Raw genomic sequence first — 57,205 nt, forward strand, 5'->3', positions numbered from 1 at the left:
GGATCGGCGCAATGGGTAGCCCGGATAAGGCGCAGCGCGCCGCCATCCGGGAATTTCCCTGCTCGAGCTACGCTGAGCCGGGCTATGGATCCCTAGGTCGGGTAAGGCGTTAGCCGCCACCCGACAAAAAAACGGCACCTTTCACGGTAATCCTTTCATTCATTTTCCTGCCTTAAGTGATCTCGCTAGCAATGTGAGACAAATCTCTGTGGGTGTACGGCATCTGCGTTGTTTCGGTGTTGTTAAATTCTGCGTTGTGATCTAGAAACAAAATGTAACATCCTGATTACCCTACCGGTGGACCATAACAATGAATAATTCAGGGAAATACCTCATCTGGACACTGCTCTCCGTCATCGGCGCCTTTGCCCTCGGCTATATCGCCTTAAACCGGGGTGAGCAGATCAACGCGCTGTGGATTGTCGTCGCGGCGGTCTGCGTTTATCTGATCGCGTATCGTTTTTACGGCCTGTATATCGCCAAAACCGTCCTCGGCGTTGACCCAACGCGCATGACGCCCGCGGTGCGGCATAACGATGGCCTCGATTACGTTCCAACCGACAAAAAAGTGCTGTTCGGTCACCATTTTGCCGCCATCGCCGGCGCAGGGCCGCTGGTAGGGCCGGTGCTTGCCGCGCAGATGGGCTACCTGCCGGGGATGATCTGGATCCTCGCCGGCGTGGTGCTGGCCGGCGCCGTGCAGGACTTTATGGTGCTGTTTGTCTCTACCCGTCGCGATGGCCGTTCGCTTGGCGAACTGGTTAAAGAGGAGATGGGGCCGACCGCTGGCGTCCTGGCGCTGGTGGCCTGCTTTATGATCATGGTGATCATCCTCGCGGTCCTGGCGATGATCGTGGTGAAAGCGCTGACCCACAGTCCGTGGGGGACATACACCGTCGCCTTTACCATCCCGCTGGCGATCTTTATGGGCATCTACATCCGCTATCTGCGTCCGGGACGCATCGGCGAGGTGTCGGTGATCGGCCTGGTGATGCTGGTGTTCGCCATCATCTCCGGCGGCTGGGTGGCAGAAAGCCCGACCTGGGCGCCGTGGTTTGACTATACCGGCGTACAGCTGACGTGGATCCTGGTGGGCTACGGCTTTGTGGCCGCGGTACTGCCGGTCTGGCTGCTGCTGGCCCCGCGCGACTACCTCTCCACCTTCCTGAAAATCGGCACCATTGTGGGGCTGGCGATTGGCATTCTGATTATGCGCCCGACGCTGACCATGCCGGCGCTGACCAAGTTCGTTGACGGCACCGGCCCGGTATGGACCGGCAACCTGTTCCCGTTCCTGTTTATCACCATCGCCTGCGGCGCGGTCTCCGGCTTCCATGCGCTGATCTCCTCCGGCACGACACCGAAAATGTTGGCCAACGAAGGGCAGGCCTGCTTTATCGGCTACGGCGGCATGTTGATGGAATCCTTCGTCGCGATTATGGCGCTGGTGGCGGCCTGTATTATCGATCCGGGCGTCTACTTCGCGATGAACAGCCCGATGGCGGTGCTGGCGCCGGCGGGGACGACTGACGTCGTGGCCTCGGCGGCGCAGGTGGTGAGTGGCTGGGGCTTTAGCATTACCCCGGATACGCTGAATCAAATCGCCAGGGAGGTCGGCGAACAGTCGATTATCTCCCGCGCCGGCGGCGCGCCAACCCTGGCGGTGGGGATGGCTTATATCCTGCACGGCTCGCTGGGCGGGCTGATGGATGTCTCGTTCTGGTACCACTTCGCTATTCTGTTTGAGGCGCTGTTTATCCTGACGGCGGTTGATGCCGGCACCCGTGCGGCGCGCTTTATGCTGCAGGATCTGCTGGGGGTGATTAGCCCCGGGTTGAAAAAAACCAGCTCGCTGCCGGCCAACCTGCTGGCGACCGCGCTGTGCGTGCTGGCGTGGGGCTACTTCCTGCATCAGGGGGTAGTGGATCCGCTGGGCGGGATTAACACCCTGTGGCCGCTGTTCGGTATCGCCAACCAGATGCTGGCGGGGATGGCGCTGATGCTGTGTGCGGTGGTCCTGTTCAAGATGAAACGCCAGCGCTACGCGTGGGTGGCGCTGCTGCCGACCAGCTGGCTGCTGATCTGTACCCTGACCGCCGGCTGGCAGAAGTCGTTTAGCCCCGATACCAAAGTGGGTTTCCTGGCGATCGCCAATAAATTCCAGGCGATGATCGACAGCGGCACCATTCCGCCGCAATATACCGAATCACAGCTGGCGCAGCTGGTGTTTAACAACCGTCTCGATGCCGGGCTGACCATCTTCTTTATGATTGTGGTGGTGGTGCTGGCGCTGTTCTCGATTAAAACCGCGCTGGCGGCGCTGAAAGAGGACAAACCGACGGCGAAAGAGACGCCGTATGAGCCAATGCCTGAAAACCTGGACGCGATTGAGACCCAGGCGAAAGGGGCGCATTAACTGGTGTGCCGGGTGGCGGCTTCGCCTTACCCGGCCTACATTTCCGATCCTCCCTCTCCCCTTTGGGAGAGGCTCGGGGTGAGGGAAACAAAAGAGAAATGACTTATGTTTGACACCCTTTCCAAAGCAGGTAAGTACCTGGGCCAGGCGGCGAAGATGATGATCGGCGTGCCGGATTACGATAACTACGTCGAGCACATGCGAATAACCCACCCGGATCAGACGCCGATGACCTACGAAGAGTTCTTTCGCGAACGCCAGGACGCCCGTTACGGCGGCAAGGGCGGGGCGAAGTGCTGCTAGCCCTCTTTCGGCAGATAGAGGCTGATTTTCTTTATGCACCACGTCGCATACTTCACCTGGCAGCATTACGTCATCATAGCAATCGTGTTCGATTTCAATATATTCCAGATCGTCGTCGATCTCTGCCATCTGTAAACGCACGTAAGAGGCAAAACGCAACCCGTCGAGGCGGCGCGGAAAGGCCTCTGCCCGGCGACAGAGGCTTGCAGAAAATGTGCGATCAGGCGTTCAATCCGCCATCCACGTCCAGCCCCGTACCGGAGATCTGCCCGGCGGCCGGGCTGGCGAGGAAGGTGACCGCCGCGGCGATGTCTTCCGGCTGGCCGTAGTGACCGACCGCAATCATCTGGCGCTGGGCTTCCGCCTGTTCTCCATCCTCCGGGTTCATATCGCTGTTGGTCGGCCCGGGATGGACAAGGTTAACGGTGATCCCGCGAGGGCCTAAATCACGCGCCAGGCCACGGGTTAGGGCGTTGAGGGCGGACTTGGTCATGGCGTAAACCGCGATGCCCGGCATGGCCACGCGGTTAGCCAGACAGCTGCCGATGTTGATGATCCGTCCGCCATCGGCCATATGCACCAGCGCTTCCTGGGTGGCGATGACCACCCCACGAATATTGACGTTGATAAGGGCGTCAATGTCCGCCAGCGTCATGGATTCCAGCGGACCGCCGCGGGCGATCCCGGCGTTGTTGACCAGAATATCCAGCCCGCCGAGGGACCGGGCCGCATGGGTGACGGCATCCTGAATCGCCTGCGCGCTGGCGCTGTCGGCCTGTACCGCCTCGCCGTGCCGACCCAGCGCCTTTATTTCATCGGCGACCGCCTGGGCTTTATCGGCCGATTTTTCATACGTAATAACCACATCAGCGCCGGCGCGCGCCAGCGACAGCGCAATTGCGCGACCCAACCCACGGCTGGCGCCGGTAACCAGCGCCTTCTTACCTGTTAAATCGATCTGCATGATGACCTCGTTGCGAGAGTGGTGAGCATCATCATTAGGTATAGACGGTCGGGGTGATTAACGGCTGAAGTATTCCACCTTCTCAAACGCCGCGCGCAGAACCTCAGGGGTTAACGCCACCGGTAAATAGTGAATCGACTCGCCCGGGCGCAGGGTATGGGCAATGACCCGCTCCAGCTCTGCGCGGTTATTGATATCGACCTCCAGCGCCGCCAGGGTGGTCGGCAGGTTAAAGCGCTGATACGCCTGCACTAACTGCGCCAGCACATCGTCCTGACCAAGCAGGGCGCTCTGTACCAGAATGCCGTAGGCCACCTTGGTACCGTGGAGGAATTTTTCCGTCTGCGGCAGCACCGTCAGTCCGTTGTGCACCGCATGGGCGGCGGCGACCCGGGTGTAACGTTCCCCCAGCCCGCCAACCATCCCGCCGCCGGCGATAATCGCATCCACCACATCGCGAAACGCCTGGGTCAGATCGCCGCGGCGCTGGTCCGCCAGCGCCGTTTCGCTGCTGGCCAGCAGCACGTCGCGGATCGCCAGCGCGCCGTTAATCCCCAGCCGCACGGTGAGCGGCAGCGCCTCCGGCTGCGGCGCCAGCACCACGGCCTCATACCATTTGGCTAAGGTGTCGCCAATGCCCGCCAGCAGGTACTCCGCCGGGGCGTTGAGAATGATGCGCGGTTCGACCAGCACCAGGAAGTTGGCGTCATCGAAGATCTCAAAATTCAGGGCCTGTCCGGCGTCGCTGTACCACACCGAGAGCGGCGTCCACGCCGCGCAGGTAGCGGCGATAGTCGGGATGGCCACCAGCGGTACCCCCAGGCGGCGGGCCAGCACTTTCGCGCTGTCGAGCAGCGCGCCGCCGCCGACGCCAATCACTACCGTCCGATCGTCACCGGAGGCCTGCACCAGCTCCGCCACGTCGCGTTCGCTGCAGTGACCGGGAAAGCGGATCTTTTTTGCCTCCGGCAGGTGGAAGACCGCTGGCAGAAAAGGTTCGGCGCCGGCCAGGGCGCGCTCGCCATAGACCCACACCGCTCGCGAGAGCTGGTCGGCGCTGAAAAAATCGCTCAGCCGCGCAAGGCTGCCAGGGTGGGAGAAATAGTTGGCCGGGCCGGGTACGACGCGGATATCGCTGTTGCTCATGAACGCTGTCCTTATAGGTGTTGGGCTAAACTGATGTTATGTCTGGACATCCAGATGGCTAATATTATTTCGTTGTATCTTATGCTTTTTACGCAGTTGTCAGCCAGCGGCGGCTATGAAAAATTCGTTAAATCAGAAGATTAATTACCGCACGGGAACAGTGATGAGCGCGAACCGCCTTGAGATGCATAACATTAGCCTGGCCTTCTCCGGCTTTCAGGCACTGAACAAGGTGGCCTTTACCCTCCATGGCGGGTCGGTGCATGCCCTGACCGGGGCCAACGGCGCGGGTAAGTCGACGCTGATGGCGGTGCTGTGCGGCACCCACGCGCATTATGAAGGCGAGGTGACGATCAACAACCAGCCGGTCACCATTCGTTCGCCGCGGGATGCTAAACAGCTGGGGATCCACCTGGTGCAGCAGGAGGTGGATGTGGCGCTGGTGCCGGGCCTGAGCATTGCGGAAAACATCATGCTGGACAGGCTGGCGGAGCCGGGCATGGCGTTTCGCTGGTCGCGGGTTCGGCAGCTGGCGCGCGAGGCGCTGGCGCAGCTGGACGTGGCGCTGGACGTCAGGCGCTCCATTGACAGTTGCACGCTCGCCGAAAAACAGCAAATCCTGCTGGCCCGCGCTCTGTCGCACCATTGCCGCTTTTTGATCCTCGATGAGCCCACCGCGCCGCTGGATCAGCATGAAAGTGAGCGCTTGTTTGCGGTAGTACGCCGTCTGCAGCAGCAGGGGATCGGGGTGGTGTTTATTTCGCATCGTATCCATGAACTGAAGGCAATCTGCGACACCCTGACGGTGCTGCGCGACGGGCGACTGATTGAGAGCGGCCCGATGGCGCCGCTGAGCGGCGAACAGATCGTCGAAAAGATGCTGGGCCACGAGCTGAGCGATATCTTTCCGCCGCCGCGCCCGCCGCACGGCGAAGAGGTGCTGCTGCAGGTTGACGGTCTGCATGATGAGGCGCTGCTGCAGGATATTTCGCTGCGCCTGCGGAAGGGGGAAATTCTTGGTATCGCCGGGCTGGCCGGCGCGGGCAAAACCGAGCTGTGCAAAGCGCTGTTCGGCGCCAGCAAAAGCCGGGTGCAGCGTGGCGAGCTGAACGGCCAGCCGTGGCGACCGCGCGACCCGGCCGACTCGGTGGGGCGCGGCCTGGCGCTGGTCCCGGAGGAGCGGCGCAAAGAGGGCATTTTCATCGAAGAGCCGATCGCGATGAACCTGGCGGTCAGCGCCGATAACAGCTTTTCGCGCTGGAGCCTGTTTGGCCATCGGCAGGCCTGGCGCTGGGCTGAGGAGGTGATTGCCCGCCTCGGCGTGCGCGCCACTGGCCCGGGGCAGACGCTGCGCCGTCTTTCCGGCGGCAACCAGCAGAAGGTGGCCATTGGCAAATGGCTGCGCAGTCATGCCAATGTTTTGATTTTTGACGAACCGACCAAAGGGGTCGATGTGAAAGCGAAAACCGATCTGTTCATGCTGATCGATGGTCTGGCGCGGGAAGGCAAAGGGGTGATTTATGCCTCGGGTGAATTCGCCGAGCTGGTCGGTTTATGCGACCGCATCTGCGTGCTATGGGACGGACGGATTGTGGCGGAGATCCCCGGCGCGGAAGCCCGGGAAGAGACGTTACTTTATTATTCAACCGGAGGAGCGGCAGCGTGAGCAAGGCCCTGGCAGTGAACGCGACGGTATCGGGCCGTCAGCGATTTTTTGATTTTCTCTATAAGTGGGGCATGTTGCTGACCGTGGTGCTGCTGGTGGCGGTCTTTGGCCTCGCCTCGGACAACTTCCTTGATCCGTTCAACATCATCAACATTCTGCGCTCGATCGCGATTGTCACGGTGATTGCCATCGGGGTGTCGATTTCTCTCACCATTGGCGGCTTTGATCTGTCGGTGGGATCGACGGCATCGCTGGCTAACGCGCTGGTGATCTCCCTGTTTGTCTGGCATGGCCTGGGGACCACCGAAGCGATTCTGATCACCCTCGCGCTCTGCACCCTGGTGGGGCTGTTTAACGCCTTTCTGATCGTGGTGCTGCGCATTCCTGACATGCTCGCCACCCTGGCCAGCCTGTTTGTGATTCAGGGCGTGGCGATGACTTACAGCTACGGCGGTTCGATTACTGAAAACATGGTGCTGCCGAGCGGCGAGATGGCGGAAGGCACTATCCCGGCGGCCTTTGGCGCGCTGGGGCAGGTGCCGACCATCGTCATCATCATGCTGGTGGTGACGCTGGTCGCCCAGCTGGCGCTGTCGTTCACCACCCACGGACGGCGGATGTACGCCATCGGCGGCAACCCGGAAGCCGCGCGGCTCTCCGGCCTGCGGATCACTCGTTACAAAGTCGCAGCATACGTGATTGCCTCGCTGCTGGCCGGACTGGGCGGCATTCTGCTGGCCTCGCGTATCGGATCCTCGCAGGTCAACGCCGGCGGCGGCTATCTGATGGACGCGGTGGCGGCGGCATGGATCGGCTTTTCGCTGGCGGGCTCCGGTAAACCGAACGCCCTGGGGACGCTGGTGGGGGCGGTGATCCTCGGCGTGCTCTCCAACGGGCTGGTGATGCTCTCGGTGCCGTATTACGCGATGGACATTATTAAAGGGTTGGTCCTGGCTGGCGCGCTGGCACTGACCTATTTTCAGCGCCGTACTTAACATTTTACAGGGTAAACAGCATGAAAAAGATCGCACTCTCTCTGATGACGCTGGGTCTGCTGCAGTCGACGGCGGCGCTGGCGACTGCCCCGACGCCGGTGCCGGCGGCGATTGCCGAGCACAGCGGCCCGATCCGTATTGCGGTGATCCGCAACCTGGGGTCTGACGATAACACCACCCAGTTTGTCGCCGGGGCGCTGCAGGAAGGCAAAAAGCTCGGTTTCAAAATCAGCACCTTCCTGAGCAACGGCGATGACGCCAAATTCCAGGACTTCGTCAACCAGGCCATCAGCCAGAAATACGATGGCATTATTCTCTCCCAGGGGCGTGACCCGTATTCCACCGCCCTGGTGAAGAAGGCGGTGGATGCCGGGATCAAAGTGGCGGTGTTCGATACCGCGGTGAGCGGTGAGATCCCCGGGGTGACGGTCAGTCAGCAGGATGACGCGTCGCTGACCGAGCTCTCTTTTGGCCAGCTGGTGAAAGACTTCAACGGCAAGGCCAACATCGTCAAGCTGTGGGTAGCGGGCTTCCCGCCGATGGAACGCCGTCAGGCGGCTTACCAGACGCTGCTGAAGCAAAATCCGGGGATTAAAGAGCTGGAGTCGATCGGCGCCGTGTCATCCGATGTGCAGGGCGACACTGCCAACAAGGTGGGGGCGATCCTCGCCAAGTATCCGAAAGGGAAAATCGACGCGATCTGGGGCACCTGGGATGCCTTTAGCCAGGGGGCCTATAAAGCGCTGAAAGAAAACGGCCGCACCGAGATCAAACTCTACAGCATTGATATTTCCAACCAGGATCTGCAGCTGATGCGCGAAGCCGGCAGCCCATGGAAGGTGAGCGTGGCGGTGGACCCGAAGCTTATCGGCGCGACCAACGTGCGGCTGATCGCCAATAAGATCGCCGGCGAGCCGACGCCAGCCACCTACGACTTCAAGGCGGCGGCGATTCCGCAGGCGCTGCTGGCGGCCCAGCCGGGGGCGGTGAACGTGGCGTCGCTGGGGAAAATTATCCCTGGCTGGGGCCAGACCGAAGACTTTATCGCGCCGTGGTTCGCGACGCTGGAAGCGAAAAACAAATAAAATCAAGCCGGGTGGCGGTGGGGGGCGGCCTGGTGCCCTCACCCCGGCCCTCTCCCACAGGGAGAGGGGGAAAACCATGCCACCGGGCGAAAGGGATCCCCTATGTCAGCATTACCTTCCCCCGAATACAGCCGCAATATGCGGCTGATTGGCCATAGCGATCAGGGCGGTCGTCCGGACGGCGTGCAGCTGATGGTGCATCGCGGATTCGCCTATATCGGCCATATGGTGTCGCAGGGCTTCTCCGTGGTCGATGTTCGCGATCCGACCCGGCCCACCACCGTCAACTATATTGCCGCGCCGCCGGGCACCTGGAACGTGCATCTGCAGGCGCATGACGATCTGCTGCTGGTGATCAACGCCCGGGATCTGTTTGCCGACGCCCGTTTTGCTGATGAGAAAGTCTACTACACCCGCTCGGTGGGCGACACGGTCAGCGATGTGCAGGACAAAGGCTGGAGCGCCGGGCTGCGCATCTTTGATATTTCCACGCCCGCGCAGCCGCGGGAAATCAGTTTCCTGTCGCTTAACGGCATCGGTATTCACCGCATCTGGTACGTCGGCGGGCGCTGGGCATATGTGTCCGCGCTGATTGACGGTTTTACCGACTACATCTTCCTGACCATCGATCTGGCCGACCCGCGTAAGCCCGAAGTGGCCGGGCGCTGGTGGCTGCCGGGGATGCACCAGGCGGGCGGTGAAACACCGGACTGGCCGCAGGGCAAACGCTATGCGCTGCATCACGCCATTATTGCCGGGGATACCGCCTACGGCAGCTGGCGCGACGGCGGCCTGACGCTGCTGGATGTCAAAGATCGTACCCAGCCGAGGCTGATTAGCCATCGCAACTGGAGCCCGCCGTTCGGCGGCGGAACGCATACCGCGCTGCCGCTACCGGATCGCGATCTGCTGGTGGTGCTGGATGAAGCGGTGCTTGACAACCAGGAGGACGGCGAGAAGCTGATCTGGCTGTTTGATATCCGCGAGCCGTCAAACCCGGTGAGCATCGCCACCTTCCCGCAGCCGGACGAAGCGGATTATGTGGCGAAAGGGGCGCATTTTGGCCCGCACAACCTGCATGAGAACCGTCCCGGCAGCTTTGTCAGCTCGACGCTTATCTTCGCCACTTATCAGAATGCTGGCGTGCGGGCATACGATATTTCCAACCCGTATCGTCCGCTGGAGACCGGGGCGCTGGTGCCGGCGGCGCCTGAGAGAATGATGGATACCCGTCCCGGCCGGCCGCGGGTGATCCAGTCCTGCGATGTGTTTGTCGATGCGCAGGGCATTATCTACAGCACCGATTACAACGGCGGGCTGTCGGTGATTGAGTATCTGGGGTGAGGGTAAGGTAAACGCAAAATTGTGCTCGCATGTCTGCCGGGTGGCGGCTTTCGCCTTACCCGGCCTACGAAAGACTGCAACATCAAAGCGTTATGCGGTTATCTGTAGGCCCGCGCAAGCGCAGCGCCGCCGGGCAATCCCAGAAGATTGCACTTTTTAGGCTTTGCTCCCTCTCCCTGTGGCAGAGGGCCGAGGTGAGGGCAAGGTAAACGCAAAAAGGCAATGACAATGGCCTTTTTTAGGTTTTGCTCCCTCTCCCTATGGGAGAGGGCCGGGGTGAGGGAAAACAGGCCGCACTCAGCTGTACTGGCGTACCCGCGCCAGCAGCTCGTCGACGCTGTCGATACGCTCGGCCAGCACAATCAGCGCTTTGCCGAGGGTAATGGCGTGGCGCAGGCATTCATGACGCATGGCGTCGTCCTGGATAGTGTCGATATCCGCGACGTGCGACAGCCCGACGCTGCGGCGGATCAGTTCGCTGCCGCAGAAGCCAACCGCGTCGGCCCAGACTTTCTTCAGAAAGGCGGAGGCGTAGCCGGGGTAAGCCAGCGCCGCGTCGCGGGTTTTCTCCGCCGCCAGCGCCTGGAAGCGTTCGGCGAAGGTGGTCCACAGCTGGTGGATATCGTTCAGCCGCTGTTCGCGCGCGGCGGCGGCGTCGCGAATACCGAGCTGGCCCGGCAGGCCGCAGTAGTTAAGCAGCAGGTTGCCGATGGCGGTGCCGACATCGAAACCAATGGGGCCGAAATAGCCGAACTCGGCGTCGATGGCCTTCAGGCTGCCTTCGGCAACGAAGATCGACCCGCTGTGGATATCGCCGTGCAGCAGCGCTTCCGCATGGGCAAAGAAACGGTGCTTCAGCGCCGCCACCGCCAGCTTAAGCTGGGCGTCGTCGCGCAGGGCGGCAACATCGGCCTCCAGCTCCGCCGGGTAGTTATTGCGCTCGTGGATCTGATACGGGTCGTTAAAGAACAGATCCTCGGTGATCTCGCACATCGCCGGGTTACTAAACTGCGCCACCTGCGCCTTTTTCTCATGGGGATGGAGATAGAAATCGCTGGTGTGAAACAGTACCTGCGCCAGATAGTCGCCAAGCTGGCGGGCCGCCTGCGGGTAGTAGACGTTAGCGATAAGCTCCCCGCGCCAGATGCGGTGGTCGGAAAGATCTTCCATCACCATCACCGCCAGCTCAGGATCAAAGTGATGGATTTTTACCGTGTGCTGCGGGCTGTGCTGATAGTGGGCGACCAGGGTCTGCGCTTCCAGACGGGCGCGGTCGAGGGTCAGCGGCCAGGATTCGCCGACGCAGCGCACGTAGGGCAGGGCCTGTTTGACGATCGCCCGGCTGACGCCCTGGCGATCGAACACTTTAAACACCAGATTGAGGTTGCCATCGCCCACTTCCTGCGCGCTGACCAGCTCAGATGGGTTGTCGATGCCGGCGAACTGCTGCGCGTAAGCCACGGCATCGTGGGCGGTGAAGGTATGGTATTGCGACATTGCCTCGATCCTCGAATTCTGATTAAGCCGTTCAGACGTCTATACTTCTGGATTCCATCCTGACACAATGTGATACAACAACGCAACAGGGATTTAACGACATGCAGACAATACAGACCACCAGCCTGCGGGTGAGTGAAAATCAGCTTTTTATTCTCGACCAGCAGGCCTTGCCGCAGGAAAAACGCTGGCTGGCGGCGGATAACGTTGCGCTGCTGGTGGACCATATTCATGCCCTGCGGGTGCGCGGCGCGCCGCTGATTGGCCTGTCCGCCAGCCTGCTGCTGGCTCTGCTGGCCCAGCGCGGCCTGAACCGGGATGAACTCCAGCAGGCGCTGGAGACGCTGCGCGCGGCGCGGCCGACGGCGGTCAACCTGATGAATAATCTGGATCGCATGAAGCAAGCGCTGGCCCGGGAAGATTACCCGCAGGCGCTGGAAGCGGAAGCTTTGCGTCTGGTCGAAGAAGATAAACAGCTGTGCGACCGCATCGCTGAGGCGGGCAGTGCGCTGGTGCGGCCCGCCAGCCGTTTGCTGACCCACTGCAACACCGGTGGCCTGGCGACCGCCGGGGTGGGAACCGCCCTGGGGGTTATCGCGCTGGCGCACCGGCAGGGAAAAGTGACCAACGTGTGGGTCGATGAAACCCGGCCGCTGCTGCAGGGCGGACGTTTAACCGCCTGGGAGCTGGGCGAGCTGGGCGTGCCCTATCAGCTGATCACCGATTCAATGGCCGCCAGCCTGATGGCTCAGGGGCAGGTGGATGCGGTGTGGGTCGGCGCCGACCGTATCGCTGCCAACGGCGACGTGGCGAATAAAATCGGCACCTACTCTCTGGCGGTTTTGGCCCATTATCACCAGATCCCGTTTTACGTCGCTGCCCCGCAGACTACCCTCGACCGCTATTGCCCGAACGGCGCGGCGATCCCCATTGAGCAGCGCGCCGCGGCGGAAGTGACCGGGGTGGCGGGCAGCTTCGGCGCGGTACAGTGGGCGCCGACGGGGGCTGCCGTTTACAATCCGGCGTTCGACGTCACGCCTGCTGGGCTGATAAGCGGCTGGGTGCTGGACAGCGGGCTGGTCACCCCGGCGCAGGTCGCCGCCGGGGCGTTTGCGCCGGACAACGGATAGCAGACACCGTGCCGGGCCTGGAAAAAACGGCTTTCCCGGGCCCGCGCCGCTACGGCAGAACCATCGTTATCGTGGGGGCGGACGGCCGGTCGATACGCTGACCGAGGGCGGTAATAGCCGCCTGGAAGGGACACAGCGTACCGACGTCGGTCTGACGGCAGCCCGGCTGACGCCACTCCTGACGCAGCATCGGGTGCTGCGCGTCCGGCGTCTGCAGACGACGCAGGTCGTCGAGGCCTTGCGCCTGGAAATAGACCCGCAGATAGCGTTCCCCGCTCTTCGCATTGCGCCAGCGCTCCAGCACCAGGCTACTGCCCGGCGGGATATTTCCCCGGCTGTAGCCCGGCAGCTGCCAGCTAAAGTTCATCAGCGTGCGCACCATGGCGATATTGGTGTCATGGGCCACCAGCAGCAGCCAGCGTACGTTCGGATTCGCCTCCGGTTTGACGCCATCGAGCATAGCGTTGAGCAGCACCGACCCGCGTTTTTGCGCGGTATACAACACATCGTTGCTCAGATCGTAGTTTTCCGTTAACAGCGGCAGCAGGGCGGTGATCTGCCTGGCCTGGGTGATCTTGCCCCACGCCAGCTGGCTGAGAGGCAGGTTTTCACTCCAGCCGAGACGCAGCGTCTCCACCATATTGGCCATCACGCTCAGTCCGCTAATGGTGGTCTTTCCGCTTTTGCTCTGCTCGACCTGCCACGGGGTGTCGAAGATCGGGCAGAGTTTATCGGCCTGACAAACCGCCTGTTTCAATAATTGGATAGTCGGCGCCAGCCCCTGCCGACGCTGCGCCAGATCCCCGGCCTTCTCTTTCACCGCCGCCAGCTGGCGGGCGGGGTCGGTTTGCGTGGCGGCGAACTTGTCGGTCTGAAACAGGGGATCGGCGTCCCCGCTGACGTAATGGATAGCGACGCCGCAGCCCGGAAAGGCGCCATCCACCAGCGCCTGGGCGGTCGCCCGCGTCCGCTGCAGCGGGCTGGCGCGCACGTAAATCGACTCCGCCGTCGGGCATCCCGCCTGCAGCAGGCCGAGCTGGCGATAGTGCTGGCCTTCCTCACGTCCTTTGTTAACCACGGCGGCATAGCCATGGCCGGTGAGCTCGCCGTCATGGGTGGTCCACTCGGTCCACGGTCGTCCGGTGGCGGCCTCGATGGCTTCCCGGTTGCCGGCCGTCGGCGGGCGGATACCGTGGCGGCTGAGCTCGACCACTTTCTCCAGCTGCCAGTCCGCGGCGGCGGCAGATTGCAGCGCCAGCAGCGGCAGCGCGCAGGCGATAAACAGGCGTAACAGCCCCTGATGTCTTGCAGGCATCATATCTTCTTCCTTATTCGTTAATCGGTTATGAGGAGAACGAGGTCTGCCGTTCGACGGCATGGCGCCGGGCGACGATGGCGGCAGTGGTAAAACAGAGTAGCGCGGAACCCAGACCGGTACCCACCCAGAACAGCGCCAGCGTGCTGAAATCATACAGCGTTTTGCCGTTCTCGAGGATCGCCGTTTTATCAATAATGATCCCGGTGAGAAACTCGCCCAGGCCGGCCCCGGCGTAGCTGGCGATGCCGATGGTACCGAGCGCGGCCCCGGCGGCTTTGCGCGAGGAGATATCGACGGCGATCAGCCCGCCGAGGAAGCAGGTCAGGGCGCCAATGGTGGCCCCAAAGATAATCATCGCCAGAATATCAGTGTAGTAATTGTGCGGCGACCAGAGCATCAGGGTGAAGCCGGCGGTGTTCAGCAGGCTGATAAACCCGGCCATCACGCTGCGGTTGCGCGGGAAAAAGCGGTCGGAGAGCATACCGGCGATGATGGTCCCGGCGATGCCGGCGATGGCGTTGACGCCGATAATCCCGGACGCCTCCAGCGTCGAATAAGCTTTATCCTGCTCGAGAAAGAAGATCCCCCACGAGTTGACGGCGTAGCGGTCGATGTACATAAAAGCGGAGGCGAGGGCGAGAGTCCACAGCGCCGGGTTGCGCAGCGCCAGCAGCTGGTTTTTAAACACCGAGCCGCGCGCTTCGGCCTCCTCCTGCGGTTCATCGCGGATGACGTTGATGGACGGAAAGCCGCTGCTCTGCGGCGAATCGTGCATGAACAGCACCAGCAGCACCACCCCGGCGGCGCCGAGCGCGGCGGTGGACAGGTAGCCCATCTGCCAGCCAAATCCGGCGATCACCGCGGCGATCACCATATAGGTCACCGCCTCGCCGATATTATGCGCCGTCGACCAGATGCCATAGAAGGTGCCGCGCTCCTTAACGCCGTACCAGCGCGCCAGCGAGACCGCGCAGGGGCCGACGCCCATCGACTGCGCCCAGCCGTTGATCCCCCAGAAGATGGCCAGCAGCAGGGCGTTGGTGGTCATCCCCATCATCAGGTTCATCCCGGCGCTGAGCAATAAACCGAGGCTCATATAGCGCACCACGTTGGCGTGATCGGCGATAAAGCCGTTGACCAGTTTGCCGATGGCGTAGCTGAAGAACAGGGTGGAGCCGATCATGCCCAGCTCCGTCGGGGTGATCCCCAGCTCCACCAGCGCGCTTTTGGCGACGGTGAACGATAACCGGCAGACGTAAAAGGTGACGTAGGCCAGGGTCATGGCGATAAAAGTCTGCCAGCGCACCCGGCGAAAACGGTGTTCATCAAACGCGGCGCCCGCTTTCGGCGGCGACGCCCGGAAAAAAGCGATAATTCCAGACATAGGTGGTTCTCCGCAGGTCGGAGGCGTGACTGATTGATGTGGTTCGTCCGTGAGTGAAGTTATCGTTACTGTGTAGAGTACATAATCAGAGATAGCCTGACCCGTAAGGGTTAATGTAAGGGTTGTGGGATCATCTTTTTCAGCTGCGGGTAGAGCGTCTGGCTGGCCAGCAGCAGCGGATTGCCGCGCCGGATCCCCTCCTGCGCCAGAAAATCGTTGCTGGCGCCGCCCGCTTCGCGCATCAGCACCAGCCCCGGCAGGGCGTCCCACGGGTTCATGTGCGGCTCGTAGTAGCCAATCAACCGGCCCGCCGCCGCCCAGGCGCTCATCAATGCCCCGGAACCGTTGCGGATAAACATACCGCCGTCGCTGAGCAGCGCCTGCAGAAACGGCAGAAAGTCCGCCGGGGTGACGCGATGCGAGGTGCCGACGCCCATCACGCCCTCTTTGACCGTCGCCGCAGGGTGCGGATGGATCGGGGCGTCGTTGAGCCAGGCGCCATGGCCGCGCAGAGCATGAAACAGCTCGCGATGGTTAGGGTCGTAGACCACGCCGATGACCGGTTCGCCGTCGGCGACGATCGCCAGCGACAGGCACCAGGTGTGCAGGCCGTTGAGGAAACAGCTGGTGCCATCGATGGGGTCGACCACCCACAGCACCCGGGCGTCGGGCAGGCGAGTGCCGCTCTCTTCGCCGAGAAAGCCATCCTCCGGAAACGCGCTCTGAATGCGCTGTTTGACAAAGGCCTCCACCCGTTTGTCGGCCACGCTGACCACATCCTGCAGGTCATCGCCTTTATGGTCGACGGTCAGCGCCTCGCGCTGTTGATAGAATTCAAACGCCAGCTCAGCCCCCGCTTTCGCCAGCTCGCAGGCCAGACGGTAGCGGGCCTGTAGCGCTTCTGATTCCTGAGATTGCATAGTGACTCCCTATTTTGCACACGTGTGCATTTTGCGTGAAAAAAACAGCCCCGAAGGGCTGAATGAGTGTGGCCGGGTTTCGCAGAAGATTCTGTGATCGCCCCAGCATAAAATGATTTTTTCATTTCGCACTATGGCGAATAATTAGTTTCACTGGCACTTCGCGATGGCGCGTGGGCAGGCTGAAGCGGGCGATCCGCGTCATCAACAGATCCACTGCGTGGTGGGCCAGCAGGGCGGTATTCTGCTGAACGGTGGTGAGCTGATAGGGCTGCCAGTCCGCCTGCGGGATATCGTCAAAGCCGACGATATCCCGCAGCGGGGCGGGGGCGTCCCGCAGGCCGTCCAGGGCGCCCAGCGCCAGCATATCGGTGGCGCAGAACAGCGCCTGCACCCCGGGGTTTTCAGCAACCAGTTCTCTGGCGGCCTGGTAGCCGGCCTGATAGCCGCCGCCGTCGCAGAAGCGGCTGCTCACCGTCATGCCCGACGTCCGGGCGATAAAAGCCTCATAGCGCTGACGGGTGCTGAAGTTCTCGCGATTTTCGCCAATAAAGCCAACCTGCTGCCAGCCTCGGCGACTGAACAGATCCGCCACCAGCTTTGCCCCCTGGGCGTTATCGCTGCACACCCGGTCGCAGCCGGCGAGGTCCGCATGGCGGTTGATCAGGGTGACGGGGATCTTGCGCGCCAGATACTCTTCCGCCAGCGACAGCGGCGGCGCGCCGGAGGTGATGATCACCCCGGCGACGTGATAGCTCAGCAGCTGTTTAAGCGAGGGGGCGAGCTGCTGCGGATCGTCAGCGTTCATCAGCAGCGGCATAAAGCCATTGAGCGCCAGCTGATGGACCAGCGGCGCCAGCAGTTTGCTGCGAAACGGGTTGTCGAAACCGGCGGTAACGATGCCGATAAAATTACTGCTGCCGGTGATCATCGTCCGGGCGATGATATTCACCTGATAGCCCAGGGTTTCCGCGGCGCTCAGCACCTTCTGCCGGGTCTTCTCCGACACCGAGGCGCCGGGGGTGAAGGTGCGGGAGACCGCCGAGCGCGAGACGCCGGCCAGTCTGGCCACGTCCTCGGCCTTAATCCATTTTTTATCGCTCATCGTCGTTTCGCGCCGTCTGTTTTCCAGGAAGCCGACGCCCGGGCGGGCGTCGGTCACGCACACTGCCTGAAAAGGTATCACAGAAAGGCGCCGACGCGCAGCGCCTTGCGCCTTATGCCGGGTAGCGGATGTGCTCCACCTCACGCTGCAAAATCACCTTGCCGTGGCGAATGGAGGTCAGCACCCGTGCCTGACGACGGACGGCTTCGTAGTCGTTTTCCGCATCGAGGATCAACAGGTTAGCCGGGCGGCCTTCGGCGAGGCCGTAATTATCGCCCAGACACAGCGCTCGGGCGCTGTTGTCGGTGACAAAGTCGAGGCAGCGCTGCAGATCGTCATAGCCGAGCATATGGCAGATGTGCAGCCCGGCATCCAGAATGCGCAGGATATTGCCGTTCCCCAGCGGGTACCACGGATCCTGAATCGAGTCCTGGGCAAAGCAGACGTTGATGCCGGCGCGATCCAGCTCCGCCACCCGGGTGACGCCGCGCCGTTTCGGCCAGCTGTCAAATCGGCCCTGCAAATGAATGCTTTCGGTCGGGCAGGAGATGAAGTTGATGCCAGAGGCTTTCAGCAGGCGAAACAGCTTTGAGCAGTAGGCGTTATCATAAGAGCCCATCGCGCAGGTGTGGCTGGCGGTGACCTGCGCTCCCATGCCGCGCACCCGCGCCTCTTCCGCCAGCACTTCGAGGAAACGCGACTGCGGATCGTCGATTTCATCGCAGTGGACATCCACCAGGCGGCCGTAACGCTGGGCGAGGTCCATCAAAAACATCACCGAGCTGACCCCTTTGTCGCGGGTGTTCTCATAGTGCGGAATGCCGCCCACCACGTCGGCGCCCATCTCGATGGCGCGCGTCATCAGCTCCCGGCCGTTGGGGTACGATTCGATCCCCTCCTGCGGGAAGGCGACAATCTGCAGATCGATAAGGTCGGCGGCCTCTTGTTTCACTGCCAGCAGCGCCTTCAGGGCCGCCAGTGACGGGTCGGTGACATCCACATGGGTCCGGACGTGCTGGACGCCGAAATCGCGCAGCATACCGATGGTTTTCAGCGCCCGCTGGCGGGTGTCCTCTGGGGTAATGCTCGCTTTGCGCTGGCTCCAGCGGGTGATGCCTTCAAACAGGGTGCCGCTGCGGTTCCACTCCGGCTCGCCCGCGGTGAGGGTGGCGTCAAGATGAATATGCGGCTCGACGAAGGGCGGGATCGCCAGCCGGCCCCGGGCGTCAATATCCCCGGCGTCGGCAGTCTGCATCGCGGCCTGGGCGGTGATGCGCTGAATCATCCCGTCCTGCAGGTCAAGAGTAAACAGCGCCTCCTGGCGGCGCAGGCGAGCGTTAATAATTTTCATAATGGGTCCTGTAAATGGTTTTGCGATAAACGCCAGATCACCAGCGCGACCGAGGCGTTGAGATGAAACTGGGGGTGGCTGACCGGGTAGCCGGTCAGTTTTTCAATACGCTGGATGCGCTGGTGCAACGTGTTGCGATGCAGGCCCAGCCGCTCGGCGGCCCGCACCACGTTGCCGTTCTCCTGCAGCAGCGTCTCGAGGGTCTCCAGCAGCAGCCACGGCGCTTTGCGGCCCGGCTCGATCAGGCAGCCGAGGGTGTCGTGCATAAAATCGTTGAGCAGCGCCGGATCGCTGACCGCGGACAGCAGTTTGATAAACCCCAGCTGCTGATAGTCGCTGATGCGCTGGGTCGGCCGCAGGGTATCGCACAGATCCAGCGCCTGGCGCGCCTGCGACAGCGCCCGCGGGTAACCCTGCAGCTGTCTGAGCGGCGCGGAGAGGCCGCAGAGCAGCGATAAACTCTCCTCTCCGTCCGCCAGCGTCTGCAGCCACTGCTGTAGCCATTTTTTCTGCTGAAAGCCTTCTCCCTCCTCATCCGGCAGCAGGAAAAGAAACATGTTGCTGCGCTCCAGCAGCGGAAAGGGATTGCCCTGCTGGTTGAGCTGCTGCTGCAGCTGCTGACGCACGCTGCGGTGGGCCTGCAGCAGCCAGGCTTCGGCCTGTTCGGGCGGGAACTGGCGAAACAGGCGGGACAGCCCCTCCAGACGCAGCGCCGCCAGCCGCAGCGGACGGGTAAAATCGAGCTGCTGGTGGAGGGCGCGCTGATGGAGCATCTGCAGATCCGGATAGTCGCCGGTGACCAGCTGCATCAGAATGTCGCGCTGTGACTGCAGGGCGTTTTCGCTGCGCACCAGCGCGGTGCCGATGCGCTCGGTGACAATTACCATCTTCAGCAGGTAGGGCTGCTCGATCAGCGGCATGCCCAGCTCGTCGGCAAGGGCGATCAGCGTGGCGGGAATAGCGTGGATATAGGCCTCGCCGGTGAGGATCACCATCCCGGCGATGCCGCGCTGTTTGCCCTCCATCAGCAGCTGGATCAGGTTGGCTTCATCCCGGGGATGGTTGATGCCGGTGATAAACACCAGCTCGCCGCCCATGATCCACTCGGCGATATGTTCATTTTCCGCCACGTAGTACCAGCGTACCGCCCGCTGCAGCCCTTGCTTTCCCGCCCGCAGACGCAGGGCGGAGAGTCCCTCAAGGGCCAGCAGTTCGCTGACCGTCAGGCTCATGGCTCCTGCTCCGCGACGGCGGCAGGCTGGCGTTTGCTTAGCAGGGTCAGGGCGATATAGACCAGCGCGGAGACGGTGATCCCCACCAGCGGTGCGATCCACGGTGACAGATAGGCCACCACCGCGCCAGCGGCGTAGGCGCCGAGTCCCAGCCAGTTAAAACGCGGCAGGCGGGCGTTCTGCAGCAGGGGATAGCGTCCGCCGCGGGCGAACCAGTAGTCGGCGAGGATCACCCCGCCGATGGGCGGAATAATACTGCCCAGCAGCACGAGGAACGGGATCAGCATTTCGTACATCCCGCCGATGGCGAGCACAATGCCCACCCCGGCGGCGGCGAGGGTCAGCGTCCGGCGACGTTCGCTGCGCAGCAGATGGCAGGCGGCGGCAGAGACGTTATAGATGGTGGGTCCCTGGATGGTCAGCAGGTTGAGACACAGCATGATCACCGCGGCGACCGACAGCCCCTGCAGGATCAGCACTTCGACGATATCGGCCTGCTGATAGACGATGGCGCACCAGGCGCCGGCGACGATCATCAGCCCGTTGCCGATGAGGAAGCTGCCCATGCTGGCGAGAATGGCGGTCCGGCTGGAGTTGGCCAGCCGGGTCCAGTTCGTCGCCTGGGTGGCGCCGCTGGCGAAGGTCCCGAAGACCATGGTGATGGCCGCCGACCAGGTCATGGTGTCGCTCGGCGCAATGCGGGTCATTGCCTGCCAGCCGCCGGCGTGGTGCAGCGCCAGATACATGGAGACCATCAGCAGTACAAACATCAATGGCACCGACAGGCGCGACAGCGCGTCCAGCCCCTTGTAGCCCACCAGCGCGGTGACGCAAAAGAGAATGCCAAACAGCACCATCAACGGCTGGGTCAGCGCCTCGGGCAGGGCGAGGATCTTCACCAGCGAGATAGCGACCGTGGCGGTCCCCCAGGCGTACCAGCCCAGTTCGGCAAAGCCAAGAATAAAGTCGGCCAGCTTGCTGCCGATCTCCCCGAAGCAGAACCGGCCCATCAGCACCGTATTCAGGCCGCTGCGCGCGGCGATCCAGCCCAGCGACGCGGCATAGAGGGCCAGCAAGGCGTTGCCGATGACGGCTATCCACAGCAGATTGACGATGGAAAAGGAGACGCCGAGTTTGCCGCCGGCAAACATCGTGCCGGTGAAAAAGGTAAAGCTGAACAACACCATGGCGATGGAAAATACGCCTTTGCGTCCGGCGGCGGGCGCTTCGACGAGGGGAAAATCATTGCTGTTTGACATCCTGGAACCTCTGGCTGGTAGATGGGCGGTGATAGCCGGAAGTAGCAAGAGATGTGCCAGGAAAAACCGGGCACGGGGAATATCACAGGATGTGCACAGTGCACAGTAATGATGGGGTAAAGACGATGAGATGCCATTTTAGTGGGCATCCTGCCATGTTTTGCACCAGTCCAGGGCAGAGGAGGGCGGCGAGCGCATCCCTGGCGCAGGAGGAGAATTTCAGCCAGGGCGATCCGCCAGTTTTTGGCCAGCGAGTAGTGGAGAATAGCGGTGTATTGAAAACGGTTGGTTAAATCACTGTGAATAAAGGTTATTTAATATGCATTTATGGTATAACCATTTGTCTTGTGTGTGTTTCCTGAAATATTGTCCCCTCCGGTTAGCGGTGTTAGTATCGGATAAATAGCCATTTAGACGGCTAAATAAATCATCGCTAACCTAAGGAACTGCTATGTGGCAAGAAAGACTCGCGCAACTGGTCACCACCTGTCATTGGATCGGGGCGAAAGGCTGGGCGCCGGCGACCGGCGGCAATATGTCGGTGCGTCAGGATGACACCTGGTGCTGGCTAAGCGAGTCGGGCCGCGATAAAGGCAGCCTGACAACCGAGGATTTTCTGCAGGTTGAGATCGCCACCAATCAGGCGCCTTCCGGCCGGAAGCCGTCGGCGGAGACCGGCCTGCACACCCTGGTGTATCGCCTGTTCCCGGAAGCCAACGTGGTGCTGCATGTGCATACCGTCAACGCCACGGTGCTGTCGCGCATCGAAAAAAGCGACACGCTGGCGCTGCAGGGGTATGAAATGCAGAAAACCCTTAGCGGGCAGCACAGCCATCTCGATACCGTGCCGGTCGCCATCTTCGATAATGACCAGGATATTGACGCCCTGGCGGCGCGGATTGCCGATTATGCGCAAACGCGCCCGCTGCGCTACGGTTTTCTGCTGCGCGGCCACGGCCTGACCTGCTGGGGGAAAGATATTCAGGAGGCCCGCCGGCAACTGGAGGGGCTGGAGTTCCTGTTCGAGTGCGAGCTGATGCGCCGCCGCTACGAGCCCTGAGCCGGAGCAGGTATGGATTTTTATCTTGGTATTGATATTGGCACCTCGCGGGTGAAAGCGGTGCTGTTTGATCAGCATTTCACCGCCTGCGCCAGCGCCGCGGAAAACACGTCACCCCGCCTGTCGGCCAATGGCTATGCGGAACAGGATATGACCCAGCTGTGGCATTCGGTGCTGGCTATTCTGCGCCAGATTGCCCGCCACCCGGCGCTGCAGGCGGGGCGGCTGCGGGCCATCGGCCTCGCCGGGCAAGGGGAGGGGGTCTGGCTCAGCGATGCGCAGGGTGAACCGGTGGGCCCGGGGATCCTGTGGAGCGATACCCGCAGCCACGAGCTGATGAGCGACCTGCTGCGCCGACCCGGCTTCGACCGCCGCTATTTCGCCGATACCGGCACCCACCTGCAGCCCTGCAATACCAGCCTGCAGCTGTACTGGCTGAAACAGTATCAGCCGGCGCGGCTGGCGGCCGCGCGCTATCTGTTTTTCGCCAAGGACTGGATCCGCTTTCGCCTGACCGGCGTGGCGGCGCTGACCGGACTGCCCGCCGCGACGCCGGTGGCCGCCGGGGCGCTGGATGTCTTTAGCGCCGCGCTGGGCTGCGGCGCGGTCAACGAAGGGGATATCTACACGATCCTCGGGACCACCTGCTGCACCGGGATCGTCTGCCGCGGCCCGCAGACGGTGAACGAGGCGACGCGCTTTGTCACCCATACCGAAGCCGGGCAGGTGATCTCGCTGTTTCCGATGCAGGCCGGTACGCCAAACATTGACTGGCTGCAGCAGCATATTTCGCTGGACGCCGATCTGGATCGGCTGGAGCAGGCGATCGCGGAGGTGGAGCCGGGCAGCGGCGGCGTCTTCTGGCAGCCGTACCTCAATGGCGAACGCGCGCCGTTTTACAGCCCGGACGCGCGGGCCGGCTTTTTTGGCATTAGACCGCACACCACCCGCGCCGAACTGCAGCGCGCGGTGTTTGAAGGCCTGGCCTTCGCCATTGTCGATGCGCTGCAGGGTTATCCGCAGGGCGGCGAGCTGTATCTGACCGGCGGCGGCGCAGCCTCGGCGACCTGGCTGCAGATTATCGCCGACTGTACCGGACGCACGGTGGTCTCCAGCGCCTTTAACGAACTGAGCGCGCGCGGCGCGGCGATTCTGGCGGCCCGCAGCGTCGCGGCGCTGGCCGGGACGCCTCCGCTGGCGCAGACCCGCTATCAGCCGCGCCCTCAGGCGCATGCCCGCTACGCGGCGCTGTATCCCGTTTACCGCCTGCTGCGCGAGCAGATGCTGCCGGTATGGCAGGCCAGGCAGGCCGCCCTTCAATCTTTTTCTCAGGACCTACAACCATGAAAATCGTTTTTACCGCCGAGCATGCTGGCGACCTTAGCGCCTTCCACCCGCTGGGCGAGCTGCTGGTGGAGGGATGGGCGCTGGGCAAACCGAAGCTCAGCGCCGGTCAGCTGATTGAGCTGGCCCACGACGCCGAGGTGCTGGTGACCAGCTATGATGAGGTGAGGGACGCGGTAATGGCCGCCTGTCCGCGCCTGCAGGTAATCGCCTGCACCCGCGCCAATCCAGTGAATATTGATACCCAGGCCGCGCAGGCGCGCGGCATCCGGGTGCTTTATACCCCGGGGCGCAATGCCGATGCCGCCGCGGAGCTGACGTTTGGCCTGATGCTCAGCCTGGCGCGCCATATTCCGCAATCCCATGCGGCGCTGAAGCGGGGGGAATTCACGCAGGCTGACAATGCCGCAGCCGCCACCCGGCAGGGCCTGCGGCGGGATGTGGTCTGGGACGTGAGCCCGGAAAGCCCCTATGAAGTGTTTAAGGGCAGTGAACTGCGCAATAAAACGCTGGGGCTGGTGGGCTATGGCAACATTGGCCGCCGGGTGGCGCGTATCGCCCGGGCGTTCGGTATGGCGGTGTTGGTGGTGGATCCGTTCGTCGCCGCAGAGGATATTAATGAGCCAGGGTTACAGAAAACGACCCTGGAGGCGCTGTTCCGCGAGGCGGATATCGTCAGCCTGCATCTGAGCAGCGGGCCGCACAGCGACGGGCTGGTGAATGCGGCGCTGTTAAACAGCATGAAGCCCGGCGCGCTGCTGATCAATACCTCTCGCGCGGCGGTGGTCGACGAGGCTGCGCTGATTGATGCCCTGCGTCACGGCCCGCTGGGCGGCGCGGCGCTGGATGTCTATCACCGCGAACCGCTGTGGCGCGATCATCCTTTTGTCACCGAGTTCGATAACGTGATCATCACGCCGCATATTGCCGGAGCCACCCGGGAGAGTATCGCCAAACACACGGCGATGATTGCCGCCGATCTTCAGCGCTATGTTGCCGGGGAGCCGCTGCTGTACCCGTGGCGTTAAGCCGCTTGCGCCGCCGCGTCCTGCAGCGGCGTGGGTCCAACGTCAGGGGCGATGGGCCGCCATAAAAGCCTGGGTCTGTTCCCAGTCTACCACCCCGGCATCCGATCCCATCCCGGTTGCCACCAGCGCGGCCACCGCCGAGGCGACGTCACACGCTGCTTTCACGCTGAGCCCGCGCGCCAGCGCGGCAATAAACCCGCCGCAGTAGCTGTCGCCGCAGCCGGTGGTATCCACTGCCTCGACGGGCCACGGCGCAATATGCTCCAGCGCGCCATCGCCACGGATAAGCCAGGAGCCGTTCTCGCCGTCTTTCAGAATACAGGTGCCCACGCCGAGCGCCAGGAAGAAACGGCCGATGGCCTCCGGCTGGGTCTCGCCGCAGAGAAAAGCGGCTTCCTCCAGCGAAGGCATGAAATAATCCACCGACGGCAGCAGGGGCCGCAGTAGTTCCAGGGTCTCTTCATTCGGGGCGATAAGGTCAAAGCTGGTGGTGACTCCGCGCGCTTTAGCCGCCTGCAACAGCCGCGCGCTCTGCCCCTGATCCATTGCCGCCAGCAGTCCGGTCCCGCCGTGATGCAGGAAACGACAGTCGAGGACGGCGTCAAATTCCGCTTCACTGACGAACAGGGCGTCGGATGCGCCCCGGCAGTGCAGGGCCGGACGCTCGCCGTTGGGGCGAATCGGCAGGATCGTCGCCGAGGTCTCTTTCAGCGCGGTGCGCTGGATAAGCGAGCAGTCGATGCCCAGCCGGGCATAGCTGGCGAGGATAAAGTCGGCCTTTTCATCTTCACCCAGGCAGGCCACCGCTGCGGTGCGGATCCCCAGCTTCGCGGCGTTAATATTGGCCCCGGCGGCGGTGCCGGCGGGGTTGAGGCGAATTTGCTCAATAAAGGCGACGCCGCCGCGCGGCGGGATCGCCACCACCGGGCGCCCGGCGATATCCAGAATAGTCAGGCCGACAAACACGGCGTCAAAGGTTGCCATCGTTCTCCCGTTTAGCGATGCGTTTGGCGCATGCGCGCCTGCCAGAAGGAAAGGGCGAGGGCCACCACCAGAATCACGCCGACCAGCGCGTCCTTCACCAGATAATTGAGCCCCATCAGGTTCAGGCCATTATCAATAATGGCAAGGAACAGCACGCCGCCGAGGGTGCCAAGGATGCTGACCCGGCCCAGACGATTAAAGGCGGTGCCGATAAATACTGCCGCAATGGCGTCCATCAGGTAAGACTGCCCGGCCAGCGGGGTAAACTGCCGCAGGTTGGCGGAGAGGATCACCCCGCCGACGGCACAGAGCGCCGAGGCGGCCACCAGCACGCCGAGCATGGTCAGGCGATCGCGGATCCCGGCGATGCGCGCTGCTTCGCTGTTCTGACCGATGGCGCGGACATATTTGCCCCACAGCGTGCGCTCGGTGACCAGCCAGGCCACCAGCCACAGCGCCAGCACAATCACCACCGGCGTGGGGATCCCACCAAGGCTGCCCACTGCCAGATCGTGATATTCCGGCGCCATCCGCCGATAGGCTATCGCGCCGCCGCCGTCGGTATAGATGCGCTCGGCGCTGCTGGCGATAAACCAGGTGCCGAGCGTGGCGAGGAAGGGGCGGATCCGGCAGATGAGGATCAGAAAGGCATTGAGCAGGCCAATCAGGACGCCGCCAAGCAGGGCGCAGCCCACCGCGGCCTGCCACGGCAGATGCCAGGTTTTCAGGGCGACGAGGGCGAAGGCGGCGCCGAAATCGAGCGCAACGCCCACCGACAGATCAATCGCCCCGGCGCTGACGATCAGGGTCATCGCCATCGCCACAATCAGCAGGATCGCGCTGCCCTGCAGCAGGTTGGCCCAGTTATCCACGGTTAAAAATACCGGATTCGCCCAGCCAAACAGGGCGATGGCCAGCAGGGTGATGACGCCAAATCCGGCCCGCGATAGCCAGGCCAGCGGGCTGCTGGCCGTCTGTTCTGTCGGGGCAGGGGTTTTCAGGGTTATCTGGCTCATGCCTCGCCTCCTTTGTGTCTGACCGCCGATGCCGCCAGCACCACCAGGATCAGGCCGCCTTTAATGGCGCCCATCCAGAAGATATTGACCCCCAGCAGGCCGAGCCCGTTAGAGAGGGCATTGACCAGAATCGCCCCCAGCAGCGCCCCCCAGATGGTGACCACCCGACGGCGCGAGAAGGCGGCGCCGATAAAGGTCGCCAGCACGGTTTCCAGCAGCAGCGGCGTGGCCGTCCCGCTGGAACTGCCGGAGCCCTGGCTGAGCAGCGGCAGAATAGCCAGCCCGGCGGCAATGCCCGCTAACAGCCAGACCAGCAGGGTCAGGCGGCGCACGTTCAGGCCGCTCATCTGCGCCATATCGCGGTTGCCGCCCACCGCCTGCACATGCTGGCCGAAGCGGGAGTGGTGGAGCAGGAACTGGAACAGGATAAATACCCCCAGCAGATAGATCAGCGGCCAGGGCAGGCCCAGCACGCTGTTATCGCGAAAGGCGACCATCAGCGGATCGCTGACCGCGATGCGCCGCTGGCCGGTCAACAGATCTGTCAGGCCGGTAAACGCCACGGAGGTCGAGAGGGTGGCCAGCAGCGGCGGCAGGCCGGCCGCCAGCACCAGCAAGCCGTTAATTGCCCCGCAGAGCAGGCAAACCGCCGCCAGCAGCGCCAGCAGCAGGAGGTACGGCGTGTGCCATTCGGCCAGACCGAGGCTGAGCAGCGCGACGCCGAGCACCGCCGTCGCCGGCAGGGAGAGGTCGATGCCGCCGGAGACCACGTCATCCCCGCCCACGGCGATAACGCAGACCAGGCCGAAACAGAGGATCGCCAGCGGAACGCTCTGGACCAGCATCAGGCTGATATTTTGCCAGCTGAGAAAGTAGGGAGACTGTACGCTCAGCCATACCAGCAGCGCCAGAAACAGGATCAGGGGAAATTTTTCAATCAGCGTCGCCAGGCCCGGACGGCCGCGACGCAGGATAGCGGTACTCATGGTGAAGGCTCCTGTCCGCCGTTGATCGCCACCAGCAGGGTGTCCAGTGTTAGCCCGCGGGTGGGCAGATTGGCCGCCAGCGCGCCGCGCCAGAGGACCAGGATCCGGTCGCATAGTCCGAGCAGTTCGGTGGCGTCGCTGGAGGAGACCAGCACCGCCCGTCCTTTATCGGCCAGCTGGCGCGTCCGTTGATAAATATCGCGACGGGCGCCGATATCGACCCCAAGGGTGGGTTCATCGAGAATAAACAGCCGGGCATCGGTCCCCAGCCAGCGGGCGAGGATCGCTTTCTGCTGATTACCGCCGCTCATGTAGCGTACCGGCAGCCCCGGGCGTCCCGGGCGGATCGCCAGCTGTTCTATCCAGTCGCGCGCTTTCTGCTCGGCGAGACCCCGCCGCTCCCAGCCCAAGGTGGCGGTCTCCGGCAGCGAGGCGAGATTAATATTGTCGGCGGTGGTGAAGGGCAGGATCAGCCCCTGATGGCGGCGGTCGCGCGGCACCAGCGCCATGCCGGCGCGGATCGCCTGCTTTGGCGTGCGGATGCGCCGCGGCCGGCCGTCGAGCTGGATGGTGCCGCGTTCCGCCGGGCGTAAGCCGTAGAGTAAGTCGACCAGCACATCGCGCCCGGCGCCCAGCAGGCCGGCGACGCCGACGATTTCGCCCGGCTGAATATCAAAAGAGAGATCCTGCAGCTGCCGCCCGTCGCTCAGCTGGCGCACCGAGAGCAGCGGGGCTGCCCCGGTGTCTGTCGCCGGGCGCTGGCGCGGGGTATAGAGCTGGTCGATTTCCCGGCCGACCATCATGGCGATCAGCGCCTCGGTATTCTGCAGCAGGTCGCGGTCCGGGTAACCGACCACTTCCCCGTTACGCAGCACGGTGCCGCGGTCGCAGAGGGTGGCTATCTCATTGAGGTAGTGGGAAATATACAGAATGGCAATGCCCTGGTCGCGCAGGCGCAGGATGGCGGAGGAGACCAGACTGGCCTCCTGCGCCTCCAGCGGCGCGGTGGGCTCGTCGAATACCACCAGCCGCGCCGCGCCGTCGATCAGCGCGCGGGCAATCTGCACCAGCTTGCGTTCGGCCAGGCTCAGGTCGCGCACCAGCCGTTCGGGGTCGATCGTCAACTGCCAGTGTTGCTGGAAAAATTGCGCCGTAGCGGCCTTCATCCGTCGGCGATCCAGCGCCCCCCAGCGGGTGCGATACTCCTGGCCGAGAAACACCGATTCCGCGACGGTAAAATGCGGGATCAGGTTCAGCTCCTGGTGGATAACGCGGATGCCGGCGGCTTCAATGGCTGCCGGATTGCCGAGGGGCAGCGGGTGACCGTCGAGGGTGGCGCTGCCGCTGTCGGCCTGATAGACCCCGGCGAGGATTTTAATCAGCGTCGATTTACCGGCGCCGTTCTCGCCAATCAGGCCATGAATTTCCCCCGGATTGAGGCGCAGGGTGACTGCATTAAGTGCCGTAACGCTGGCAAAACGTTTGCCGATCTGGTCCATGACCAGACCCGCGGCGGGGCGCTCCCCGCCAGGGTGTTGATTTATCACTGCAGTTCGCCGTATCCCAACTGTTTATACACCGCTTTCGCCTCCTGCGGACCTTTCACCGGGACCACCGGGATAAAGGTTTGCACCGGCAGTTTCTGACCGGCAAAGTAGCGGGCCACGTTGTCGGCAGAGGTCTGGCCGATCAGATGCGGCTGCTGCGCGACGTTCGCCACGAACGGACTGCCAGGCTCTGCCATGATCTCCAGGGTCTCCGGACCGGCGTCGATCGCCGTTACTTTCACGTCCTTATCGCGACCGGTCTCTTCCAGCGCCTGGACGATACCGATGGCCGGTTGATCCCAGCAGGCGACATGGATGGCGTCCAGTTTGCCTTTCGGATACTGACTGAGTAATTCGAGGGTTTTCTTCCGCGCATCTTCCGGTGAGTTGGCGAACTGTTCCGCAAGCTCAGGCTGGATAATATGAATATCCGGATAATCCTTAAGGACATATTTCCACTGATCGTAACGAATGCCGCAAATACGCAGCGCGCTGGAGAATGCGTTAAATACAGCGACGTTGCCTTTGCCGCCTAATTCATCCGCCATATAGCGGCCGATGGTTGAGCCTAAAGTGTAGTTATCGGAGGTGGTATTGTTGACTGAATATTGTGAAACATGATCCACGGTAAATACCGGGATACCGGCATCACGCAATGCTTTAAATTTGGGTTCGACGGCGCTGTCGCCGAGAATACTAATTACCGCATCCACCTTGCGTGACAGTAAAATATCGTGATTATTGGCATGCACCTGGTTATCGCGACCGCCATCGACGCCAATGACTTTCCCCCCCAGTTTCTCCACTTCCTCTGTCGCGCCTTTAAAGGCCTCGCGATCCCAGAAATGCTGAGTGCCGACCACGGCAACGCCAATGGTTTTTCCCTGTAAGGAGAGGGCGTCCGCGGCAGTGACGCTCAGCGAGGCAAGGGAAAGCAGTCCCAGCGCGGCAGGCAATAATTTTCTCTTCTGCGACATTGTTATTATGATCCTGTGATGAAGGTGGTTGCGGAGCGGTAGCATGACAAGAAGGACCTCGCCACCTCAAATACAAAATAAGTCTAAGTTATGCCGGCAATGTTATATCGCAGAAATGACAGAGAAAAAGTTTATTTTGTCATCAGGAACCTGAAAATATTTCATGATGCTAAATATACCTTTTAAATTTGTGGTTTTATTTTTGACTTATTCCGTGTTTATTTAGCGAATAAAAACAAGTTTGTGTTTATTGTCATGGCGTAGAGAAATACGGCCATGGCAGAGAAAAACAGGTGATTGCGCGGGCTAATAGTTTTTTTAGCAGAGTAATGTCTGGCCGGGGTGGGGTATTTCCGTTATTACCTCGCTTTAATTTAACGACCTTTTGGCTGAGAAGAACGCGGGTGCTATGAAGAAACAGCATAATTATACGGTGATGCACTGGGGAACGTGGCAGGTAGAAAGCCAGGAAGGCGATATTGTGGCGGTGAATCCGGTGCCCTGGGATAAAAATCCGTCACGCATCGGCCAGTCGCTCCCCGACGCGGTGACCAGCCAAACGCGCATTCGCCGTCCGGCGGTGCGCGCTGGCTATCTGCAGCAGGGGCCGGCGTCACGAGAGGGGCGAGGCAAGGAGCCCTTTGTCGAAGTCAGCTGGGAGGTGGCGCTCGACCTGCTGGCTCGCGAGCTGCGTTCGGTCAAGGCGCGCTGCGGCAATGAGGCGATCTACGGCGGCTCCTACGGCTGGGCCAGCGCCGGGCGCTTTCACCATGCACAGAGCCAGCTGCACCGCTTTCTCAAGGGATTTGGCGGGTATACCGCCAGCACCAATACCTATAGCAGCGCCGCGGGCGAGCGCATTCTGCCGCATATTCTCGGGCCGCTGAGCCCGCTGCACCGTCAGCATACCCATTTTTCCGAGCTGGCGCGGGAGTGTCAGCTGTTTGTCGCCATCGGCGGACTGCCGCTGCGCAATGCCCAGGTCAACGGCGGCGGCGCCAATGACCATATGCTGCAGTACTGGCTGGATAAGATGCAGGTCAACGGCGCGCGATTCATCAATATCAGCCCGGTGCGCAATGATCTTAGCGCGGTAGCCCACGCCGAGTGGCTGGCCATTCGGCCGGGCACCGATACCGCTCTGCTGCTGGCGCTGAGCTATGTGCTGATCAGTGAATCTCTCTACGATCAGGCGTTTGTCGCCAGCCATACCGTCGGGTTTGTCCCCTATCGCGCTTATCTGTTGGGTGAGCACGACGGCGTAGCGAAAACCCCGGCGTGGGCGGCGGCGATCACCGGTCTGGACGCCCAGCGCATCGCCGACCTGGCGCGGGAGATGGCCCGCCACCGGACGATGGTGAATATCTCTTGGTCTGTCCAGCGCGCCCGTCAGGGGGAGCAGGCCTACTGGGCGACGGTGGCCCTGACCGCGCTGCTGGGACAGATCGGCACACCGGGCGGCGGCCTTGGGTTTGGCTACGCCTGTACCAACCTGGCGGGCGCGGTGCGAAAAGCGTTTTCCGGCCCGCGCTTGCCCGCCGGGGAGAATGCGGTGGACAGCGTTATCCCGGTGGCGCGGCTGTCCGATATGCTGCTGCACCCGGGAGAAGTCTATGAGTTCGACGGTCAGCAGCGGCGTTATCCCGACATCCGTCTGGTTTACTGGGCGGGAGGCAATGCGTTTCATCATCACCAGGATATCAACCGGCTGTGCGAGGCCTGGCGCCGTCCGGAGACGGTGGTGGTGCATGAGCAGTACTGGACCGCGCAGGCCAAATTCTCCGATATCGTCCTGCCGGCCACCACCTCGCTGGAGCGCGAGGACATCGGCTGCGGCGGCCACGACGGGTTTATGATCGCCATGAGCGCGCAGATCCCGCCGGTGGGCGAGGCGCGTGATGATTACGCCATTTTCTGCGATCTGGCCGAACGGCTGGGCTTCGGAGAACAGTTCAGCGAAGGACGTGACGCCGGGCAGTGGCTGCGTCATCTCTATGAGGAGTCAAGACCGCGGGCCGAAGAGGAGGACATTACGCTGCCCTCATTCGAGGCGTTCTGGCAGCAGGGGGTGCTGGAGTACAGTGCGCCGGAGCGGCCGCAGATCTTTCTCGCCGATTTTCGCGCCGATCCGCAGCGCTATCCGCTCACCACGCCCTCCGGCAAGATTGAACTCTTTTCCGCCACCGTCGCCGGGTTTGGCTATCGTGAATGCCCTGGCCATCCGTGGTGGGATGAGGAAGAGGCCGCCCGCCAGCGGCAGGAGGCGGCGCGCTGGCCGCTTCATCTGCTCTCCAGTCAGCCGCGCGCCCGCCTGCACAGTCAGTACGACCACGGCAGCGTCAGCCGGGCGACGAAAATTCAGGGACGCGAGCCGCTGTGGATGCATCCGAGCGATGCGCAGGCAAGAGACATCCGCGAAGGCTGCGTGGTGAAGGTCTATAACGACCGCGGGGCGATTCTGGCGGGCGTGCACCTGAGCGAGCAGATTTTGCCGGGGGTGGTGCAGATGTCCACCGGCGCCTGGTATGACCCGCTGGATCCCAAAGAAAAAGGATCGCTCGATAAGCACGGCAATCCCAACGTGTTAACCGAGGATCGCGGCAGTTCGCGCCTGGGGCAGGGCTGTAGCGCCCAGAGCTGCTGGGTGGAGATCGCTCCGTGGCGAGAGGAACTGCCGCCGATCACCGCCTTTGACCCGCCGACGTTTATTGCGCTTTAGGTGGTGGCGATCGGATAGCCCGGGGGCGGCGCGCCAGGCGCCGTCCCCGGGAAAGCGTGTGATGACAGCGCGGCGTTACGCCAGCCGCGGGTAGGCGCTGGCGATATCGTCGCCGGTGAATTGGGCGATCCAGCCTTCCGGGTTATCAAAAATGCGAATGGCGGTGAAGTTCGGTTCTGAGCCCATATCAAACCAGTGCGGGGTGTGGGCGGGAACCGAAATCAGATCGTTCTTTTCGCACAGCACCTGGAACACCTCGTCGCCAATATGCAGGCAGAACAGGCCGGCGCCTTCGACAAAGAAACGGACCTCATCTTCACCATGAGTGTGCTCGTTAAGGAATTTTTCCCGCAGCGCCGCTTTCTGCGGGTTATCGGCGCGCAGGCTGATGACGTCCCAGCTCTGGTAGCCCTTTTCGGCGACCAGTTTGTCAATTGCGTGCTGATAGGCGGCAATCACCGTTTCTGGGCTGGGATTTGCGCCGAGGTCGCGGTCGGCCTGCCAGCGTTCGAAGCGGACGCCTTTGGCGTTAAGCTGCGCCTGAATCGCGTTGGCGTCGGTGCTGTGCCAGAGCGGTGTTTGCGGATCGGTCACGGAAAATAGGGTTAATGCGCTCATGCTGGGATCTGCTCCGGATGAATGTCGTCAAAACGCTGAACCTGAGGATGGTGGCTCGCCGGGTCGCGGTCGCCGCGTACCAGCTGGATCGTGCGCAAACCCGCGGCCTCGGCGGCGTCGAGTTCCTGATGGATATCCGACAGGAACAGGATAGCGCCGGGGGCGTGGCCCAGGTGTTCAGCAATGTTACGGTAGGACTGCACCTCGCGTTTGGCGCCTACCAGGGTATCGAAATAGCCCGTGAACAGATGAGTAATATCACCTTCATCGCTGTAGCCAAATAACAATTTCTGCGCGGCGACGGAGCCTGAGGAATATACATACAGATCAATACCCTGCGCTTTCCATTTCTCCAGGGCCGGCAGTACGTCCGGATAGAGATGGCCGGTAAAGTCGCCGTTGAGGTAGCCGTCGCGCCAGATGATCCCCTGTAGCGCCTTTAGCGCCGTGGATTTACGGTCTTCGTCCATAAAGGCGAAGAGGGTAGTGATAAGGTCGGCGGTGCTGGCGGCCGGGGCATCTGTCTCGCGGCGCAGGTTGTCGAGAATGGTTTTGACCGGTTCAGCGTGCTGCTGAGCGGTGACAAAGCCGGCCAGTCGTTCGCGGGCGTAGGGGAACAGCACGTTATGCACGAAGCGGATATCGCTGGTGGTGCCTTCTATGTCGGTCACGATGGCGCGGATCATGGTTTCTCCAGAGTGGGCGTGGCGTGGAATAACATTAGCATTTAGACGTCTAAGCGTCTTGATTGCCAAATATTAACATCGTGTTATAGTGGCTTCAACAACAGCATTACAATCGGTAAAAAAAGAATGAGTAATAACCCGTTGATTCCAGAGAGTAAACTGCCGGCGCTCGGCACCACGATTTTTACCCAGATGAGCGCCCTGGCCCAGCAGTATCAGGCTATTAATCTGTCACAGGGCTTTCCCGATTTCGACGGCCCGCGCTATCTTCAGGAGCGCCTGGCCTACCACGTCGCCCAGGGGGCGAATCAATATGCCCCGATGACCGGCGTGCCGGCGCTGCGCGAGGCGATCGCCAGCAAGACCGCGGAGCTGTATGGTTACCTGCCCGATGTCAACAGCGATATCACGGTCACCGCCGGCGCGACCGAGGCCCTGTATGCGGCGATCACCGCCCTGGTACGCCGCGGCGACGAGGTGATCTGTTTTGATCCCAGCTACGACAGCTATGCTCCGGCGGTGGCGCTGGCCGGCGGCGAGTTACGCCGCATTGCGCTGCAGCCGCCGCATTTTCGCGTCGACTGGCAGCAGTTCGCGGCGGCGCTGAGCGATAAAACCCGGCTGGTGATCCTCAATACCCCGCACAATCCCTCGGCCACCGTCTGGCAGCGCGAGGATTTTGCTGCCCTGTGGCAGGCAATCGCCGAACGCGAGATCTATGTCCTCAGCGATGAGGTTTATGAGCATATCTGTTTCGCCGCTGACGGCCACGCCAGCGTGCTGGCGCATCCGCAGCTGCGCGAGCGGGCGGTGGCGGTCTCCTCGTTTGGCAAAACCTTTCATATGACCGGCTGGAAGGTCGGCTACTGCGTGGCTCCGGCGGCCATCAGCGCCGAGCTGCGCAAGGTGCACCAGTATCTGACCTTTTCAGTGAATACCCCGGCGCAGCTGGCGATTGCCGATATGCTGCGCGAGGCGCCGGAGCACTATCGCGAGCTGCCGGCGTTTTATCGGGAACGCCGCGATCTGTTTATTGAGGCGCTGCGCCCAGGCCGACTGGAACTTCTGCCCTGTGAAGGCACCTATTTCCTGCTGGCGGACTATAGCGCTATCTCCGATCTGGACGACGTCAGCTTCTGTCGCTGGCTGACCACGGAGATTGGCGTGGCGGCGATCCCGCTCTCCGTCTTCTGCGCCGATCCGTTCCCGCATAAGCTGATCCGGCTGTGCTTCGCCAAGCAGCCGGCGACCCTGTTGGCCGCGGCGGCGCGTTTGTGTCAGCTGTAGCTATTTAATGGTCCACGCCTGAGAGAACTGGCGGCCGGCGAACATCTCCGTCAGGCCGCTGATTTGCTTCAGGCGCAGTACCTCATCGGCATCCATCCCCAGCTCTTTGCCGATTTTCTGCGGCGTCCAGCCTAGCTGGGTCAGTTCGCGGACGATCTCCGACATAGCGTGGATTTGATGACGTCCGCGGGCCCGATTATGGCGGATTGTTGCCGCTATCAGCCCGTCACGCGAGGCGATCCCGTCCGTCAGGCAGGTGACCGGCAGATAACCATTCAGCATTTTTTTCAGTGACGCTTTGCTGGCGGCCAGTTCATGACGGTGAAAGCCGTCGACAATGGTATACGCCCGCGGGCCTTGCTGGATGACGACGACCGGTTGGGTAAAACCATCGGTTTCCAGCGAGGTTTGCAAAAGGCGTTTTTCCGGCGGCGCCACGTTATTCGGGTTGTAGTCGTTAGGGATGACCTGCTCCTGTTTCACCCACAGTACGCAGTCAACGGGCTGGTCGCGGAAGGGACTGTGCTGATGGAGCACCTGACGAAACGCGTTAATTGCCTCGATGCGCGCCTCGTCATCCAGGGTATTCAGGTAAGCATCCAACGCCTGCGTCAGTTGTTGTTGCATAATATCCCCCATTGTTGGCGATGTTTTTCCATGCGTTTGCGGTAGCGCTGATAATGGCTGCTTTTGGTCGGGCTAAACGAGAGCTGGCGGCACCAGTAGTCATTATTGAGCAGCACCTTGCAGACTCGCCGCCAGGACGGGATATCTTTCGTGCCAATGTCCGCGGGCTGGGTATCCGGGATGTCCTCCATCCCTTTTTTCTGATACCAGCGCAGATAGACGGCGATTTTGTTGCGATAGTGCTCGGCGGTGGTTTCCGGCATGCTGTCGAGCAGGAACAGGGCGTAGCTTTTCCAGGTTAAATGGTCGGGCTTGTCGATTTTTCGATGCCCGTAGAACTGATTATCATGTCCGGCATAGATCCCGCCGCTGTGCGCGCCGCTCACCCGCTGACACATCAACGCCCAGCGCTCAGGCTCCAGCACATGGTAGAGCCACAGCCCCTGACGTTGCTCGGGACCAAATGGTTCGCAAATGCGCATATAGCGCAGCGGCACCCCGGCCTGATACATCAGATCGTACAGCGGGTTATAGGGCTGACCGCTTTTGGCAAACCAGGTCCAGATATCGGCGGTTTTCCAGTCATAGAGCGGGTAGATATACCAGGCGTGGCCGCCCGGCGCTGAGGTGGTCCACGGTTTATCGTCGGCGAAGCGCTGTTTACGCTGTGACGAAATCGTCATAAAACGATTCAGTGACTCGTCGGCGCGAATACCCACCAGCACGGCGGCGGGGCGTCGTTGCGAAAACCACTCGGCAAAGTGGCTGACAAAGGACTCAAAGCTCATTCCCGGTTGATAAAAAGGAAAATAGCCCTGATGAGTAATGGCCCACGGCGGCGGCTGGCGGACCCAGTTGGCACCGGACTCCCAGCATTGCCATTGGGGTTTATACTGCGTCAGAGCATTCTGGGTGGTGAGCGGCAGAGCGACCCAGTAAAAGGTGTCGATAACATCCTGATACAGCGTGCGCAGTTTTTCACAGTGGGCGATGGTGCAGGAGAACTGCGCTTCCCAGTCGATAAACAGCACGCAGATTTTTTTCCCCTGTCGCCGCGCCGCCTGCGCGGTTAAATGCAGCATAACGGTGGAGTCTTTCCCCCCGGAGAAAGACACACAGATGCGCGAAAAATTATCCATGACCCATTGGATCCGCTGCTCAGTTGCCTGTAGCACCGATTCCGGTAAGGGATATTTGGTGAAGGACATGACCATTAATCCTTTAATCGTAGAGATTCCCATTTTCTCAGTATAAGCGATGATGTCTGGAAAATTAATGGTCGATTTTTACTCTGGCCTTATCGGGGGAGAAAAAGGGACTGATTACTCACTGTTATTAAGCTGAGGAACGGATATTTTCCTGTCATTCATTAGAATGGTGATTAATTCAGACAAAAAATGATTTTGAGAAGATGAATTATGGTAATTAATATATATGGTGATCTCCGGGAAAAGATCCGCAATATTGATCGTGTGCAGCGGCATCGTGGGTGAAATAAATTCATATAAATAGGACGGAATAACGCCAATTAAATCGGTTTTATTGATCATGTTAAGAATGGTCATAAACGAGTCGCTGCGAAAGGCAATATTACGCGGGTTGAGCCACGGCGCGCTGCTTTGCTGGACGCGCTGAATAACCGGATCGTTGGTGATATAGTGAGTGAAAAACTCCTGCGCCAGCGCATCAACCGAGGTGAGCTGCTCGCGCCGCGGATGGTTTGCCCGGCACACTGCCAGGGTTTGCACCGTTTGATAGGGCTGGCAGACGGTGGCGCGATTGGTAATAGGCATGCGGGTGAACACCAGGTCGGCCTGGCGATAGGCCAGTAATTCCTCAGCGGACTCCGTGGTGGTCAGATTATGGTGCTCAATCTGCAAATTGGCCTGATGACAGAGCTGGTTAATCATAAAATGGCTGTTGACTGAACAGAACAGCGGTGGGCCATAGATGACGATTCGTTTACGTAATTCGGAGCGATTATTGAGATTAATCGTTTTTTCCAGTTGTTCGAGATTTTGTTGCAAATGATAATGCAGATTCACGCAGGCGGTCGTGGGGGTCATGCCTTTACCGACGCGAACAAATAACGGATCGTTTAACTGCTGGCGCAAACGCTGCAACGACTGACTCACCGCCGATGGGGTGATAAATAACATTGCCGCCGCTTTGCTGATGCTTAAATGTTGATAGATACATTCAAAAATAACCAATAAATTCAAATCGAACTTTTTCAGATCGTAAAGATTTGCCATTAACGCAGTCCTTTGTATTACCAGGGCGGGTTGAAATATTCTTAATGAGAATGTTGAGTGGCTTAGTATTTGCAGTGTGAATTTAGTTATCGGCAAATAATTTTAAGTTCTGCTAAATATACCTTATTTACACTAGTGGCGCCAGCGGTGGCTATTATCTGGCGCCATAATGCAATCAGATTACTCTGCTTCGCCCATCATAATATGCAGTTTTTCTTTATCCGGCAGGCCGACCACCTGCTGCAGCATATTATCTTTATTCATATAGTAAATGGCCGGCGTGACGTTGGCCCCCAGCTCATCCATCAGCTGCTGATTAACGTTGAGTACTTTCATCTTCTCCGGCGGAATAGCTTTCGGGATCGTCAGGGCCATTTTTCCGTTCGATTGCTCGTAATCATGCCAGGTTTTCGCCGGATCGGCGGTGGCGAGGATGGCCGCGGCGGTGGCCGGGCTTTCCGGTTTGATCACCCCCACCAGCAGGGTACGAATTTGTACTTTGCCCGCCTCGACCCACGGACGGGACTGCTGCCAGAACTGTTTGCAGTAAGGGCAGAAGGGATCGGCAAAAACATACAGCACGATCGGGGCGTCCTTGTGGCCATCCTGCAGCCAGTGTGCGCTGGCCATTTTTTTCCACATCTCCTGTCCTGCCGGGGTATAAAGTTCTTTCTGAAACAGCTGCTCGCTAAGGTTAGTGCCGTTCTCATCATACATATAGCCGGAGATCGCGTGCTTGCCGTCTGGCGTCAGGTAGATGGCGACGCCCATATCCTGATATTTACCCAGCCAGCCTTTCATTCCTCCCGGGGCGTCAAACGGTTTTATGATAGTAATGCCCTGTTTTTCAATCGCTTTTACCGGGGCGGGCAGATCTTGCGCATAACTGCATACAGGCAGAAAGCTAAGCAACAGCAGACGTTTTAACATGCGTATTCCTTGTAAAATCAGCAGGAAAGGGTAAAACGATTGCCGAACCTATCACAGTCATAGGCAAGATCAGCAGAACGACGGATTGCCCTTTCCTGGCGTGGGTGATGTAATCCTGGATGCTGTTACATTAAGGTAATGTAGAGCGCAACACATAGCCAGTCTGACTGGCGCTGAACCTACCTTCGGGTATTTCAGGTAACGGGGCCGCCTGAAAAGGTGGCCTTTTTACTTTTGTCGCGGCAAATGATGCGAAAAACAGCGATTAGCGCTGAACGCGTCGACAGGTTCACAGAGTTGTCTTGTTCCGGTTGTTAGATAACGCTTATTGATTCGATAATGTAAACGCATTGGTCGGGTCAGGAAAAATTCGTTAACTTAGACCTCAACGAAAACACGGAGGAAGTATAGATGTCCTTAATTAACACCAAAATCAAACCGTTCAAAAACCAGGCATTCAAAAATGGTGAATTCATCGAAGTCACCGAGAAAGACACCGAAGGCCGCTGGAGCGTCTTCTTCTTCTATCCGGCTGACTTCACCTTCGTCTGCCCGACTGAACTGGGCGACGTGGCTGACCACTATGAAGAACTGCAGAAGCTGGGCGTAGACGTTTACTCTGTGTCTACCGATACCCACTTCACCCACAAAGCGTGGCACAGCAGCTCTGAAACCATTGCCAAAATCAAATATGCAATGATCGGCGACCCGACTGGCGCCCTGACCCGTAACTTCGACAACATGCGTGAAGATGAAGGTCTGGCTGACCGCGCCACCTTCGTGGTTGACCCGCAGGGTATCATCCAGGCGATCGAAGTTACCGCTGAAGGTATCGGCCGTGACGCGTCTGACCTGCTGCGTAAAATCAAAGCAGCGCAGTACGTCGCTTCCCACCCAGGCGAAGTGTGCCCGGCAAAATGGAAAGAAGGCGAAGCGACGCTGGCTCCTTCTTTAGATCTGGTTGGTAAGATCTAATTCGTTTTATTCCCGGTAATCAACGGGCGCTTTCGCGCCCGTTTTATTCCAACACCATGATGCAAGCGCATTCAGGCTGCCGACGAGGCCGCTTGCATGATGATGTTTTAAGCCCAGGAGATAACAATGCTCGACACCAACATGAAAACCCAGCTCAAGGCCTACCTTGAGAAGCTGACCAAACCTGTTGAGCTGATTGCCACGCTGGATGACAGCGCTAAATCGGCAGAGATCAAGGAACTGTTGGCTGAAATCGCTGAACTGTCAGATAAAGTCACTTTTAAAGAAGACAACACGCTGGCGGTACGTAAGCCGTCTTTCTTAATTACCAATCCCGGTTCCGACCAGGGCCCGCGCTTCGCCGGCTCTCCGCTGGGCCACGAGTTTACCTCGCTGGTACTGGCGCTGCTGTGGACCGGCGGCCATCCGTCGAAAGAGGCCCAGTCGCTGCTGGAGCAGATCCGCGATATCGACGGTGATTTTGAATTTGAAACCTACTACTCGCTCTCCTGTCATAACTGCCCGGACGTGGTGCAGGCCCTGAACCTGATGGCGGTGCTCAATCCGCGCATCAAGCACACGGCGATTGACGGCGGGACGTTCCAGAATGAGATCACCGAACGCAACGTGATGGGCGTGCCGGCGGTATTCATGAACGGCCAGGAGTTTGGCCAGGGGCGGATGACCCTGACGGAAATCGTCGCCAAAGTGGATACCGGCGCGGAAAAACGCGCAGCGGAAGAGCTGAACCAACGTGACGCCTATGATGTGCTGATCGTCGGCTCCGGCCCGTCCGGCGCGGCGGCAGCGGTCTACTCTGCGCGTAAGGGTATCCGTACCGGCCTGATGGGCGAGCGCTTCGGCGGTCAGGTGCTGGATACCGTAGATATCGAAAACTATATTTCGGTACCGAAAACCGAAGGCCAGAAGCTGGCCGGCGCGCTGAAAGCGCACGTCAATGACTATAACGTCGATGTGATCGACTCCCAAAGCGCGACCAAACTGACGCCGGCGGCGACAGAGGGCGGTCTGCATCAGATTGAAACCGCCTCTGGCGCGGTGCTGAAGGCGCGCAGCGTCATCATCGCCACCGGCGCCAAATGGCGCAATATGAACGTGCCGGGCGAAGATCAGTATCGCACCAAAGGCGTGACCTACTGCCCGCACTGCGATGGTCCGTTGTTTAAGGGCAAACGCGTAGCGGTAATTGGCGGCGGGAACTCCGGCGTGGAAGCGGCCATCGACCTGGCAGGCGTTGTCGAGCACGTAACCCTGCTGGAGTTCGCTCCAGAGATGAAAGCTGACCAGGTGCTGCAGGATAAGGTCCGCAGCCTGAAGAATGTCGACATCATTCTCAATGCGCAGACCACGGAAGTGAAAGGCGATGGCAGCAAAGTGACCGGCCTGCAGTATCGTGACCGGGTGAGCGGTGATGAGCATCATGTTGCGCTGGCGGGCATTTTCGTCCAGATCGGCCTGCTGCCAAACACCACCTGGCTGGAAGGCGCCGTTGAGCGGAACCGTATGGGTGAGATCATCATCGATGCGAAGTGCGAAACCAATGTCAAAGGCGTGTTCGCCGCCGGCGACTGCACCACTGTGCCGTACAAGCAGATTATTATCGCGGCAGGGGAAGGGGCAAAAGCGTCGCTGAGCGCCTTCGACTACCTGATCCGCACGAAAACCGCATAACAAGTCAGACAATAGACCTGCATAACAAAGAGGCTACCCTGGGGGTAGCCTCTTTTTTTGTTACCTGTTTCTCAGGCTTATCTGACAACCATCACCGGGATATGGGCATGGCGGATCACACTTGAGGCGTTAGAGCCGAGCAGGTGGGTACTGATGGACGGGTTGCGCGAACCAATCACCACCACATCGGCATTAATTTCGCTGGCCAGCTCATTCACCATATCGCGCACGCTGCCAAAACGCACATGCAGCTTGATACGAGACGGGTCAATGCTGAAGTGGCTGACCATCGTCTGCAGGCGGGTTTCCGCTTCATGCTGCAGATGCTCTTCAAAACGCCGCAGGTCGGCGGTAAAGCGGCTCATGGTAAAGCTCGCTGAACCGGGTAATACATGCAGCAGATGGATCACCCCATCCTGCTGGGCCAGAAACTCCGCATGTCGGACGGCCTTGTCGCTCAGCGCCATCTCAAAGACATCAACGGGCATAATGATTGTCTTATACATATGCATTCCTCCTTGTTCGGTTGCGTCTATATCAACATATTATATGCGGATATTGTGTCATTCAGGTCGCAAAACTGTCAGACCGACGGGCGGAAAGCGTAAAAAAACGTTAGCGGGGGAAGAAACAGCAGAAAGAGGATGTGTGGACATCCTCTGAATAAAGCGCGACACGCCTCAGGCAGCGGAAATTAGCGGTGGAATTCGCCAGCGGCTTCCGGCTGGTACAGCAGGGCCAGCACTTCCAGGTGGGTCGACGCCCCGCCCGGCAGCTCCCAGTGAATGGTGCTACCAACCTTCAGGCCCAGCAGCGCAGCGCCTACCGGTGCGAGGACGGATAGCTGGCTGGCGCTGTCGGTCACCTGCGACGGAAACACCAGCGTCCGCACGCGCTCTTCGCCACTGGTTAAATCACGAAATTTAACCGTACTGTTCATGGTGACGACGTCATGCGGCATCGCTTCCGGCGCCAGCATTTGCGCGCGGTCGAGTTCGTCATTCAGCGCATCGGCAACCGGTGAGTTAGCAAAAGCCGGCTGCTCCAGCAGCCTGTCGATACGTTCGGCATCCAGTTCGTTAATGATGATTGCGGGTCTGGTCATTGCATACTCCATGTTATCCAGGAACCTGTCCGTAAAAGAAAACCCTCGCCGAAAAGGGCAAGGGTTAAGGTCTGCCCATCATACTGAGAGTTGCCGGTAGTTTGAAGTGATGAAACGCACAATCAGCGTGCAACGCGTCCTGGCAGGCCGAGATTTCTCGACAGTACGCCGTTTTTCGCTACTGGCCCACCTTGTCCACAATAAACTGCGTTCCGCAGTTGCCCGGGTGAGGCTGCGGCAGAAATGCGGCGGGGGTCAGCGGGGCGTTGATCGTCGCGGCATTAAGGGAGATTTGCATCTCGGTCAAATAGGCTGGATTACCGTTACAGGTTAATTTAAACGCCTTTACGCTTTGTGGGCCCCAGGCGCGGGCCACGGCGGCGTCGAAGTCGGCACGGCTGACGGTTTGGCCATAGTGTTTGGCGAGGAAATCACCGACCGGACTGTGCTTAATTTCGCCATTCAGGCGCACCATGGTGCCAAAATAGCTGTCGGGATCGAAGCCGAAGCAGACGCCATGTTTGGCATATTCGTAACGTTCCAGGCAGGAAGTGCCGCCTGAGCCCGGCATCACATTATTGAGCTTGTTGGCCATCTCCAGCGACAGCCCGGTCTCTGCCGCCTGGCATTTGCGGTTCGCTTTCACTTCCGGCATGTTGGGTACCGGGCGCGTAGCGCAGCCATAGCGCATCCAGCGACGTTCATCCACTCCGCGCGCGGCAATGGACTTTGGCAGCCCGGGCCACAGACCATGTACGGTCAGAAAATCGGCTTTATTCGCGGTTTCCTGCTGCAGCCGACACTCTTCCGGTTCGTTACGGTTGCGGTCCTGCATGCTCTGACAGAATCCGGTTTGCCAGGAGAGGGCAAGGACATAGCGATCAAAATCAGCGTATCGCGTCGCGGTGAGCGGTTCAGCGCCGGCCTGAGTGGCGGTGAGCACCAGGGCAAGCGCGGCGAAATCCTTCCTGAACATGTTTATTCCTGATTGTGGATGGCAAAAGATAACGGGAAGTTATTAAAGCATAAAAAAGGCGCCTGCTGGCGCCTTTTCACGTGGTTAGACCATTAGCGGACCGCGCTGCCGGGTACCAGGATTTCAGTGGCAACAATCACTACCAGCAGGCCAACGAGCACCGGCACGGAGGTGCGCTTGACCACTTCGAACGGCGAAATCTTCGCCATCCCGGCAACGGCGACGACCACGCCGGAGACTGGCGATATCGTGCGGCCGAGGTTCGAGGCCTGCAGCATCGGAATCGACAGGTAAGCCGGGTTGATGCCGGAGGAGTGAGCCAGTTTGGGGATCATCTCAACAAAGGCATAGAACGGGGCATTGCCGGAGCCGGTGGTCATGGCCGCCAGCATGGTCAGGATCACCAGCACCAGCATCAGAATAATGCTGGCCGAGCCGAAGGAGGTGGCGATGGAGATCAGGCCGTTAATAAAGCCGATAGTGCTTAACCCCTGGGCAAAGACGCCCGCGGCAACCAGCAGCATCACTACGCCGGCGAAGGCGTCGGCCATGCCACGGTAGGCAACCTCCAGCCCGCTGAAGACGTTTTTGGTGTTAAACCCGCGCAGAAATTCCAGAACCGCCGCCAGCAGCATGCAGCCGACAAGGATGGTAATAATGTGCAGTTCTGGCCCCCATTTGCCATCAAAGATCAGCACACCAATGATTGGAGTAAACGGCAGGATGGCATACAGCGCCGGAGCGGTGGTGGTGATCTCGTTGACGTCGAGCATCTCGTGGGAAATGTTCTCTTTTTTATCCAGATAGCGCTGCCAGAAAAAATGGGCGATCGCCATGCAGATGATCGCCGCGATGGAGATCGGCAGCGTGGTCTTGAAAGCAAAATCGATCAGCGGCATTTCAGCGGCTTTCGCCGCCAGCACCACGTCACCTGAAGTAGGGGAGAGGATAATCGCTGCCGGTGAGGCGCAAATGGCGGCCGCCGCCCCGCGGCTGATCCCGACGTTAACCATGACCGGGAACAGTGTCGCCATCAGCAGCACGCCAAGGCCGGTGGCCGAAGAGACCGCCAGCGACATCAGACAGGCGACAAAGTAGGCGGCAATCATCAACAGATAGGGCGAGTTAATATAACGCAGCGGTTTTGACGCTAATTTGACCACCATATCATTGGCACCAATGTGGGTCATATAGGTGGCGAAACCGCACAGCATCATAATCATCATACCCAGATCGCCGCCGCGGCTCATGAGTAGAATCTTAATGTATTCAATAATATCGGTGGCAGAATAACCGGTGCTGTCGGTATTGCCCGGCAGGACTTTATGTCCCAGCAGGGCGCTGACAATCAATAAGATTAGCCCTCCGACGAACAGTACCCCGGTGGCCGAATAGCCCTTAATGATATAGCGGGCAACGCCCACAATGACCACAATCCCAATCAGGATCTCAACAAACGTCAGCATTTATTACCCCTAGGCCCAAAGAATATGTAGATAAAAAAGCGTCACACCAAATTTTAGTGTGCGAATGTGCCGAAAAAAGCGACGAAACTCGCTGATGCAAATCAATAAAGCGCTAAGAACTACGCTTACTCCATCGCGCCTGGATATAATCACCAGATGGATAGTTAAGAAGTGCTGATAGACATCAGGTGAAAATCAGGAGTTTGCCTTATTTCGTTCAGCCTGTGTTGAGTCTATCTTTGCAATTTTAGGTGACTTTAAAATGAAAGTGGTAATAGAAAAGTGTTGATGCTACGTCGTTTATCATTGTTTTCTCTTGGTTTTTTAGGATGGTTATTGGTATCCGGAAACGCCAGCGCGTCATTTTCATCGACCCTTAGCGAAGGTTACCATACCTTAAGTAATAACGTGGCACAGACCTGGAATGAGCCGGAGCACTATGATCTGTACGTTCCTGCCATCACCTGGCACGCGCGGTTTGCCTATGATAAGGAAAAGACCGATAAGTATAACGAACGTCCATGGGGGGCGGGTTTCGGCGTCTCCCGCTGGGATGAGAAAGGGAACTGGCACGGTCTGTATCTGATGGCGTTCAAAGACTCTTTCAATAAGTGGGAGCCTATCGGCGGCTATGGTTGGGAGAAGACCTGGCGCCCGCTGACGGATCAAAATTTCCGCCTTGGACTCGGCTATACCCTTGGGGTGACGGCGCGTGACAACTGGGACTACATCCCGATCCCGGTGATCCTGCCATTGGCATCAATAGGTTACGGCCCGGCAACGTTCCAGATGACCTATATTCCTGGCACCTACAATAACGGTAACGTTTACTTCGCCTGGGCGCGTATTCAGTTTTAATTCGCTAAGTCTTAGCAATAAATGAGATAAGTGGCGCGTCTTGTTGAAAAACAAGGACTAAAGCGTTACCCACTAAAAAAGATAGCGACTTTTATCACTTTTTAGCAAAGTTGCACTGGACAAAAGGTACCACAATTGGTGTACTGATACCCGACACAGCATTAGTGTCGATTTTTCATATAAAGGTAATTTTGATGTCTAAGATTAAAGGTAACGTTAAGTGGTTTAATGAGTCCAAAGGATTCGGTTTCATTACTCCGGAAGATGGCAGCAAAGATGTATTCGTACACTTCTCTGCAATCCAGTCCAACGGTTTCAAAACTCTGGCTGAAGGTCAGCGCGTAGAGTTCGAAATCACTAACGGTGCCAAAGGCCCTTCTGCTGCAAACGTAATCGCTCTGTAAGCAACGCGTCAGTAGAATATAAAAACCCGCTAATAGCGGGTTTTTTTTTGCCTGTTTGCCGCGCGCTTAGCGGCTGGCTGCCTGTGAAAAGAGCCAGAAGGCGACTGCCGTCATGGCAAACGACCCGAGCAAATTTACCGCGACGTTGAGTAGCGCCCAGCTCACCCGCCCCTGCTGCAGAAGAAATACGACTTCTGCAGAGAAGGTGGAGAAGGTCGTCAGGCCGCCGCAAAATCCCGTGGTGATAAGCAGTTTCCACATCGGGTCAATACCGGTGAGGCGATTAAACCACGCCAGTCCGGCACCGATCACAAAGGCGCCTACCAGGTTGGCGGTCAGGGTCCCAATCGGGATAGCATGGTGCACAGGATTGAGCTTCATGCCGAGCCACCAGCGTAATACGCTGCCGGTGCCGCCGCCAATAAAAACGGCGCAAAGAAGTTGAAACACGGTCGTTTCCTGTTATTTGATAGTTGAGAGTGTCAAGTGTAGCGCGCTATGGGCGCGATTGGCTATGCATAACCTGACCGGAGGAGAGCATGCGAGTAGCGGCAGGACAATTTGCCGTCACGCCAGTATGGCGGACGAATGCGCAGACCTGTGTGGCCATGATGCAGCAGGCTGCGCGAGAAGGGGCGGCACTGCTGGTGCTGCCGGAGGCGTTGCTGGCGCGAGATGACAGCGACCCGGATTTGTCGGTGAAATCGGCTCAGCCGCTGGACGGGGAATTTTTACAGCTGTTGCTGGCTGAAAGCGAGCAAAACCGTCTGACCACGGTGTTGACACTGCACGTGCCGTCGGGACAGGGGAGGGCGACCAACACGCTGGTGGTGTTGCGTCAAGGTGAAGTGGTGGCCCATTATCATAAACTTCATTTATATGATGCTTTCACGATGCAGGAGTCGCGGCGGGTGGATCCCGGCCAGCAGATCCCGCCGGTGATTGAGGTGGAGGGATTCCGCGTTGGCTTGATGACCTGCTACGACCTTCGCTTTCCGGAACTGGCGCTGTCGCTGGCGCTGAACGGGGCAGATCTGCTGGTACTGCCCACCGCATGGGTGAGAGGGCCACAGAAAGAGCACCACTGGGCGACGCTGTTGGCGGCGCGCGCCCTTGATACCACCTGCTATATCGTGGCGGCAGGCGAGTGTGGGACGCGTAATATTGGACAGAGCCGGATTATTGATCCGCTGGGAACCACGCTGGCTGGAGCAGGGAGCGAGCCGCAGCTGATCTTTGCCGAACTCTCCGCGGACTACCTTGCGCGCGTTCGCGAGCGTTTGCCGGTATTGCTCAACCGACGATTTGCGCCGCCGCAATTATTGTGATGTTTTTTTAAACAAGACTTGATTCACCTTGTTACAGATTGCTATTGTGTCCGCGCGTCAAATACCCGTATTGTTTATCCCAATAATTCGCTGTGCACGTCAGGACGGACACCCCTGCGCAAACTCCTTGTAGGGGAGGCCATGGGCTTCATCACGCAGCCCACGCACAGGTGGATTACAATATGACGGATAAATGCGTGTATGATGGCGTATTCGCAGCTTGTATAGAGAAGAAGGTTAGCTATGGGTGAGATTAGTATTACCAAACTGCTGGTAGTCGCAGCACTGATTATCTTAGTGTTTGGTACCAAGAAATTACGTACGCTGGGCGGCGACCTGGGTTCGGCTATCAAGGGCTTTAAAAAAGCCATGAACGAGGATGACGATAGCGCGAAGAAGACCACCGCGGAAGAAGAAGCGCCGGCGCAGAAGCTCTCTCATAAAGAGTAATTGACCAGACGCTCCCGGATGGAGACTGGCTGGACGGCGAAGGGGCCGCGACGTTTATCGTTGCGGCCTTTGTCATTTTTGGCGACGCCGCGCGGGAAAGATGCAACCAACTGTTACTGGCGCAAGGAGCAAGTGACGCGGTAAGCGGCCGCTACGCCGGAAGGACGCAGCGGCACAGGAGAGGGGGGAATTATTTAACTTCCATCCCTTTAGCCTGCAGGTCGGCATGGTAGGAAGAGCGAACGAAGGGGCCGCAGGCGGCGTGGGTGAAGCCCATCGCCATTGCTTCTGCTTTCATCTCTTCGAACTCTTCCGGGCTGACGTAGCGCTGTACCGGCAGGTGGTGACGGCTCGGCTGCAGATATTGACCTAACGTCAGCATGGTGACGCCATGACGACGCAGATCGCGCATCACCTCAATGATTTCATCGTTGGTCTCACCCAGACCGACCATCAGGCCGGATTTCGTCGGGATTTCCGGGTGCGCTTCTTTAAAACGCTCCAGCAGCTTCAGCGACCAGTTATAATCCGCGCCCGGACGTACCTGCCGATAGAGACGCGGCACGTTTTCGAGGTTGTGGTTAAAGACGTCTGGCGGGGTCACCGTCAGAATATCAAGGGCGCGATCCATACGGCCGCGGAAATCCGGGACCAGCGTTTCTATCTTAATCGACGGGTTTTTCTCGCGAATGGCGCTGATGCAGTCGGCAAAATGCTGGGCACCGCCATCGCGCAGGTCGTCACGGTCTACCGAGGTGACCACGACGTAGCGCAGACCCATATCGGCGATGGTTTGCGCCAGCTTCAGTGGCTCGTTCGCATCTGGCGCGACCGGCCGTCCATGCGCGACGTCGCAGAACGGGCAACGGCGAGTACAGATCGCGCCGAGGATCATAAAGGTCGCGGTTCCGTGGTTGAAGCATTCTGCAAGGTTCGGGCAGGAGGCCTCTTCGCACACGGAGTGCAGGCCATTCTTACGCATCGCTGCTTTGATTCCCTGGATACGGGACGAGTCTGCCGGAAGTTTGATTTTCATCCATTCCGGTTTTCTGAGCAGAGCTTCACGCTCAGTTGCCACGTTTTTCACCGGGATAAGGGCCATTTTATCGGCGTCGCGGTACTTAACACCGCGTTCCATCACAATGGGTTTACTCATAGCGTGCGTGTTCCAGTTGCGAGTCACGAAGGAAAGCGAATTAATTCAATGAAATGTTGCAATTATCAACTATTTTTGAATCAAGAGCAGGCAGTATACCATTGAAAAGGGGCAGAAAGCAGCCTGCCTGCCCGGCAAATTGTAAAATAGTTGTTGTTTTATTCTTTTCCCTTCCGTGCCCTATGCTCTGAACGCCTGGAGCACGGTCTCGATGATCTCTTTCAGCAGTGGCTCTTTCCCGCTCTGTTTATTGTAAAGCAGCGCGACATCAATTTTTTCGTCCTGCAGAGAGGGGTAATCGAGAATCTGCAGCGGCCAGAGCCGGGATACCGTAGTGAACAGGCGCTCGGTGGTCAGCCCCAGCATGTCGCTCTGGGCAATCATCGCGGCCTGGGTCAGCAGGTTGAAGGTGCTGAAACCGCAGCGTCGCTCGCCCATCTCTTCCTGTAACCGGCGGTGCAGAGTGGGGTAACGCTGGCCTTCCGGGAGCAGGAGCGCGAACTCATACTGGCTGAGAGTGGTTTCATCCTGCGGAGTGTGCAGAGCAGGATGCCCGGAGCGGCAGTACATCTGCACCCGATCCTGGTACAGCACATGATGGCTTATCGCCTGGCCGCTGTGCAGGTGGGTATCAATAAGCAGATCGACCTGGCGCTGGTCGAGTTGGCGTGCGGCGTCTGTAATGGCGATATTGTGCAACAGGATCTGCGGAAAAGCCGGTTTCAACGCGCTGGCGATGGTCGGCATCAGCAGCGCCCCCATGGAGGGCGTGGTGGCGACGGTAATCACCCGCTGTTGGTGTGAACTACCGGTAATATCCAGTGCGCTGAGGAAAGCCTCCATGCCGCGGCTGATATATTGATGAAGATGGGTGGCATAGGCAGTGGGCGTCACCCCTTGTCCTTTGCGAATAAACAGCGGATCGGGGAATAGCGCGCGCAGTTTATTAATGGACTGGCTAATGGCCGATGGCGTGATATTCAGTATCTTCGCGGCATTAACGATGCCCTTATGTACGTAAACGGCTTCGAAGATAGTCAACAGATTGAGGTCAATATTGCGCAGGATGCGAAACATCTGACGATCGTAACGTTCATCCTGTCGTTCAGGGGATTCTGACGGAGGCGTATTCTCTGGCACGCGATAAGTCCGGTTGAGAGTGATAGGCCAAGTATAGCGGCCTGCCGCGTTGCCGTGCGTGACAATTGATTGCAAAAATAGCGAGTTAATCGCGATTTTGGATCTCGTGCCCCGCCGTGTGCGGGGCTTAGATCCGTTCTTATTCCTGAGCGAGGTATTCGTAAGGCGGGTTATTCAGCAGCGCCAGCAGATTGGCGACCAGCCGTGGGGCGACTTTTTCAGGCGATGCTGCTGGCTGCCACTGGCGCATTTGCGTCATCTCCATACCCGCGTAGCCGCAGGGATTGATGCGCAGAAACGGTGTCAGATCCATCGCGATATTGAGCGCCAGGCCGTGGAAAGAACAGCCTTTGCGGATCCTCAGTCCCAGAGAGCATATTTTGCGTTCACCGACGTAAACGCCTGGGGCATCGGCGCGAGGGTGGGAGTCGATACCATATTCGGCCAGGGTGTTGACGACCGTTTGTTCCAGCAGGGTCACCAGCTCGCGCACGCCGAGCTTGCGGCGTTTAAGATTCAACAGCACGTACATCACCTGCTGTCCTGGACCGTGATAGGTTACCTGGCCGCCGCGATCGCTCTGGATCACCGGAATATCGCCAGGAACCAGGACATGTTCTGCTTTTCCGGCCTGGCCCTGCGTGAAGACAGGGTGATGTTCCACCAGCCAGATCTCGTCGAGGGTGTTTTCATCGCGAGCGTCGGTGAATTCATGCATCGCCTGCGAGACGGGTTCGTAAGGTTGCAGGCCAAGCTGCCGGATAAGAATTTTATTGTGCTGCAAAACAACATCTCCGCCGGGAAGAGAGAACTCAGGTCGGGGAGTATATCACAGCCGTGAAGAAGGGAATGAGAGGACCCGGCACGACGGCCGGGTCAGGGAAAAGATTACAGCACCATCCGTACGATTTCGATATTACCTAACTCTTCGTACAGGGTTTCCACTTGTTCAATGTGGGTGGCGTTGATGGTGATGGAGACCGAGTGGTAGTTACCTTTGCTGCTCGGTTTTACTGACGGCGAGTAATCACCAGGCGCATGGCGCTGTACCACTTCCACCACCTGATCAACCAGCTCAGGCAACGCCTGCCCCATTACTTTGTAAGTAAATGGCGTAGGGAATTCAAGCAGTTCGTTAAGTTTGGTTTTCATGTCAGCTCCGGTGTGACGACAAAATAATAACTCCCACCAAGGGCGGGAGTTATCAGTTACTTGGATGAATAGTATATGGGGATGGAAATCACACTTTCAAGTGTTCAATTTTTAACCAAACCAGTGGTGGAACATTAATTTAATGTAATCAATAATTTTGCCGAAGAAATTCCCTTCCGGAATTTCCTGCAGCACTACCAGCGGACGCTGATCGATGATTTTACCATCCAGCTGGAAATTGATAGTGCCTACCACCTGGTTTTTCTGCAGCGGGGCGTGGAGTTCAGTGTTATTCAGCACATAGCTGGCTTTCAGATCTTTCATCCGGCCGCGCGGAATAGTCAGGTAGACATCTTTATCCACCCCCAGTGAGGCGCGGTCGCTGTCGCCGAACCAGGCGGGTTCGGACGCAAACTCTTTGCCGGCTTTAATCGGGTTGACGGTTTCAAAGAAGCGGAAGCCCCAGGTCAGCAGTTTTTTGCTTTCCGACTCACGGCCTTTGAAAGTACGCCCGCCCATGACCGCTGAGATAAGACGCATCTGGCCTTCGGTGGCAGAGGCGACGAGGTTGTAGCCCGCTTTGTCGGTATGGCCGGTTTTGATGCCGTCAACGTTCAGGCTGTTATCCCACAGCAGGCCGTTACGGTTCAGCTGGCGAATACCGTTAAAGGTGAACTCTTTCTCACGATAGATGGAGTACTCGTTCGGAACATCGCGGATCAGCGCCTGACCAATCAACGCCATGTCGCGCGCCGAGCTGTACTGCCCGTCGGCATCGAGGCCGTGTACGGTCTGGAAATGGGTATTTTTCAGGCCCAGGGCGTTCACGTAGTTGTTCATCAGGCTGACGAAGGCGTCCTGGCTGCCGGCGACATAATCGGCCATCGCCACGCAGGCATCATTCCCGGACTGCAGGTTGATACCGCGGATCAGCTGCGAAACCGGCACCTGCATGCCTGGTTTGAGGAACATCAGGGAAGAGCCTTTGAAGACCGGGTTGCCGGTGGCCCAGGCATCGTTGCCCACGGTGACCAGATCGGACTCTTTGAATTTGCCCGCTTTCATCGCCTGACCGATAACATAGCTGGTCATCATTTTGGTCAGACTGGCCGGGTCGCGGCGGGAGTCGGCGTTATTTTCTGCCAGCACCTTGCCAGAGTTGTAATCGATAAGGATCCAGGATTCGGCGTCAATCTGCGGGGCGCCTGGGATCATCGTTTTGATATTCAGGTCATCGGCGCGGGCAGCGGAGGAGAGCGCTGCAACGGAGAGCGCCGTGATGAGTAAACGAGCGGTGAAAGAGGTCTTCATGGTCAGAACAACGGCATCCGTGATGGAGTTAAAAAAAGTGCCTTACTATAGCAAATGCTCTGCGGGCCAGCATCCGACATTGCGCATGAGTTTGTTAATGACTTTTACATGCGCATGGTGAACGGGCGGCCCGCGGCGTTTAGTTGGCGCGAGTAATAAAGGACTGCAGCTGCGCTTCGCTTTGCAGGCGCTGCTGAACGGCGCTGGCCTGTGCTTTATCCGCAAACGGGCCCAGCTGAATACGCCATACCGCGCCGTTTTGCGTGACGCGCCCCGGCACGGAGAACTGCTGGCTCAGGCGCTGCTGATACTGCTGCGCCCGCGCCTGGTCGCTCACTGCGCCAACCTGGACGACAAAATTACCGCTGGCGCTGGAGGTGGCGGAAGAGGAGGCGGCAACGGCGCCTGCGGCCGCTGCGGGGGCAACGCTACCTTGAATAGATCCCGGTGCGGTGACCGGCGCTGCAGGGGTTGTGCCGGCAGCTGACGCTGCAGCCGCCGGTTCGCTACTTTCCAGCACGCCGCTGTTAAGCGGCGTCGGCGCGCCGAGGAAACCACCGCTGTTCACCGGTGCGCCGACGCTGTCTTCCGGCTTCAGCGTGCTGTTGCTGATCGGGCGAACGTCGGTGGGCGCAGGCTGGCTCATCCCTGTGGCGTCTCCGCCGTCCAGATTCGGCCGGGCGGGCAGGGCGTAAGTCTGTTTGGCGACCGTGGTGCAGGCCATTCCCGGACCGGAAAGTGAACCGTCAGGCGCGACGATGATGGGGTCGATGCGCACCTTGGTGTTGTTTGAGGTATTCAGGCGGTCTGCGGACGCGCGGGAGAGCGAGATGACCCGATCGTTGCCATACGGGCCACGATCGTTAATTCGCACGACGATCATGCGTCCGTTAGCGAGATTGGTGATCCGCGCATAGCTCGGGATCGGCAGCGTCGGGTGCGCCGCGGTCAACTGGGTTGGATCGAAGGTTTCGCCGCTGGCGGTCAGGTTACTGTTGGGCTCAGCGTCGTAGATCGCCGCGAAACCGGCCTGAGTAAAGTTTGCCGGATCCTGGACGATTTTGTAGCTTTTACCGTCGCGCTCATAGTCCTGATTGGCCGTGGCGTTCGGCGTTTCATACTGCGGATCGGCGCCGCTGATCTCAACCGTCGGGCCATTACAGACGGCCGGCTGTGGAGTACTGACCGTTTTTTGTTGCACGTCATCACTCGAACATGCCGCCAGCAGCCCCGCTGCTATGCAGATCCCCAGCCATTGCTTACGCATTGCGAACCCCTTTAAACGCTTTTCGACAACATTTTTCTGTGGGTATGGATCGACATCACGATACCAAACCCGGCCATCAATACGATCAGGGCGGAGCCCCCGTAGCTCACCAGCGGCAACGGTACGCCCACCACCGGTAAAATACCACTCACCATACCAATATTTACGAAGACATAAACGAATAAAATCAACATTAAACCACCGGCCATGACCCGGCCAAAGGTGGTTTGCGCCTGGGCGGCGATCCACAGTCCGCGCATGATCAGCAGAATATAGAGCGCCAGCAGGATCAGTACGCCAATCAGGCCCAGCTCTTCGGCCAGCACGGCGAAGATAAAGTCGGTGTGACGTTCCGGCAGGAACTCCAGCTGCGACTGGGTGCCATGCAGCCAGCCTTTGCCGCGCAGGCCGCCAGAGCCAATGGCAATTTTAGACTGAATAATATGATAGCCGGCGCCCAGCGGGTCGGTTTCCGGATCGAGGAGCATCATCACGCGCTGGCGCTGATAGTCGTGCATCAGGAAGAACCACAGGATTGGAATAAAGGCGGCAACCAGCACCACGGCAATCCCGATAAGACGCCAGCTCAGGCCGGAAAGGAACAGCACAAACAGCCCGGAGAGGGCGATCAGGATCGAGGTTCCCAGGTCGGGCTGCGCCGCCACCAGCAGGGTCGGCAGGAAGATCAGCACCAGGGCAATGGCGGTGTTCTTCAGCGACGGCGGACAGACGTCGCGGTTAATAAAGCGCGCCACCATTAGCGGCACGGCAATTTTGGCTATCTCCGACGGCTGAAAACGAACGATACCGAGATCCAGCCAGCGCTGCGCCCCTTTCGAGATGGCGCCGAAGGCGTCGACGGCCACCAGCAAAATAATACAGAAAATGTAGAGATAGGGCGCCCAGCCTTCGTAGACCCGCGGTGGGATCTGCGCCATAACGATCATGATCACCACGCCCATGGCGATCTGGCCGATTTTACGCTCCATCATGCCGACGTCCTGACCGCTGGCGCTCCAGATAACCAGCGCACTATAGGTGAGCAGCGCCAGCAGGATCAGCACCATGGTGGGGTCAAGATGGATTTTATCCCACAGCGATTTTTTATTCGGATTATCCGTCATTATTGATCCTCCCCTGCGGTTACCGCCGGGTTTTCGCTTGGCAGCGTGGTGTTGTTATCGCCCAGCATAATGTGATCGAGGATTTGGCGCATAATCGTACCGACCGCCGGGCCGGCGCCACCGTTTTCCAGGATCATCGCCACGGCAACCTGAGGGTTGTTATAAGGCGCAAACGCCGTCATCAGTTTATGGTCACGCAGACGTTCAGAAATTCGGTGCGCGTTATAGGTTTCGTTAGCCTTGAGGCCGAACACCTGGGCGGTACCGGACTTGGCCGCGATTTTGTACGGCGCGCTGGCGAAGTATTTGTGCGCAGTACCATTGCCGCGGTTGGCCACGCCGAACATGCCGTCTTTGGCAATTTCCCAGTAGCCGGAATGGATGTCGCCCACCGGCGGTTCATGCGGCTGGACCCACGGGACAGGCTTGCCGTCTTCCACAGTGCTTTGCAGCAGGTGCGGCACTTTGACGACCCCGTCGTTAATCAGGATCATCAGCGCTTTGTTCATCTGAATCGGCGTGGCGGTCCAGTAGCCCTGGCCGATGCCCACCGGAATGGTATCCCCCTGGTACCAGGGTTTCTTAAAGCGTTTGAGCTTCCATTCGCGGGTTGGCATGTTGCCCGAACGTTCTTCGGAGAGATCGATACCGGTGTAGTGGCCGTAGCCGAACTTGCTCATCCACTCGGAGAGGCGATCGATCCCCATGTCATAGGCGACCTGGTAGAAGTAGGTATCCGCAGACTCCTCCAGCGCTTTGGTGACGTTCAGGTGGCCGTGGCCCCATTTTTTCCAGTCACGGTAGCGTTTATCGGAGCCGGGTAACTGCCACCAGCCTGGGTCAAACAGGCTGGTGTTGCGGGTGATCACCCCGGCGCTCAGCGCCGAGACGGCAACATACGGTTTGACCGTCGAGGCGGGTGGATAGACCCCTTGCGTCGCGCGGTTTACCAACGGCGTATTCGGATCGTTGAGCAGGCCGGAATAGTCTTTGCTGGAGATGCCGTCGACGAACAGGTTCGGGTCATAGCTCGGGGTGGAGACCAGAGCCAGAATAGCGCCGGTACGCGGATCGGTGACCACCACCGCTGCGCGGCTACCGGCCAGCAACGTTTCGATATACTGCTGCAGCTTAAGGTCGAGGGTGAGATAGATATCACGTCCGGCCTGCGGCGGCACCTCTTTAAGCTGGCGAATGACGCGGCCGCGGTTGTTGACTTCAACCTCTTCATAGCCGGTCTGACCGTGGAGGACGTCCTCATAATAACGCTCAATACCCAGTTTGCCGATGTCGTGGGTCGAGGCGTAGTTGGCCAGCTTGCCTTCTTTATCGAGGCGGTCGACGTCTTTATCGTTAATTTTTGAGACGTAGCCGATGACGTGGGTCAGCGCTGAGTTATACGGATAGTAACGACGCTTGTAGCCTTTGACTTCGACGCCGGGAAAGCGGTACTGGTTAACGGCAAAGCGGGCGACCTGCACTTCGCTAAGGTTGACCTTTACCGGAATTGAGGTGAAGCGATGGGAGCGGGCGCGCTCCTTTTTGAAGCCGGCAATATCATCGTCGGTTAAATCGACCACGTCGCGCAGCGCATCCAGCGTCTGCTGCACGTTATCGACTTT

At 59.4% G+C, this 57,205-nt stretch carries 52 protein-coding genes (1 of these 52 cut by a window edge); 18 read left to right on the forward strand and 34 right to left on the reverse strand.

Features of this window, described 5'->3' with window-relative positions; genetic code table 11:
- Positions 1–310: 310 nt before the first annotated feature.
- Entirely contained in the window at positions 311–2,416 is a 2,106-nt protein-coding gene (gene cstA, locus ACKLKD_RS05660) for a pyruvate/proton symporter CstA (protein WP_080897290.1), read from the forward strand.
- A 105-nt stretch (positions 2,417–2,521) separates the two neighbouring features.
- A complete protein-coding gene (locus tag ACKLKD_RS05665; protein WP_002893903.1) occupies positions 2,522–2,719 on the forward strand; it encodes a YbdD/YjiX family protein in 198 nt (65 codons plus the stop codon).
- Positions 2,720–2,939: 220 nt separating this feature from the next.
- Here the strand turns inward: ACKLKD_RS05665 and ACKLKD_RS05670 are convergent, their stop codons facing one another.
- Complete coding sequence (locus ACKLKD_RS05670) at positions 2,940–3,683, reverse strand: SDR family NAD(P)-dependent oxidoreductase (protein WP_012968723.1); 744 nt, start codon at positions 3,681–3,683, stop codon at positions 2,940–2,942.
- A 57-nt stretch (positions 3,684–3,740) separates the two neighbouring features.
- Entirely contained in the window at positions 3,741–4,829 is a 1,089-nt protein-coding gene (locus ACKLKD_RS05675) for an oxidoreductase (protein ID WP_080897289.1), read from the reverse strand.
- A 163-nt stretch (positions 4,830–4,992) separates the two neighbouring features.
- Between ACKLKD_RS05675 and ACKLKD_RS05680 the strand changes: the two genes are divergently transcribed.
- From ACKLKD_RS05680 to ACKLKD_RS05695, 4 genes are all read left to right on the forward strand, one after another.
- Positions 4,993–6,495: a sugar ABC transporter ATP-binding protein gene (locus ACKLKD_RS05680; RefSeq protein WP_025714513.1), complete on the forward strand. Its 1,503-nt coding sequence runs from the start codon at positions 4,993–4,995 to the stop codon at positions 6,493–6,495.
- Positions 6,492–7,490, forward strand: coding sequence for an ABC transporter permease (locus tag ACKLKD_RS05685; RefSeq protein WP_002894035.1), 999 nt, complete (start codon positions 6,492–6,494; stop codon positions 7,488–7,490). The genes ACKLKD_RS05680 and ACKLKD_RS05685 overlap by 4 nt, the downstream gene beginning before the upstream one ends.
- A gap of 20 nt (positions 7,491–7,510) precedes the next feature.
- Entirely contained in the window at positions 7,511–8,575 is a 1,065-nt protein-coding gene (locus tag ACKLKD_RS05690) for a sugar ABC transporter substrate-binding protein (protein WP_025714514.1), read from the forward strand.
- 102 nt (positions 8,576–8,677) lie between these two features.
- Positions 8,678–9,919, forward strand: a complete 1,242-nt coding sequence (locus ACKLKD_RS05695) for an LVIVD repeat-containing protein (protein ID WP_025714515.1) — start codon at positions 8,678–8,680, stop codon at positions 9,917–9,919.
- A 297-nt stretch (positions 9,920–10,216) separates the two neighbouring features.
- Here ACKLKD_RS05695 and mtnK read toward each other — a convergent pair whose 3' ends face one another.
- The gene (gene mtnK / locus ACKLKD_RS05700) at positions 10,217–11,416 is read right to left on the reverse strand and encodes an S-methyl-5-thioribose kinase (RefSeq protein ID WP_025714571.1); all 1,200 of its coding nucleotides are present in this window, start codon (positions 11,414–11,416) and stop codon (positions 10,217–10,219) included.
- Between the two features lie 101 nt (positions 11,417–11,517).
- Between mtnK and mtnA the strand changes: the two genes are divergently transcribed.
- On the forward strand, positions 11,518–12,546 hold the full coding sequence (gene mtnA, locus ACKLKD_RS05705) for an S-methyl-5-thioribose-1-phosphate isomerase (protein ID WP_025714572.1): 1,029 nt from the start codon (positions 11,518–11,520) through the stop codon (positions 12,544–12,546).
- A 49-nt stretch (positions 12,547–12,595) separates the two neighbouring features.
- Here the strand turns inward: mtnA and ACKLKD_RS05710 are convergent, their stop codons facing one another.
- From ACKLKD_RS05710 to codB, 7 genes are all read right to left on the reverse strand, one after another.
- Positions 12,596–13,864: a histidine phosphatase family protein gene (locus ACKLKD_RS05710; protein WP_025714573.1), complete on the reverse strand. Its 1,269-nt coding sequence runs from the start codon at positions 13,862–13,864 to the stop codon at positions 12,596–12,598.
- Between the two features lie 25 nt (positions 13,865–13,889).
- Positions 13,890–15,248: an MFS transporter gene (locus tag ACKLKD_RS05715; RefSeq protein WP_025714574.1), complete on the reverse strand. Its 1,359-nt coding sequence runs from the start codon at positions 15,246–15,248 to the stop codon at positions 13,890–13,892.
- A 110-nt stretch (positions 15,249–15,358) separates the two neighbouring features.
- Positions 15,359–16,168 carry an inositol monophosphatase family protein gene (locus ACKLKD_RS05720; protein ID WP_087806431.1) on the reverse strand — a complete coding sequence of 270 codons (810 nt, stop codon included), beginning with the start codon at positions 16,166–16,168 and terminating at the stop codon, positions 15,359–15,361.
- Positions 16,169–16,289: 121 nt separating this feature from the next.
- Positions 16,290–17,240 carry a LacI family DNA-binding transcriptional regulator gene (locus ACKLKD_RS05725; protein ID WP_165931882.1) on the reverse strand — a complete coding sequence of 317 codons (951 nt, stop codon included), beginning with the start codon at positions 17,238–17,240 and terminating at the stop codon, positions 16,290–16,292.
- A 145-nt stretch (positions 17,241–17,385) separates the two neighbouring features.
- Positions 17,386–18,624 (reverse strand): cytosine deaminase, encoded by a 1,239-nt coding sequence (gene codA, locus ACKLKD_RS05730; protein ID WP_025714577.1) that lies wholly within the window; start codon positions 18,622–18,624, stop codon positions 17,386–17,388.
- Positions 18,621–19,856 carry a PucR family transcriptional regulator gene (locus ACKLKD_RS05735; protein WP_025714578.1) on the reverse strand — a complete coding sequence of 412 codons (1,236 nt, stop codon included), beginning with the start codon at positions 19,854–19,856 and terminating at the stop codon, positions 18,621–18,623. The genes codA and ACKLKD_RS05735 overlap by 4 nt, the downstream gene beginning before the upstream one ends.
- A complete protein-coding gene (gene codB / locus ACKLKD_RS05740) occupies positions 19,853–21,115 on the reverse strand; it encodes a cytosine permease (RefSeq protein WP_025714579.1) in 1,263 nt (420 codons plus the stop codon). The genes ACKLKD_RS05735 and codB overlap by 4 nt, the downstream gene beginning before the upstream one ends.
- A gap of 451 nt (positions 21,116–21,566) precedes the next feature.
- Here codB and ACKLKD_RS05745 point away from each other — a divergent pair, with 451 nt between their 5' ends.
- Genes ACKLKD_RS05745 through ACKLKD_RS05755 form a run of 3 tightly spaced genes read left to right on the forward strand, consistent with a single transcriptional unit; the run spans position 21,567 to position 24,547 of the window.
- The gene (locus tag ACKLKD_RS05745) at positions 21,567–22,175 is read left to right on the forward strand and encodes a methylthioribulose 1-phosphate dehydratase (RefSeq protein WP_008805607.1); all 609 of its coding nucleotides are present in this window, start codon (positions 21,567–21,569) and stop codon (positions 22,173–22,175) included.
- 12 nt (positions 22,176–22,187) lie between these two features.
- On the forward strand, positions 22,188–23,522 hold the full coding sequence (locus ACKLKD_RS05750; protein ID WP_087806429.1) for an FGGY-family carbohydrate kinase: 1,335 nt from the start codon (positions 22,188–22,190) through the stop codon (positions 23,520–23,522).
- Complete coding sequence (locus ACKLKD_RS05755; RefSeq protein ID WP_087806427.1) at positions 23,519–24,547, forward strand: 2-hydroxyacid dehydrogenase; 1,029 nt, start codon at positions 23,519–23,521, stop codon at positions 24,545–24,547. The genes ACKLKD_RS05750 and ACKLKD_RS05755 overlap by 4 nt, the downstream gene beginning before the upstream one ends.
- Positions 24,548–24,589: 42 nt before the next feature.
- Here the strand turns inward: ACKLKD_RS05755 and ACKLKD_RS05760 are convergent, their stop codons facing one another.
- From ACKLKD_RS05760 to ACKLKD_RS05780, 5 genes are read right to left on the reverse strand one after another with little or no spacing between them, the layout of a single operon-like run.
- Positions 24,590–25,531, reverse strand: a complete 942-nt coding sequence (locus ACKLKD_RS05760) for a carbohydrate kinase family protein (RefSeq protein WP_025714582.1) — start codon at positions 25,529–25,531, stop codon at positions 24,590–24,592.
- Between the two features lie 11 nt (positions 25,532–25,542).
- A complete protein-coding gene (locus ACKLKD_RS05765; protein ID WP_080897287.1) occupies positions 25,543–26,547 on the reverse strand; it encodes an ABC transporter permease in 1,005 nt (334 codons plus the stop codon).
- Positions 26,544–27,533: an ABC transporter permease gene (locus ACKLKD_RS05770; RefSeq protein ID WP_025714584.1), complete on the reverse strand. Its 990-nt coding sequence runs from the start codon at positions 27,531–27,533 to the stop codon at positions 26,544–26,546. Before ACKLKD_RS05770 ends, ACKLKD_RS05765 begins: the two co-directional genes overlap by 4 nt.
- Positions 27,530–29,032, reverse strand: a complete 1,503-nt coding sequence (locus tag ACKLKD_RS05775; protein ID WP_165931881.1) for a sugar ABC transporter ATP-binding protein — start codon at positions 29,030–29,032, stop codon at positions 27,530–27,532. Before ACKLKD_RS05775 ends, ACKLKD_RS05770 begins: the two co-directional genes overlap by 4 nt.
- A gap of 44 nt (positions 29,033–29,076) precedes the next feature.
- On the reverse strand, positions 29,077–30,057 hold the full coding sequence (locus tag ACKLKD_RS05780; protein WP_025714586.1) for a sugar ABC transporter substrate-binding protein: 981 nt from the start codon (positions 30,055–30,057) through the stop codon (positions 29,077–29,079).
- A 409-nt stretch (positions 30,058–30,466) separates the two neighbouring features.
- Here ACKLKD_RS05780 and ACKLKD_RS05785 point away from each other — a divergent pair, with 409 nt between their 5' ends.
- Positions 30,467–32,776 carry a molybdopterin-dependent oxidoreductase gene (locus tag ACKLKD_RS05785; protein WP_087806425.1) on the forward strand — a complete coding sequence of 770 codons (2,310 nt, stop codon included), beginning with the start codon at positions 30,467–30,469 and terminating at the stop codon, positions 32,774–32,776.
- Positions 32,777–32,851: 75 nt separating this feature from the next.
- Here ACKLKD_RS05785 and ACKLKD_RS05790 read toward each other — a convergent pair whose 3' ends face one another.
- Together ACKLKD_RS05790 and mtnC are read right to left on the reverse strand one after the other, a co-directional pair.
- Positions 32,852–33,394, reverse strand: a complete 543-nt coding sequence (locus ACKLKD_RS05790) for a 1,2-dihydroxy-3-keto-5-methylthiopentene dioxygenase (RefSeq protein WP_025714356.1) — start codon at positions 33,392–33,394, stop codon at positions 32,852–32,854.
- Positions 33,391–34,080, reverse strand: a complete 690-nt coding sequence (gene mtnC / locus ACKLKD_RS05795; RefSeq protein ID WP_025714355.1) for an acireductone synthase — start codon at positions 34,078–34,080, stop codon at positions 33,391–33,393. The genes ACKLKD_RS05790 and mtnC overlap by 4 nt, the downstream gene beginning before the upstream one ends.
- 141 nt (positions 34,081–34,221) lie before the next feature.
- Here mtnC and ACKLKD_RS05800 point away from each other — a divergent pair, with 141 nt between their 5' ends.
- The gene (locus ACKLKD_RS05800) at positions 34,222–35,367 is read left to right on the forward strand and encodes a pyridoxal phosphate-dependent aminotransferase (RefSeq protein WP_165931880.1); all 1,146 of its coding nucleotides are present in this window, start codon (positions 34,222–34,224) and stop codon (positions 35,365–35,367) included.
- Here ACKLKD_RS05800 and ACKLKD_RS05805 read toward each other — a convergent pair whose 3' ends face one another.
- The 4 genes from ACKLKD_RS05805 to dsbG form a co-directional block, all read right to left on the reverse strand.
- Positions 35,368–35,994: an IbrB-like domain-containing protein gene (locus tag ACKLKD_RS05805; protein WP_025714353.1), complete on the reverse strand. Its 627-nt coding sequence runs from the start codon at positions 35,992–35,994 to the stop codon at positions 35,368–35,370.
- Positions 35,979–37,202 carry a phosphoadenosine phosphosulfate reductase gene (locus tag ACKLKD_RS05810; RefSeq protein ID WP_087806423.1) on the reverse strand — a complete coding sequence of 408 codons (1,224 nt, stop codon included), beginning with the start codon at positions 37,200–37,202 and terminating at the stop codon, positions 35,979–35,981. The genes ACKLKD_RS05805 and ACKLKD_RS05810 overlap by 16 nt, the downstream gene beginning before the upstream one ends.
- Before the next feature lie 114 nt (positions 37,203–37,316).
- Positions 37,317–38,249: a DNA-binding transcriptional repressor CitR gene (citR, locus tag ACKLKD_RS05815; protein ID WP_025714351.1), complete on the reverse strand. Its 933-nt coding sequence runs from the start codon at positions 38,247–38,249 to the stop codon at positions 37,317–37,319.
- Between the two features lie 180 nt (positions 38,250–38,429).
- Positions 38,430–39,179, reverse strand: coding sequence for a thiol:disulfide interchange protein DsbG (gene dsbG, locus ACKLKD_RS05820; protein WP_025714350.1), 750 nt, complete (start codon positions 39,177–39,179; stop codon positions 38,430–38,432).
- Between the two features lie 411 nt (positions 39,180–39,590).
- Here dsbG and ahpC point away from each other — a divergent pair, with 411 nt between their 5' ends.
- Both ahpC and ahpF read left to right on the forward strand, forming a co-directional pair.
- On the forward strand, positions 39,591–40,154 hold the full coding sequence (ahpC, locus tag ACKLKD_RS05825) for an alkyl hydroperoxide reductase subunit C (RefSeq protein ID WP_002894394.1): 564 nt from the start codon (positions 39,591–39,593) through the stop codon (positions 40,152–40,154).
- A 126-nt stretch (positions 40,155–40,280) separates the two neighbouring features.
- Entirely contained in the window at positions 40,281–41,846 is a 1,566-nt protein-coding gene (gene ahpF, locus ACKLKD_RS05830) for an alkyl hydroperoxide reductase subunit F (protein ID WP_004893443.1), read from the forward strand.
- A 77-nt stretch (positions 41,847–41,923) separates the two neighbouring features.
- Here ahpF and uspG read toward each other — a convergent pair whose 3' ends face one another.
- From uspG to dcuC, 4 genes are all read right to left on the reverse strand, one after another.
- A complete protein-coding gene (uspG, locus tag ACKLKD_RS05835; RefSeq protein ID WP_002894401.1) occupies positions 41,924–42,352 on the reverse strand; it encodes a universal stress protein UspG in 429 nt (142 codons plus the stop codon).
- A 188-nt stretch (positions 42,353–42,540) separates the two neighbouring features.
- The gene (gene rnk / locus ACKLKD_RS05840; RefSeq protein WP_025714348.1) at positions 42,541–42,951 is read right to left on the reverse strand and encodes a nucleoside diphosphate kinase regulator; all 411 of its coding nucleotides are present in this window, start codon (positions 42,949–42,951) and stop codon (positions 42,541–42,543) included.
- A gap of 178 nt (positions 42,952–43,129) precedes the next feature.
- Positions 43,130–43,927 (reverse strand): ribonuclease I, encoded by a 798-nt coding sequence (gene rna, locus ACKLKD_RS05845; RefSeq protein WP_025714347.1) that lies wholly within the window; start codon positions 43,925–43,927, stop codon positions 43,130–43,132.
- A gap of 92 nt (positions 43,928–44,019) precedes the next feature.
- On the reverse strand, positions 44,020–45,393 hold the full coding sequence (gene dcuC, locus ACKLKD_RS05850) for an anaerobic C4-dicarboxylate transporter DcuC (RefSeq protein ID WP_025714346.1): 1,374 nt from the start codon (positions 45,391–45,393) through the stop codon (positions 44,020–44,022).
- Positions 45,394–45,729: 336 nt separating this feature from the next.
- Between dcuC and pagP the strand changes: the two genes are divergently transcribed.
- Positions 45,730–46,251: a lipid IV(A) palmitoyltransferase PagP gene (pagP, locus tag ACKLKD_RS05855; RefSeq protein ID WP_305955583.1), complete on the forward strand. Its 522-nt coding sequence runs from the start codon at positions 45,730–45,732 to the stop codon at positions 46,249–46,251.
- 194 nt (positions 46,252–46,445) lie between these two features.
- Positions 46,446–46,655 (forward strand): transcription antiterminator/RNA stability regulator CspE, encoded by a 210-nt coding sequence (cspE, locus tag ACKLKD_RS05860; protein ID WP_002439184.1) that lies wholly within the window; start codon positions 46,446–46,448, stop codon positions 46,653–46,655.
- Positions 46,656–46,721: 66 nt separating this feature from the next.
- Here the strand turns inward: cspE and crcB are convergent, their stop codons facing one another.
- Entirely contained in the window at positions 46,722–47,105 is a 384-nt protein-coding gene (gene crcB / locus ACKLKD_RS05865) for a fluoride efflux transporter CrcB (protein WP_080897284.1), read from the reverse strand.
- A gap of 89 nt (positions 47,106–47,194) precedes the next feature.
- On the opposite strand from crcB, the gene ACKLKD_RS05870 reads away from it, so the two are divergent.
- Complete coding sequence (locus ACKLKD_RS05870; protein ID WP_025714343.1) at positions 47,195–47,983, forward strand: deaminated glutathione amidase; 789 nt, start codon at positions 47,195–47,197, stop codon at positions 47,981–47,983.
- A gap of 243 nt (positions 47,984–48,226) precedes the next feature.
- Positions 48,227–48,433 carry a twin-arginine translocase subunit TatE gene (gene tatE, locus ACKLKD_RS05875; RefSeq protein WP_002894464.1) on the forward strand — a complete coding sequence of 69 codons (207 nt, stop codon included), beginning with the start codon at positions 48,227–48,229 and terminating at the stop codon, positions 48,431–48,433.
- A gap of 190 nt (positions 48,434–48,623) precedes the next feature.
- Here the strand turns inward: tatE and lipA are convergent, their stop codons facing one another.
- From lipA to mrdA, 8 genes are all read right to left on the reverse strand, one after another.
- Positions 48,624–49,589 (reverse strand): lipoyl synthase, encoded by a 966-nt coding sequence (gene lipA, locus ACKLKD_RS05880; RefSeq protein ID WP_025714342.1) that lies wholly within the window; start codon positions 49,587–49,589, stop codon positions 48,624–48,626.
- Between the two features lie 180 nt (positions 49,590–49,769).
- Entirely contained in the window at positions 49,770–50,729 is a 960-nt protein-coding gene (locus tag ACKLKD_RS05885; RefSeq protein ID WP_071993320.1) for a YbeF family transcriptional regulator, read from the reverse strand.
- Between the two features lie 139 nt (positions 50,730–50,868).
- Entirely contained in the window at positions 50,869–51,513 is a 645-nt protein-coding gene (gene lipB / locus ACKLKD_RS05890; RefSeq protein ID WP_025714340.1) for a lipoyl(octanoyl) transferase LipB, read from the reverse strand.
- A gap of 104 nt (positions 51,514–51,617) precedes the next feature.
- Positions 51,618–51,881 (reverse strand): DUF493 family protein YbeD, encoded by a 264-nt coding sequence (gene ybeD / locus ACKLKD_RS05895; protein WP_025714339.1) that lies wholly within the window; start codon positions 51,879–51,881, stop codon positions 51,618–51,620.
- Positions 51,882–51,992: 111 nt separating this feature from the next.
- The gene (gene dacA, locus ACKLKD_RS05900; RefSeq protein WP_025714338.1) at positions 51,993–53,192 is read right to left on the reverse strand and encodes a D-alanyl-D-alanine carboxypeptidase DacA; all 1,200 of its coding nucleotides are present in this window, start codon (positions 53,190–53,192) and stop codon (positions 51,993–51,995) included.
- Positions 53,193–53,331: 139 nt separating this feature from the next.
- Positions 53,332–54,459, reverse strand: coding sequence for an endolytic peptidoglycan transglycosylase RlpA (gene rlpA, locus ACKLKD_RS05905; RefSeq protein WP_025714337.1), 1,128 nt, complete (start codon positions 54,457–54,459; stop codon positions 53,332–53,334).
- An 11-nt stretch (positions 54,460–54,470) separates the two neighbouring features.
- The gene (gene mrdB, locus ACKLKD_RS05910; protein WP_025714336.1) at positions 54,471–55,583 is read right to left on the reverse strand and encodes a peptidoglycan glycosyltransferase MrdB; all 1,113 of its coding nucleotides are present in this window, start codon (positions 55,581–55,583) and stop codon (positions 54,471–54,473) included.
- On the reverse strand, positions 55,583–57,205 hold the 3' portion of the coding sequence (mrdA, locus tag ACKLKD_RS05915) for a peptidoglycan DD-transpeptidase MrdA (RefSeq protein WP_080897283.1). Its footprint extends 279 nt past the window's final position; only the last 1,623 of its 1,902 coding nucleotides appear in the window; the start codon falls outside the window, past its right edge; its stop codon occupies positions 55,583–55,585. The genes mrdB and mrdA overlap by 1 nt, the downstream gene beginning before the upstream one ends.

This window comes from Klebsiella sp. 10982, from assembly GCF_048589245.1.
Classification (GTDB): domain Bacteria; phylum Pseudomonadota; class Gammaproteobacteria; order Enterobacterales; family Enterobacteriaceae; genus Klebsiella; species Klebsiella quasivariicola.

Bases quoted from the DNA above. Each gene is read 5' to 3' on its own strand.
- cstA (WP_080897290.1), top strand. From the start codon at position 311: ATGAATAATTCAGGGAAATACCTCATCTGGACACTGCTCTCCGTCATC.
- ACKLKD_RS05665 (WP_002893903.1), top strand. From the start codon at position 2,522: ATGTTTGACACCCTTTCCAAAGCAGGTAAGTACCTGGGCCAGGCGGCG.
- ACKLKD_RS05670 (WP_012968723.1), bottom strand. From the start codon at position 3,683: ATGCAGATCGATTTAACAGGTAAGAAGGCGCTGGTTACCGGCGCCAGC.
- ACKLKD_RS05675 (WP_080897289.1), bottom strand. From the start codon at position 4,829: ATGAGCAACAGCGATATCCGCGTCGTACCCGGCCCGGCCAACTATTTC.
- ACKLKD_RS05680 (WP_025714513.1), top strand. From the start codon at position 4,993: ATGAGCGCGAACCGCCTTGAGATGCATAACATTAGCCTGGCCTTCTCC.
- ACKLKD_RS05690 (WP_025714514.1), top strand. From the start codon at position 7,511: ATGAAAAAGATCGCACTCTCTCTGATGACGCTGGGTCTGCTGCAGTCG.
- ACKLKD_RS05695 (WP_025714515.1), top strand. From the start codon at position 8,678: ATGTCAGCATTACCTTCCCCCGAATACAGCCGCAATATGCGGCTGATT.
- mtnK (WP_025714571.1), bottom strand. From the start codon at position 11,416: ATGTCGCAATACCATACCTTCACCGCCCACGATGCCGTGGCTTACGCG.
- mtnA (WP_025714572.1), top strand. From the start codon at position 11,518: ATGCAGACAATACAGACCACCAGCCTGCGGGTGAGTGAAAATCAGCTT.
- ACKLKD_RS05710 (WP_025714573.1), bottom strand. From the start codon at position 13,864: ATGATGCCTGCAAGACATCAGGGGCTGTTACGCCTGTTTATCGCCTGC.
- ACKLKD_RS05715 (WP_025714574.1), bottom strand. From the start codon at position 15,248: ATGTCTGGAATTATCGCTTTTTTCCGGGCGTCGCCGCCGAAAGCGGGC.
- ACKLKD_RS05720 (WP_087806431.1), bottom strand. From the start codon at position 16,168: ATGCAATCTCAGGAATCAGAAGCGCTACAGGCCCGCTACCGTCTGGCC.
- codA (WP_025714577.1), bottom strand. From the start codon at position 18,624: ATGAAAATTATTAACGCTCGCCTGCGCCGCCAGGAGGCGCTGTTTACT.
- ACKLKD_RS05735 (WP_025714578.1), bottom strand. From the start codon at position 19,856: ATGAGCCTGACGGTCAGCGAACTGCTGGCCCTTGAGGGACTCTCCGCC.
- codB (WP_025714579.1), bottom strand. From the start codon at position 21,115: ATGTCAAACAGCAATGATTTTCCCCTCGTCGAAGCGCCCGCCGCCGGA.
- ACKLKD_RS05745 (WP_008805607.1), top strand. From the start codon at position 21,567: ATGTGGCAAGAAAGACTCGCGCAACTGGTCACCACCTGTCATTGGATC.
- ACKLKD_RS05750 (WP_087806429.1), top strand. From the start codon at position 22,188: ATGGATTTTTATCTTGGTATTGATATTGGCACCTCGCGGGTGAAAGCG.
- ACKLKD_RS05755 (WP_087806427.1), top strand. From the start codon at position 23,519: ATGAAAATCGTTTTTACCGCCGAGCATGCTGGCGACCTTAGCGCCTTC.
- ACKLKD_RS05760 (WP_025714582.1), bottom strand. From the start codon at position 25,531: ATGGCAACCTTTGACGCCGTGTTTGTCGGCCTGACTATTCTGGATATC.
- ACKLKD_RS05765 (WP_080897287.1), bottom strand. From the start codon at position 26,547: ATGAGCCAGATAACCCTGAAAACCCCTGCCCCGACAGAACAGACGGCC.
- ACKLKD_RS05770 (WP_025714584.1), bottom strand. From the start codon at position 27,533: ATGAGTACCGCTATCCTGCGTCGCGGCCGTCCGGGCCTGGCGACGCTG.
- ACKLKD_RS05775 (WP_165931881.1), bottom strand. From the start codon at position 29,032: ATGGACCAGATCGGCAAACGTTTTGCCAGCGTTACGGCACTTAATGCA.
- ACKLKD_RS05780 (WP_025714586.1), bottom strand. From the start codon at position 30,057: ATGTCGCAGAAGAGAAAATTATTGCCTGCCGCGCTGGGACTGCTTTCC.
- ACKLKD_RS05785 (WP_087806425.1), top strand. From the start codon at position 30,467: ATGAAGAAACAGCATAATTATACGGTGATGCACTGGGGAACGTGGCAG.
- ACKLKD_RS05790 (WP_025714356.1), bottom strand. From the start codon at position 33,394: ATGAGCGCATTAACCCTATTTTCCGTGACCGATCCGCAAACACCGCTC.
- mtnC (WP_025714355.1), bottom strand. From the start codon at position 34,080: ATGATCCGCGCCATCGTGACCGACATAGAAGGCACCACCAGCGATATC.
- ACKLKD_RS05805 (WP_025714353.1), bottom strand. From the start codon at position 35,994: ATGCAACAACAACTGACGCAGGCGTTGGATGCTTACCTGAATACCCTG.
- ACKLKD_RS05810 (WP_087806423.1), bottom strand. From the start codon at position 37,202: ATGTCCTTCACCAAATATCCCTTACCGGAATCGGTGCTACAGGCAACT.
- citR (WP_025714351.1), bottom strand. From the start codon at position 38,249: ATGGCAAATCTTTACGATCTGAAAAAGTTCGATTTGAATTTATTGGTT.
- dsbG (WP_025714350.1), bottom strand. From the start codon at position 39,179: ATGTTAAAACGTCTGCTGTTGCTTAGCTTTCTGCCTGTATGCAGTTAT.
- ahpC (WP_002894394.1), top strand. From the start codon at position 39,591: ATGTCCTTAATTAACACCAAAATCAAACCGTTCAAAAACCAGGCATTC.
- ahpF (WP_004893443.1), top strand. From the start codon at position 40,281: ATGCTCGACACCAACATGAAAACCCAGCTCAAGGCCTACCTTGAGAAG.
- uspG (WP_002894401.1), bottom strand. From the start codon at position 42,352: ATGTATAAGACAATCATTATGCCCGTTGATGTCTTTGAGATGGCGCTG.
- rnk (WP_025714348.1), bottom strand. From the start codon at position 42,951: ATGACCAGACCCGCAATCATCATTAACGAACTGGATGCCGAACGTATC.
- rna (WP_025714347.1), bottom strand. From the start codon at position 43,927: ATGTTCAGGAAGGATTTCGCCGCGCTTGCCCTGGTGCTCACCGCCACT.
- dcuC (WP_025714346.1), bottom strand. From the start codon at position 45,393: ATGCTGACGTTTGTTGAGATCCTGATTGGGATTGTGGTCATTGTGGGC.
- cspE (WP_002439184.1), top strand. From the start codon at position 46,446: ATGTCTAAGATTAAAGGTAACGTTAAGTGGTTTAATGAGTCCAAAGGA.
- ACKLKD_RS05870 (WP_025714343.1), top strand. From the start codon at position 47,195: ATGCGAGTAGCGGCAGGACAATTTGCCGTCACGCCAGTATGGCGGACG.
- tatE (WP_002894464.1), top strand. From the start codon at position 48,227: ATGGGTGAGATTAGTATTACCAAACTGCTGGTAGTCGCAGCACTGATT.
- lipA (WP_025714342.1), bottom strand. From the start codon at position 49,589: ATGAGTAAACCCATTGTGATGGAACGCGGTGTTAAGTACCGCGACGCC.
- ybeD (WP_025714339.1), bottom strand. From the start codon at position 51,881: ATGAAAACCAAACTTAACGAACTGCTTGAATTCCCTACGCCATTTACT.
- dacA (WP_025714338.1), bottom strand. From the start codon at position 53,192: ATGAAGACCTCTTTCACCGCTCGTTTACTCATCACGGCGCTCTCCGTT.
- rlpA (WP_025714337.1), bottom strand. From the start codon at position 54,459: ATGCGTAAGCAATGGCTGGGGATCTGCATAGCAGCGGGGCTGCTGGCG.
- mrdB (WP_025714336.1), bottom strand. From the start codon at position 55,583: ATGACGGATAATCCGAATAAAAAATCGCTGTGGGATAAAATCCATCTT.